Source organism: Longimicrobium sp. (genome assembly GCA_036387335.1).
In the GTDB taxonomy this organism is placed as follows: domain Bacteria; phylum Gemmatimonadota; class Gemmatimonadetes; order Longimicrobiales; family Longimicrobiaceae; genus Longimicrobium.
Genome location: DASVTZ010000014.1, coordinates 1 through 57,671, shown reverse-complemented (window position 1 = coordinate 57,671; position 57,671 = coordinate 1). Strand labels below are relative to the sequence as shown.

General features: G+C 69.3%; 46 protein-coding genes and 1 riboswitch (1 of these 47 running past the window's edge). Of the genes, 29 read left to right on the top strand and 17 right to left on the bottom strand.

The genetic code is table 11. The features are described 5' to 3' along the window. Both VF647_01295 and VF647_01290 read left to right on the top strand, forming a co-directional pair. Positions 1-844 carry the 3' portion of an RNA polymerase sigma factor gene (locus tag VF647_01295; GenBank protein HEX8450695.1) on the top strand. Its footprint begins 407 nt before the window's first position, so 844 of the gene's 1,251 nt are visible here — the last part of the coding sequence; its start codon lies beyond the left edge, outside the window; it ends in the stop codon at positions 842-844. 309 nt (positions 845-1,153) lie between these two features. Further along, the gene (locus VF647_01290; protein ID HEX8450694.1) at positions 1,154-3,937 is read left to right on the top strand and encodes a M14 metallopeptidase family protein; all 2,784 of its coding nucleotides are present in this window, start codon (positions 1,154-1,156) and stop codon (positions 3,935-3,937) included. A gap of 96 nt (positions 3,938-4,033) precedes the next feature. On the opposite strand, the gene VF647_01285 is transcribed toward VF647_01290, so the two are convergent. Together VF647_01285 and VF647_01280 are read right to left on the bottom strand one after the other, a co-directional pair. After that, complete coding sequence (locus VF647_01285; GenBank protein ID HEX8450693.1) at positions 4,034-4,453, bottom strand: PIN domain-containing protein; 420 nt, start codon at positions 4,451-4,453, stop codon at positions 4,034-4,036. Positions 4,454-4,456: 3 nt separating this feature from the next. Continuing rightward, positions 4,457-4,663 carry a hypothetical protein gene (locus VF647_01280; GenBank protein ID HEX8450692.1) on the bottom strand — a complete coding sequence of 69 codons (207 nt, stop codon included), beginning with the start codon at positions 4,661-4,663 and terminating at the stop codon, positions 4,457-4,459. A gap of 233 nt (positions 4,664-4,896) precedes the next feature. Here VF647_01280 and VF647_01275 point away from each other — a divergent pair, with 233 nt between their 5' ends. From VF647_01275 to VF647_01265, 3 genes are all read left to right on the top strand, one after another. Further along, entirely contained in the window at positions 4,897-6,063 is a 1,167-nt protein-coding gene (locus tag VF647_01275) for a hypothetical protein (protein HEX8450691.1), read from the top strand. Positions 6,064-6,271: 208 nt separating this feature from the next. After that, positions 6,272-6,757 (top strand): hypothetical protein, encoded by a 486-nt coding sequence (locus VF647_01270; GenBank protein HEX8450690.1) that lies wholly within the window; start codon positions 6,272-6,274, stop codon positions 6,755-6,757. Continuing rightward, positions 6,754-7,206 carry a hypothetical protein gene (locus VF647_01265; protein HEX8450689.1) on the top strand — a complete coding sequence of 151 codons (453 nt, stop codon included), beginning with the start codon at positions 6,754-6,756 and terminating at the stop codon, positions 7,204-7,206. The genes VF647_01270 and VF647_01265 overlap by 4 nt, the downstream gene beginning before the upstream one ends. 362 nt (positions 7,207-7,568) lie before the next feature. On the opposite strand, the gene VF647_01260 is transcribed toward VF647_01265, so the two are convergent. Beyond that, on the bottom strand, positions 7,569-10,250 hold the full coding sequence (locus tag VF647_01260) for a glycoside hydrolase family 9 protein (protein HEX8450688.1): 2,682 nt from the start codon (positions 10,248-10,250) through the stop codon (positions 7,569-7,571). 152 nt (positions 10,251-10,402) lie between these two features. On the opposite strand from VF647_01260, the gene VF647_01255 reads away from it, so the two are divergent. Next, on the top strand, positions 10,403-11,128 hold the full coding sequence (locus tag VF647_01255; GenBank protein ID HEX8450687.1) for a DUF4236 domain-containing protein: 726 nt from the start codon (positions 10,403-10,405) through the stop codon (positions 11,126-11,128). 70 nt (positions 11,129-11,198) lie between these two features. After that, positions 11,199-12,158, top strand: coding sequence for a hypothetical protein (locus VF647_01250; GenBank protein ID HEX8450686.1), 960 nt, complete (start codon positions 11,199-11,201; stop codon positions 12,156-12,158). Between the two features lie 172 nt (positions 12,159-12,330). Here the strand turns inward: VF647_01250 and VF647_01245 are convergent, their stop codons facing one another. Continuing rightward, complete coding sequence (locus tag VF647_01245) at positions 12,331-13,170, bottom strand: hypothetical protein (protein ID HEX8450685.1); 840 nt, start codon at positions 13,168-13,170, stop codon at positions 12,331-12,333. A gap of 577 nt (positions 13,171-13,747) precedes the next feature. On the opposite strand from VF647_01245, the gene VF647_01240 reads away from it, so the two are divergent. The 8 genes from VF647_01240 (at position 13,748) to VF647_01205 (ending at position 24,096) form a co-directional block, all read left to right on the top strand. Beyond that, positions 13,748-15,286 carry a GMC family oxidoreductase gene (locus VF647_01240; protein ID HEX8450684.1) on the top strand — a complete coding sequence of 513 codons (1,539 nt, stop codon included), beginning with the start codon at positions 13,748-13,750 and terminating at the stop codon, positions 15,284-15,286. Next, positions 15,283-16,233: a Gfo/Idh/MocA family oxidoreductase gene (locus VF647_01235; protein ID HEX8450683.1), complete on the top strand. Its 951-nt coding sequence runs from the start codon at positions 15,283-15,285 to the stop codon at positions 16,231-16,233. The genes VF647_01240 and VF647_01235 overlap by 4 nt, the downstream gene beginning before the upstream one ends. Before the next feature lie 17 nt (positions 16,234-16,250). Further along, complete coding sequence (locus VF647_01230) at positions 16,251-17,078, top strand: hypothetical protein (GenBank protein HEX8450682.1); 828 nt, start codon at positions 16,251-16,253, stop codon at positions 17,076-17,078. 103 nt (positions 17,079-17,181) lie between these two features. Next, positions 17,182-18,300 (top strand): HD domain-containing phosphohydrolase, encoded by a 1,119-nt coding sequence (locus VF647_01225; protein HEX8450681.1) that lies wholly within the window; start codon positions 17,182-17,184, stop codon positions 18,298-18,300. Positions 18,301-18,316: 16 nt separating this feature from the next. Continuing rightward, positions 18,317-18,397, top strand: a riboswitch (cyclic di-GMP riboswitch). A gap of 18 nt (positions 18,398-18,415) precedes the next feature. Next, on the top strand, positions 18,416-19,678 hold the full coding sequence (locus VF647_01220; protein HEX8450680.1) for a histidine kinase dimerization/phospho-acceptor domain-containing protein: 1,263 nt from the start codon (positions 18,416-18,418) through the stop codon (positions 19,676-19,678). Between the two features lie 272 nt (positions 19,679-19,950). Beyond that, entirely contained in the window at positions 19,951-20,295 is a 345-nt protein-coding gene (locus VF647_01215) for an ATP-dependent Clp protease adaptor ClpS (GenBank protein ID HEX8450679.1), read from the top strand. Between the two features lie 3 nt (positions 20,296-20,298). After that, entirely contained in the window at positions 20,299-22,605 is a 2,307-nt protein-coding gene (locus VF647_01210; GenBank protein ID HEX8450678.1) for an AAA family ATPase, read from the top strand. Between the two features lie 201 nt (positions 22,606-22,806). Continuing rightward, complete coding sequence (locus VF647_01205) at positions 22,807-24,096, top strand: hypothetical protein (GenBank protein HEX8450677.1); 1,290 nt, start codon at positions 22,807-22,809, stop codon at positions 24,094-24,096. A 77-nt stretch (positions 24,097-24,173) separates the two neighbouring features. Here VF647_01205 and VF647_01200 read toward each other — a convergent pair whose 3' ends face one another. Then, entirely contained in the window at positions 24,174-24,464 is a 291-nt protein-coding gene (locus VF647_01200) for a hypothetical protein (GenBank protein HEX8450676.1), read from the bottom strand. 214 nt (positions 24,465-24,678) lie between these two features. Between VF647_01200 and VF647_01195 the strand changes: the two genes are divergently transcribed. Both VF647_01195 and VF647_01190 read left to right on the top strand, forming a co-directional pair. Further along, on the top strand, positions 24,679-25,497 hold the full coding sequence (locus VF647_01195; GenBank protein ID HEX8450675.1) for a helix-turn-helix domain-containing protein: 819 nt from the start codon (positions 24,679-24,681) through the stop codon (positions 25,495-25,497). Positions 25,498-25,734: 237 nt separating this feature from the next. Next, positions 25,735-26,685 carry a helix-turn-helix domain-containing protein gene (locus VF647_01190; protein ID HEX8450674.1) on the top strand — a complete coding sequence of 317 codons (951 nt, stop codon included), beginning with the start codon at positions 25,735-25,737 and terminating at the stop codon, positions 26,683-26,685. Between the two features lie 78 nt (positions 26,686-26,763). Here the strand turns inward: VF647_01190 and VF647_01185 are convergent, their stop codons facing one another. The 4 genes from VF647_01185 to VF647_01170 form a co-directional block, all read right to left on the bottom strand. After that, on the bottom strand, positions 26,764-27,642 hold the full coding sequence (locus tag VF647_01185) for an alpha/beta hydrolase (GenBank protein ID HEX8450673.1): 879 nt from the start codon (positions 27,640-27,642) through the stop codon (positions 26,764-26,766). Between the two features lie 294 nt (positions 27,643-27,936). Beyond that, entirely contained in the window at positions 27,937-29,715 is a 1,779-nt protein-coding gene (locus VF647_01180; protein ID HEX8450672.1) for a PAS domain-containing protein, read from the bottom strand. A 348-nt stretch (positions 29,716-30,063) separates the two neighbouring features. Then, entirely contained in the window at positions 30,064-30,897 is an 834-nt protein-coding gene (locus VF647_01175; GenBank protein HEX8450671.1) for a murein L,D-transpeptidase catalytic domain family protein, read from the bottom strand. 277 nt (positions 30,898-31,174) lie between these two features. Next, on the bottom strand, positions 31,175-32,263 hold the full coding sequence (locus tag VF647_01170) for a PilT/PilU family type 4a pilus ATPase (GenBank protein HEX8450670.1): 1,089 nt from the start codon (positions 32,261-32,263) through the stop codon (positions 31,175-31,177). A 113-nt stretch (positions 32,264-32,376) separates the two neighbouring features. Between VF647_01170 and VF647_01165 the strand changes: the two genes are divergently transcribed. The 3 genes from VF647_01165 (at position 32,377) to VF647_01155 (ending at position 38,691) form a co-directional block, all read left to right on the top strand. Beyond that, the gene (locus tag VF647_01165) at positions 32,377-33,669 is read left to right on the top strand and encodes a hypothetical protein (protein ID HEX8450669.1); all 1,293 of its coding nucleotides are present in this window, start codon (positions 32,377-32,379) and stop codon (positions 33,667-33,669) included. Beyond that, on the top strand, positions 33,666-34,349 hold the full coding sequence (locus VF647_01160) for a M23 family metallopeptidase (protein ID HEX8450668.1): 684 nt from the start codon (positions 33,666-33,668) through the stop codon (positions 34,347-34,349). Before VF647_01165 ends, VF647_01160 begins: the two co-directional genes overlap by 4 nt. 244 nt (positions 34,350-34,593) lie before the next feature. Then, complete coding sequence (locus tag VF647_01155) at positions 34,594-38,691, top strand: hypothetical protein (protein HEX8450667.1); 4,098 nt, start codon at positions 34,594-34,596, stop codon at positions 38,689-38,691. 612 nt (positions 38,692-39,303) lie between these two features. Here the strand turns inward: VF647_01155 and VF647_01150 are convergent. Both VF647_01150 and VF647_01145 read right to left on the bottom strand, forming a co-directional pair. Further along, positions 39,304-41,175: a hypothetical protein gene (locus tag VF647_01150; protein ID HEX8450666.1), complete on the bottom strand. Its 1,872-nt coding sequence runs from the start codon at positions 41,173-41,175 to the stop codon at positions 39,304-39,306. Positions 41,176-41,343: 168 nt separating this feature from the next. Then, a complete protein-coding gene (locus VF647_01145; protein ID HEX8450665.1) occupies positions 41,344-42,051 on the bottom strand; it encodes an RNA polymerase sigma factor in 708 nt (235 codons plus the stop codon). Between the two features lie 439 nt (positions 42,052-42,490). Here VF647_01145 and lepB point away from each other — a divergent pair, with 439 nt between their 5' ends. The 4 genes from lepB (at position 42,491) to VF647_01125 (ending at position 45,802) form a co-directional block, all read left to right on the top strand. Further along, positions 42,491-43,267 (top strand): signal peptidase I, encoded by a 777-nt coding sequence (gene lepB / locus VF647_01140; GenBank protein ID HEX8450664.1) that lies wholly within the window; start codon positions 42,491-42,493, stop codon positions 43,265-43,267. A 7-nt stretch (positions 43,268-43,274) separates the two neighbouring features. After that, positions 43,275-44,642, top strand: a complete 1,368-nt coding sequence (locus VF647_01135; GenBank protein HEX8450663.1) for a cytochrome P450 — start codon at positions 43,275-43,277, stop codon at positions 44,640-44,642. A gap of 92 nt (positions 44,643-44,734) precedes the next feature. Then, complete coding sequence (locus VF647_01130; protein ID HEX8450662.1) at positions 44,735-45,181, top strand: hypothetical protein; 447 nt, start codon at positions 44,735-44,737, stop codon at positions 45,179-45,181. A gap of 24 nt (positions 45,182-45,205) precedes the next feature. Then, on the top strand, positions 45,206-45,802 hold the full coding sequence (locus VF647_01125; GenBank protein HEX8450661.1) for a TMEM175 family protein: 597 nt from the start codon (positions 45,206-45,208) through the stop codon (positions 45,800-45,802). Positions 45,803-45,873: 71 nt separating this feature from the next. Here VF647_01125 and VF647_01120 read toward each other — a convergent pair whose 3' ends face one another. Next, positions 45,874-46,668, bottom strand: coding sequence for an HD domain-containing phosphohydrolase (locus VF647_01120; GenBank protein HEX8450660.1), 795 nt, complete (start codon positions 46,666-46,668; stop codon positions 45,874-45,876). Between the two features lie 155 nt (positions 46,669-46,823). Here VF647_01120 and msrB point away from each other — a divergent pair, with 155 nt between their 5' ends. Together msrB and VF647_01110 are read left to right on the top strand one after the other, a co-directional pair. After that, entirely contained in the window at positions 46,824-47,240 is a 417-nt protein-coding gene (msrB, locus tag VF647_01115; protein ID HEX8450659.1) for a peptide-methionine (R)-S-oxide reductase MsrB, read from the top strand. Between the two features lie 62 nt (positions 47,241-47,302). Continuing rightward, positions 47,303-48,520 (top strand): alpha/beta fold hydrolase, encoded by a 1,218-nt coding sequence (locus VF647_01110; GenBank protein ID HEX8450658.1) that lies wholly within the window; start codon positions 47,303-47,305, stop codon positions 48,518-48,520. A 103-nt stretch (positions 48,521-48,623) separates the two neighbouring features. Here the strand turns inward: VF647_01110 and VF647_01105 are convergent, their stop codons facing one another. After that, positions 48,624-49,079: a hypothetical protein gene (locus VF647_01105; GenBank protein HEX8450657.1), complete on the bottom strand. Its 456-nt coding sequence runs from the start codon at positions 49,077-49,079 to the stop codon at positions 48,624-48,626. A gap of 109 nt (positions 49,080-49,188) precedes the next feature. Here VF647_01105 and VF647_01100 point away from each other — a divergent pair, with 109 nt between their 5' ends. Beyond that, positions 49,189-50,298: a glycosyltransferase gene (locus VF647_01100; protein HEX8450656.1), complete on the top strand. Its 1,110-nt coding sequence runs from the start codon at positions 49,189-49,191 to the stop codon at positions 50,296-50,298. A 15-nt stretch (positions 50,299-50,313) separates the two neighbouring features. On the opposite strand, the gene VF647_01095 is transcribed toward VF647_01100, so the two are convergent. The 3 genes from VF647_01095 to VF647_01085 all read right to left on the bottom strand — a co-directional run bounded on the left by VF647_01095 (position 50,314) and on the right by VF647_01085 (position 51,289). Then, positions 50,314-50,778, bottom strand: a complete 465-nt coding sequence (locus tag VF647_01095; protein ID HEX8450655.1) for an SRPBCC family protein — start codon at positions 50,776-50,778, stop codon at positions 50,314-50,316. 108 nt (positions 50,779-50,886) lie between these two features. Further along, positions 50,887-51,108, bottom strand: a complete 222-nt coding sequence (locus VF647_01090; protein HEX8450654.1) for a hypothetical protein — start codon at positions 51,106-51,108, stop codon at positions 50,887-50,889. 16 nt (positions 51,109-51,124) lie between these two features. Continuing rightward, positions 51,125-51,289 (bottom strand): hypothetical protein, encoded by a 165-nt coding sequence (locus VF647_01085; GenBank protein ID HEX8450653.1) that lies wholly within the window; start codon positions 51,287-51,289, stop codon positions 51,125-51,127. Positions 51,290-51,459: 170 nt separating this feature from the next. Between VF647_01085 and VF647_01080 the strand changes: the two genes are divergently transcribed. Beyond that, positions 51,460-53,397, top strand: a complete 1,938-nt coding sequence (locus VF647_01080) for an ATP-binding protein (GenBank protein ID HEX8450652.1) — start codon at positions 51,460-51,462, stop codon at positions 53,395-53,397. Between the two features lie 146 nt (positions 53,398-53,543). Here VF647_01080 and VF647_01075 read toward each other — a convergent pair whose 3' ends face one another. Next, the gene (locus VF647_01075; GenBank protein ID HEX8450651.1) at positions 53,544-55,085 is read right to left on the bottom strand and encodes a mercuric reductase; all 1,542 of its coding nucleotides are present in this window, start codon (positions 55,083-55,085) and stop codon (positions 53,544-53,546) included. 161 nt (positions 55,086-55,246) lie between these two features. Between VF647_01075 and VF647_01070 the strand changes: the two genes are divergently transcribed. Next, complete coding sequence (locus tag VF647_01070) at positions 55,247-56,227, top strand: carbon-nitrogen hydrolase family protein (protein HEX8450650.1); 981 nt, start codon at positions 55,247-55,249, stop codon at positions 56,225-56,227. Positions 56,228-57,671: the final 1,444 nt, after the last annotated feature.

Sequence of the window (57,671 nt, the reverse complement as noted above, 5' to 3'; positions counted from 1 at the left end):
GCTGCGCGAGGTCTGCGGCCTCACCACGGAGGAGATCGCGCGCGCTTTCCTCACGGGCGCGCCCACGCTCGCGCAGCGCATCGTGCGCGCGAAGGCCAAGATCCGCGACGCGCGCATCCCGTACCAGGTGCCATCGCGCGCGGATCTGCCTGCGCGCCTGGACGCCGTGCTGCACGTCGTCTACCTGGTCTTTACCGAGGGATACTCCGCCTCCTCCGGCGAATCGTTGACCCGCGCTTCGCTGTCGGGCGAGGCGATCCGCCTGGGGCGCCTGCTGGTGGAGCTGCTCCCCGAGCCGGAGGCGATGGGCCTCCTCGCGCTCATGCTGCTGCACGAGTCGCGGCGCCCCGCGCGCGCCTCCGCCACGGGCGAGTTGGTGCTGCTGGCCGATCAGGACCGCTCCCTCTGGGACCGCGGGCTGATCGAGGAAGGCGTGGCGCTTGTGGAGCGCGCACTTTCGTCGCGCCGCTTCGGCCCCTACACGCTGCAGGCGGCGATCGCGGCCGTGCACGCCGAAGCGCCGACCCCCGAAGCCACGGACTGGCCCCAGATCGTGGGCCTCTACGACGTGCTCGCCCGCGCCGATCCCTCGCCCGTCGTGAAGCTGAACCGCGCCGTCGCCGTGGCCATGCGCGACGGCCCCGCCGCGGGACTCGCCCTCGTCGACGAGCTGTTGGCCCGCGGCGAGCTGGCCGCGTATCACCTGGCTCATTCCGCGCGCGCCGATCTGTGCCGCCGCCTGGGCCGCTCCGCCGAGGCCCGCGCCGGCTACGAGCGCGCCCTCTCCCTCGCCCTCCAGGAACCCGAGCGCCGCTTCCTCGCACGCCGCCTCGCCGAGCTGTAGGGGCGCGATTCATCGCGCCCGCCCCCGCCGCCACCCCGCCGCCCGCCCCGAACCCCGGAACCGGTAGGGGCAGACCTGCGTGTCTGCCCGCCCTTGCCGCCCCCCCAACCTCCGCCTATGGCACCAACCTCGTAGGGGCCGCCCCACGTGGCTGCCCGTGCCCGCCTCCACCCCACACCCTGCCGGCCGCGCAACCCCACTTTCGGGCCCCCGTCTTGACTTCGCGGCGAGGCGGGTCGATTCTGACGCTACATCCGTTCAACAGGCTGCAACCCCCGCCGCGCCCCCCGCGGCCAGACCGAGGATTCCATGCCCACCATCCACCGGACGGCGCGCTTCGTGGCGCTGGCGGCGGTGCTGGCCGCGTCCGCCGCGCCGGCGCAGACGCGCGTCACCTCCCCGCGCGAGCAGTTCGGCCACGACGTCGGCGCGGACTACGTGCTTCCCAACTACCGGCAGCTCGTGGCGTACTGGCAGAAGCTGGACGCCCAGAGCGACCGCATGCGCATGGTCGAAATGGGGAAGACGGCCGAGGGGCGCACCGAGTACATGGCGTTCGTCTCGTCGCCGGCCAACCTGCGCAACCTGGAGCTGCACCGCAGCACGGTGCGGCGGCTGGCGCTGGCCCGCGGCGTGGACTCCACCGAGGCGCGGCGGCTGGCGCGCACGGGGAAGGCGGTGGTGTGGATCGACGGCGGGCTGCACGCCAGCGAAGTGCTCGGCGCACAGCAGCTCATGGAGACGCTCTACCAGCTCGTCTCCCGCAACGACGCGGAGACGATGCGCATCCTGGACGACGTCATCATCCTCTTCGTCCACGCCAACCCGGACGGCATGGACCTGGTGAGCGACTGGTACATGCGGAACCCCAACCCGCAGCAGCGCTCCACGGGCAACATCCCGCGGCTCTACCAGAAGTACATCGGCCACGACAACAACCGGGACTTCTACGCCTCCACGCAGCCGGAGACGGAGAACATGAACCGGGTGATGTACCTCCAGTGGTTCCCCCAGATCGTCTACAACCACCATCAGACGGGGCCCACGGGAACGGTGATGTTCGCGCCGCCCTTCCGCGATCCGTTCAACTACGTGTACGACCCGCTGGTGGTGACCGAGCTGGACCAGGTGGGCGCGGCCATGCAGACCCGCTTCATCGCGGAGAACAAGCCCGGCGTCACCACGCGCACCGGCTCCAACTACAGCACCTGGTGGAACGGCGGGCTGAGGACCACGGCGTACTTCCACAACATGGTGGGGCTGCTCACCGAGACCATCGGCAACCCGACGCCGATGAACATCCCCTTCGTGGCGAACCGGCAGCTCCCCAGCGGCGACCTGATCTCGCCCGTCGCGCCGCAGCGGTGGCACTTCAGGCAGTCGATCGACTACTCGGTGACCGCAAACTACGCGGTGCTCGACATGGCGTCGCGCTATCGCGAGACGCTGCTGATGAACCAGTGGCGCATGGGCGCCAACGCGATCGAGCGCGGGAACCGCGACACGTGGACGCCGTACCCGCGCCGCATAGCCGAGGTGCGCGACTCCATGCGCGCCGCGCGCCGCGGCGGCAGGACGGACACGGACCCCGTAATGGCCGCCGGCGGCCAGTTCAGCGATACGCCTAACCCGCAGGAGTCGCAGCGCTACCTGGCGATGCTGCGCCGCCCCGAGTGGCGCGACCCGCGCGGCTACGTGCTCCCCAGCAACCAGCCGGACTTCCCCACCGCCACCAAGTTCGTCAATGCGCTGCTGGAGACGGGCGTCGAGGTGCACCGCGCCACCGCGGAGTTCAGCGTGGGCGGCAAGCGGTACCCCGCGGGCTCGTACGTGGTGAAGACGGCGCAGGCCTTCCGCCCGCACGTGCTGGACATGTTCGAGCCGCAGGACCACCCCAACGACTTCCGCTACGAGGGCGGCCCGCCGATCCCGCCGTACGACGTGGCCGGGTGGACGCTGGCGTACCAGATGGGCGTGAAGTTCGACCGGATCATGGAGGGCTTCACGGGGCCTTTCCAGCGCATCGACGCCTTCAACACGCGCCCCGCGCCCGGCCGCGTGGCCACCCCGCGCTACGCCGTGGCGGCGTACCTCGTATCCGCGGCCCAGAACGATGCATTCACGGTGGTGAACCGCCTTCTCGCGGCGGGCGTCGAGGTGCAGCGCCTGTCGGCCCCGCTGGCGGCCAACGGCGAGACGTATCCGGCCGGCACCTGGGTCGTCCCGGCGCGCGTGCAGGGAGTCTACCAGCGCCTCAACGCGCTGGCCGCTGAGCTGGGCGTCGACGTCGAAGCGCTCGCGGAGGCCCCCGCCGGCGCCATGCGCGTGCGCCCGCTGCGCATCGGCCTCTGGGACCGCTTCGGCGGCTCGATGCCCTCCGGCTGGAACCGCTACCTCTTCGACCAGTGGGGCTTCACCTACCGCCAGGTCTTCGCGCAGGAGCTGGACGCGGGGAACCTGAACGCGAAGTACGACGTCCTGATCTTCCACGACGGCGCCATCCCGGAGGAGGACCGCCCCGCCCGCGGCGAGCCGGACCCCGCCACCATCCCGGCCGAGTACCGCGCGCACCTGGGCAACGTCACCATCGCGCGCACGGTTCCGCAGCTCCGCGCCTTCCTGGAGGGCGGCGGGAAGGTTGTGACCATCGGCTCGTCCACCATCCTGGCCCACCACCTCGGCCTCCCGGTGAACGATCACCTCGTCGAGCGCACCTCGACGGGCGACACGGTGCACCTGTCGCGCGAGAAGTTTTTCATCCCCGGCTCCGTCCTCCAGGTGCGCGTGGACCCGTCGCGCCCCGTCGCCTGGGGGCTGGAGGAGCGCGTCGACGTGATGTTCGACGACTCGCCCGTCTTCCGCCTGGGCTCGGACGCCGCCGCCCGCGGCGTGCGCCCCGTCGCCTGGTATGAGGGCAAGGCCCCGCTGCGCAGCGGCTGGGCCTGGGGCCAGGACAAGCTCGACGGCGGCGTCGCCGCGGCCGAAGCCACGGTGGGCAAGGGCACGCTCTACCTCTTCGGCCCCGAGATCACCTTCCGCGCCCAGCCCCACGGCACCTTCAAGCTGCTGTTCAACACGCTGTACGGGATGTGACGATGGAAGGGCTACTGCCCTTGTGAGCAGGACCCGATCTGAAAAAGCCCCGACCTGGCGTCGGGGCTTTTCGTGTTTGTCCGCAACGCCGGGCCCTCAGCGGCGCGCGTCTGAGATCCTGGAGAAGCCCGCCTGCTCGAAGTGACCATCGAATGCGAGCGCGTCCTGGATCCCGAGACGTTCCATCAGGACAAAAGACGCGCAGTCGGTCAGCGAAAAGCGCTTGTCCGGTCGCTGCCTCAAGTACTCGAAGGCGGCTCGAAAGATCTCCTCGTCCACGTGCACCAGGCGCACGGATGGACTCGCCAGCAGCCAATCGCCAATCTCCACCGCTTTCGCGTGGCGTCCGCGGCTGACGAAATAGGTTACCACCTCATCCAGAACGAAGCTCGTCGTCAGCAATTGAGGACGACTACGCGCAAACCGTCGCCAGTGCTCGATGGCGGCGGCGTGATGCTGGTCGTTGTCCGATTCGAGAGCAACGAGATAACCCGTATCGAGGAATACCTCGGCCATACGCTAGGCCGAGCCGTACAGATAGCGGTCGTGTTGTGCGGCTCCGTCCGATACTCCCGTTGACACGGGCGAGTTTCCGAGCCGCATTATCGGGTCTTCGGCGGCTTCGATTGCCTCACGCCTCATGCTCGCGAGGAGGCGAGCCACGAGCTTCGCGCGCTCGCCCTCGGGAAGCTTCAACGCCTCTGCTTCGAGTTCCTGAATGCTCATCGGATCTCCTTCGGAATCGGAACGGCTTTCGGACTCGGCGCGAAGGCGAAGCCTGCTCCTCTTCTGCTGCGAGGAACGGTCCACCCGCTGCGTCTCCAGGAAGAGATACCCCGCAGATGCCGAACTAGATCGGCAACCTAGGAATCCGCCGGGATCGGGCCGACTACTGGATGGAGCGCCGCTTTCTCGACATGCGAGTCATCAACGCGTGAATCGAGGAAGTCGAAAGCTGCATGCCCATCCTTCCAGCCCTCGCCATCATGAGCAACGAATTCCGCAGCCGGTTCGTATCCCACGCGCAGCTCGCGGTGGAGCGCGCGGGGCGCGCGCAGACCGAGGCGGCGACCAACCAGTACCTCGTTCTCCCGTTCTTCCAGCTGCTCGGCTACGACCCGCTCGACCCCGACGAGGTGGTGCCCGAGGCGCACGCGTCGTTCTCGGACAAGTTCAAGAACCGGGTGGACTTCGCCATCTGTCAGGACAAGACGCCCGTGATCGCCGTCGAGTCGAAGAAGGTCGGCGCGCTGGTGGAGGCGAACCGGGGCGAGCTGAAGGGCTACTTCAACGCGGTGCCCTCCGTGAAGCTCGGCATCCTGACGGACGGGCTCACGTTCCAGCTGTTCACGGACACGAGCGCCGAGAACATGATGGACGACGAGCCGTTCGCGGTCGTCGACCTGACCGAAGCCGCGCGCGACCAGGTGGACGCCAACGCGCTCGACGCCCTGATGCGGCTGCGCAAGGGCACCTTCGACCCCGCGAACGTGGGGGCGGATGCGCGCCGGAAGATGCACGTGGCCGCCTACGCCGATGCGCTGCAGCGCGTGCTCGCGAGCCCCGACGAGCGGTTCGTGCGCGTGATGATGGACGTCGCGTCCATCGAAGGCCGCCGCACCTCGCGCATGGTGGAGGAGCACGCGCTGCTCGTGCGCGAGGCGGCGGACACCATGCTCGACCGCAAGATCCTGGAGCGCGTCGGCTTCGCGGATCGCAGCGACCTGGTGCGGATTCCCGCCGAGTCACCGGTGCCGCCCGCGCCCGCGGAAACCGCGCCGGAGCCGGCACCCGCCCTGGAGAGCGGAGTCGTGACCACCGAGACGGAGCGCCAGGTGATCGAGTACGTCCGCGCTCGCCTTCCCTTCCTGATCGAGCGCCAGGAAGATCTTTATCAGAAGCTCTCGCACATTCGCTCGGTTGATCACAAAACGGTGTTCTGCGTGTTCTACCGCCAGGAGCGCAAGGGGAAGCTGTTCAACTTCACCGAAGGCAATCGCGGCGCGCGCTACCGCTTCGAGTTCGTCACCCCCGAAGGCGCGGGGTGGGTCAACACGGACACACTCTCCGACATCGACGCACCGCTCCTCGCGGCGTTCACGGCGAGGGTGCAGGAGCTCGGGTGAACCTGACGGTGGACTGCTGCCGAAGACGCGTGGAGATGCGATGCGCCGGCGCGCGCGCTCCGATGCGCCCAGCAGTCAAGCCCCGCTGCGCACAGGTGGCGTGGTTGTGTTGCTGACCAACAACAGGAGTAAAACGGCACCAAATATGCGGCGATTTTCCACCACTGGTTCAGGCGAGTGCTCTCACACCTTAATGAGGAGGATTGGGATGGTCGTGAAACGAATTCTGGGAGTCGCGTCAGTGCTGGCACTGCTTGCCACTGCACCGGCGGCGAGCGCGGAAGAAAAGTGCGGCCGGTGCTATGATAACGAAGACGGAAGCGCGCACGTCTTCGGCAATGCCGGATGGTGGATCTCGTACATGTACGCGGACTGCAACTCTTTCAACTCGTGTCACCCCGACGTGCAGTATGGGTCGTGCCAGAGCTTCCACTACGGGTGTGGGCTGTTGTCGGCGGTGCTCACCGAGCGGATGAACACCAGCATCGTGCGGGGCGACGTCGTCAGGGTGGGCGCGCTCATCGCGGCGAACCCGGGCCGGGTGCGATTCAGCCCGTCGTCCGGGCAGGTCGCGGTTCTCGACTGCGACCGGAAGGTGCTGATGACGTGGGATTTCAACGCCCATTCGAGCCGCGCACTCGCGTTCCGCGGCAATCCATCCACGAAGCTCCACAATGATCGGAGGGTAGGATGACCGCTTCATGGAAGACGATGCGCGCCCTGGCCGTGGCGCTGGTCGCGACTGCGGCGGCGTGCGACTCGCGCCAGCAGGAGATCTCGGCCTCCGGTTCGGGCCTGCCCGCGGCGTCACCCTCTGAGAACGTGGTGACCATTCGGGCCTTCGGCAAAGGGAAGTACGGAGTGGACGCCGCCCGGAACCTGAGCGTGGCGGAGCTCGACACCATCTTCGCGAGGCGCTATGCGCAAAGGCCAGGAACGCGCGTGGTGCGGGTGCTCAGCTCCCCCGACGTGACCGGATACGACATCGTGATGGCGGTCAACGCGGCGCGTGCCGCCGGGGCCCGGCGCGTCGACGGCGTCGCGGAATACTCCGAAGACGGGTCTACCGGCAACCGAAAGGTATGGAGCGAGCCGATCGAGCCGCTTCCCGCCTCGGCGGCCAAGGACACGGCTCGGCACTGAGATCGCGCGTCGGAAGAGGTGCAACGAGACGCAGTAGCGGAACCGGGCTCGTGACTACCGAGACAGAGCGTCAGTTGTTCGGGTGTGACATGGACGCGGCCCCTGTTCGCGGCGTTCACGACGAGAGTGCAGGAGCTCGGATACCTTCCTTCAGCAGCGAGTGGGCGCTCCGTCTCGCCAAGTGACATGACCCCGCCACGGATGCACGCCGGTGGCGGGGTTCTGTCGTTGGTTCGGTTCGGCGCTTCGCACGAGCGTTTCCCCGGACGAGGAATGGTCCAACCTGGCACCTCCTCCGAAGTCACATGCTGCCACGACTTCGGATAGGATCGTAGTGAGATGCCCCCCAGAGACCGAGGGGATCAGGGCCGGCTCCCCACGAGCTCGAACACCTCGCGGCGCCGCGCCAGGTCGCCATCGGGGACGGCGATGGCGAACCATGGGGCGTCGGCGATGATCCGCCGCGCCTTCCACTCGACGATGGCGGGCCCGCGACCGCGCTGTTGCACCGTACGCAACGGCCGCTCGATGCGCAGGTTCTCGACGCGCAGGGCGACTGTGCGGACGGCGGGGTCGCGGGTGGTCAGGCGGATGGCGATGTCGCCGTTGCGGGCGGTGGTGGCGGTGACCTGAAAGTCGGCGGAGGCGGCGGGCGCGGGGGTGGCCAGCAGGTCCTCCATCATCCAGAGCCAGCGGCTGACGGGATGGACCCAGACCTCCTTGTACACGTACATGTTCTGCGCCGGCCAGTAGGGCAGATCTGTGACGCCGCGGCTCTGCATCCCGACCGGGAGCGAGCCGACGAAGTCGCCCGACGACACGCTGTACTGCTGCGCCCAGTCGTACCCCTCGCCGTACATCGTGCTCTGGACGAAGGGGTTGCGCCCGACGACCCACTGAAGCTGCCGCTGGGCCAGGTCCATCCCCGCGCTGTCGCCGCGGAGCCGTGACGCGGCGGAGAGCGCCTTCGCCTGTGAGAGGAGGATGCCGTAGTTGCCGCGGCGCGCGAACCAGACCGGGAACGCGCGCAGGAACCAGCCGTCGCCCATCGGCATCCCCGCGCTCACCTGCGCACGGTACGCCTCGCGACTGCCCCCGTGCAGCGCGCCCGAGTCCGGCACCTCCTTCGCCTCGTCGCCCAGGCGGTAGACGTAGGCGGGGAGAACACCGTACGGCGCGGTCGTGGACGCGGTGCGCTTCTGATACTCAGCGTGCAGGGCGACCGTGGAGTACCACTTCATCCAGTCCGGGTGGTCCGGCAGCGCCTCCGTGAGCTGCGCCAGCGCAACGACCGGCGCCTGGTCGTTGCCGCGATGGAACTGGTGGAAGAGCGTGTCGCGGTCCGGGCCCGTATAAAAGAACCCGGCGAGCGGAAAGGCGCCGCCGACCGGGCGCTTCTGCTGCGAATCGACGATGACGCGCGCGAGCTCCACCGCCTTGTCGGCGTACTTGCGGTCCCCCGTTGCGCGGAAGAGCTCGAGCGACGCGGTGACGCCGATCCCCGCGAGCTCCATGCGGGTCGCGGCGAAGGCGGGCGTGTGCCAGGTCGACGGCCCTTCCACGCCGACGATGGCGTGGCTCCAGTCGTCCTCGGCGATGCGCAGGCTGCGCGCGGCCAGCTCGGGGTCGCTGTCCTTGAGCACGCGATACGCGATCGCGCCCGCCGCCGCGGAGATGTAGTTGGCGTTCGGGTTGTTCTTTGCGACGACGGTGCGGTCGTCCTCGTCGCCCACCACGTTGTTGGTCCACAGGTTGTGGCTCCCGAAGGCCACGCGATAGCCGCCGGGGAAGCGCACGCGCAGCACCCAGTCCAGCCCCCACTTCGCTTCCTCCAGCACCCGCGCCACGAGCGCCGGGTCCCCGCCGCGCGCGCGGAGCCGCTCGGCCAGGGCGAAGAGCGCGTACGTCCCCTCGCCGGTGTTGATCACCCCCTGCGACAGGTCGCCCGCATCGTGCCACCCGCCGCTCGTCACGATGCGCTGGCCGCCATGCGTCGCGAACCAGTCCAGGTGGTCGACGCCGTGCGAGCCGGGCACGTCGAAGCCACAGCGGTTTCCGTAGAAGAAGTTGAGCGCCTTCCACACCGTCCCCTCCCACACGTCCGCGCCGATGCGAAACGGCCGCGTCGTCTGGCCGCCGGCGCGGAGGACGTAGCGCCCGGGCGCATTCACCTCCGAGAAGTCCATCTGCTGGAACGAGCCGAGACGGCTGCTCACCCGCTGCACCGGCCCTCGCAGCACCACCTCGCCGAGGGCGCGGCCATCCACGCGCACCAGCTCGAAAGCCGAGGCCGCCAGATCGCTCGCGACCGCCGTCTTCGAGAAGCCCGCCGCGTAGCCGGTGTGGCTGAACGAGATCCGCCCTGGCGCGACGCTCCACCCCGTGTGGTGGTCCGGAGCGACGCGCTGGAGCTCGATGCGTCCAATCTCGAACGCGACGCGGTCGCCGGGCGCCGCGAGCATCTTGTTGGCCCAGTAGCCGATCTCGACGGCCGTCACGCGATCGCGCGGCAGCGGCTCGATCTCCCACACGACCTGCTGCCACCCGTTGGGCGCGAGCGTGACGTAGTGGATGCCCTCGCGGCCGTACCGGTCGGGCACCTTTTCCGCGCCGTCGTTGTGCAGCACGATCTGCATCGGGATGGTCGGAAAGCCGCTCGTCTCCGTGCGAAACCAGATGGAGAGCCGGTTGTAGCCGCGCCAGTCCTCGCCCTCGAACGCGCGCCGCAGGTTGACGCTCGGCAGGCGGTTGCGCGTCGGCGCCGGCGCGTCGCGGAACATCTGCATCTCCACGCGCATCACGCGATCGCCAGCGAGACTCGGCTGGGTGGGGAAGCTCAGCGTTCCCGTCCCCGTGAAGCGCCAGGTGGCCGGCCCCGTCAGCTCGTCCAGCGTGCGCCTCGCCAGCACCTCCTTCCGCAGCCACCCGAACTCCGCCGAGTTCTCGAACTCGATCGGCATCAGCGCACGTGACGGCTGGCCAGCCAGGTCGGATGACGCGGCGGCGCAGGCGAAGAGCACAAACACGGCGTACCTGGCAAGCATCTTGGCGAGGTTCTATGTGGGAGGTAAGCTACGGCGTACGCGCCGCGTTAGCTGGGCTCGCGGCCTGTGAAAGCCCTGAGAGGTGTCCGACAACGCTACAAAGGCGGTACCCACTTCGACGGGCGAGCTCAATAATTCTGCTGGAGATCAATATGGGGTTTCGTTTCCGGAAGAGCATCAAGATTCTACCAGGCGTGCGTGTGAACGTCGGGCGCTCCGGCGTCAGCACGACCATCGGCGGGCGGGGGGCCAGCATCAACAGCGGCAGACGCGGCACATACCTGAACACCGGCGTTCCCGGCTCGGGGCTCAGCTACCGCGCCCGGATGGACGGCGGCTCGGGATCTATGGACTCCAGCGGGCGTGCCGGCAATGGCTGCGTGGGGTGTCTCGGCGGCTTCTTCGTGCTGGTGATCCTGGGCACGTGCATCGGAAGCGGTCCGCCCTCCTCACCGCCCAGTCCGCTACCGCTCACGGGTTACGAAACGAGCGCGCCCCCTGCGCCAGCCACGGACGAGCTTTACATCCACGAACCGCTCAACGTGCGCAGCGAGCCGAACAAGCATGGCGCGGCGCTTCGCACCCTCCCCCGCGGCACCGCCGTTCGCCTCGGGCCCAAGGATGAGAACGGGTGGGCTCCGCTGTACGACTACGCGGGGAATCCCGACGGATACGTGTACCGCGCCAGTGATGCGGTGCGCTCGTACCCGGCGCCCGAACGCACCCGAAGCACGCCGAAGGCACGTTCGCTCTCGTCCGGAGGCACACGCCGCTCTTCCGCCGAGTCGCGCGGATACTACACCGGCCCCCGCGGCGGATGCTACACCTACAGCGCCAGCGGGCGGAAGCGCTACGTCGACCATTCCTACTGCAACTAGAGGCACGATGGGTTGGAGAGGCACGATCAGGGCGATGGGTGCGGCATCTCGCCGCGCCGAGCGAGCCGCGGTGAGGCGCCAGCGCGAGCTCGAGCGCCAGCATAAGCAGTACGAACGCATGGCGGCGCTGGAACAGGCGGAGTACGAGGCGCAGGAGCACGCCAACTACGTCGACGTGCTTCGCTCGATGCAGCGCGATTGCGGGCCGGTCTGGGACTGGCGCAGGATCGCGGACGCGCCCCCGCCGCCCGAACCCCTCCCGGCTCGCATGCGTGCGGCCGAGGCGGAAGCGGCGCTGGAAGCGTTCCGGCCAGGGCTATTGGACCGGCTCCTGGGCAGAATCGACCGCAAGCAGGAGGAGCTCCGCGCCGCGATTGTTCGTGCGGCCGAGCAGGACACAGAGGACCACCGGGCGGCGCTCAAAGAGTACGAGAAACAGCGCGCCGAGTGGGCCGAGTCGCAGCAGCTCGCGCACGCGATTCTCGCCGGAGAGGCCGAAGCATGGCTCGCCGCGTTGGAGCAGTCGGGCGTGTTCGAGGAGATCGATGCGCTGGGAAGCAGAATCGTCTTCGGCTTCCACGAGAGCGGCCCTCCGGAGGCCGAGATTCACGTCAACACGGATGAAGTGATTCCCCGTGAAGAGCGAACCCTTCTACAGAGCGGGCGTTTGTCGGTGAAGAAGATGCCCGGGGGCAGGTTCAACGAGCTGTATCAGGACTACGTATGCGGGTGCGTGCTCCGGATTGCGCGAGAGGTGTTCGCGCTGCTCCCGCTCGACGGCGTCATCGTCACCGCGGTCGCGGACGTACTCGACACCACCTGCGGCCACGTACGCGAGCAGCCGATCCTGTCTGTCGCGTTTCCGCGCGAGGCGCTGGAGCGGCTGAACTTCGACGCGGTCGATCCATCGGATTCGATGAAGGGATTCGTGCACCGGATGAGCTTCAAGAAGACCACGGGGTTCGCGCCGGTGAGCCGGATCGATCCCGCGAGCGCCCAGGCACTCGCCACCCCACTCTTACGTGTGTAACGCGTCGGCAGTGGTGAAATCGAGAAGGACGTTCTCTGTAGCCTTTCCCGTTCCTCTGCGTCTCTGTGTGAAACCGCGTCCCCGGCGTTCGCGCGAGATCATGCATGTGCCCACGACAAAGCCCCGGCGCTGAACCAGCGCCGGGGCTTCGGTCATGGCAGCGTCAGGACGGTCAGGCTGTCCCGATGCCGCCCGTCCCGCCCGTCCCGCCCGTGCCGGCAGTCCCGCCAGTGCCACCCGCGCGCCCGGTGCCGCGCTCGTAGCCGTAGCGGCAGAAGTCGCGCATGGACTCGTACGTCCCCGCGCGGCTCCCCGTGAAGCCGCGGCGGATCTCCGGCTCCACCTCGTCGAAGCTCCGGCCGGTGTATGCGGGGTTGCGCGCGGCGGTGTAGCCCACGACGTAGTAGGTGCGCGCCTGCGGGTACGCCACCGTCGTCCGCGCCGGGTGCGACTCGTAGTGGCGGCGGTAGTGGGTCTCCTCTTCCTTGCCCTCGGAGACCGCCTCCAGCGCCTTCTTGCCGGCCCAGTACGCGCCGCCCGCCAGCGCCAGCCCGCCCAGCACGCGCTTCCACTCGAAGCCGCTGCGCACGTACTCGCGCACCTCGGCGAAGCGGCTGGTCTCGTGGGTCTTCTCGAGCTCAACCTCGACTTCCTGGTACTCGCGGTTCTGGTATGTGGGCTGCGCGGCCGCCTCGTGGCCCATCTGGTAGCCGGTGCGCGCCTGCTCGTACGTGTGCGTCTCCGGGCGGTCGGTGCGCGCCTCGAAGTCGCCGCGATAGACGTGCGTCTCGTGCGCGCCGAAATCGTCGTCGAAGCCGCCCGCCGTGCCCGGCTGCGACCCGTACCCGCTTCCCGTGCTCCCGGTGCCGGTCACGGCGCCCTCACTCCCGAGCCCGCTGCCCGTGCTTCCGCCGAGCCCGCCGCCCACGCCACCGGTGCTCCCGCCGAGCCCGCCGCCCGTGCTTCCGAGCCCGCCCGTGCTCCCGCTGCCCGCGTTGTCGTTCTGTGCCATTGTTGCGCTCTCCTGTCGCCGGTGAACCGATGCTGCGTGGGCGGCACCCCCGATGCACACTTCGGACCGCTGTGGCGGAGCCCGCGATCTGCGGAACTGGTGGCGAGCGAATGGTTTGCGGGGTTTTTGCGGATCGCGGAGACAATCATCGTAGCAGCGGACGGCGGGTCCGCGGCGGCGGAGCAAGGATCATCGAATGGCAGGGCACGGGCAGCCACGTGGGGCTGCCCCTGCCGTGGGTCGGTGGTGCGGAGGCGCATGGATTGGGGCGGGGGCGAGGGCGGGCAGACACGCAGGTCTGCCCCTACCGGCGTCGGTGCGCTGCGGCGGGTGCGGGGCGGCGGCAGGCACGGGCGGGGTCTCGACCGCGAGTCCGCGCAGGCGGACTTTGTGCCGTTGTTGCCGCGAGTTCACTCGCCAGGGCCCAACCAGGGCCAAACCAGGGCCATACCCTAATCACCCCCACCACTGGCGCCGGACGCCGCTTCGCCGCAGTTTACGCGGCTTCCCGCGCGAATTCGCTTTCCTGATGTTTCTGCCTGTGCCACCGTCCTCCCCACTCCTGGAACTCGACGCCGTGGTGATCGGCAGCGGCTTCGGCGGCGCGATGGCGGCGTGGGAGCTGGTGGCGGCCGGGTTGAGGGTGGCGATGGTGGAGCGCGGCGGATGGGTGGAGCGCGGGCCGCAGAACTGGGCGGGCGAGGGCGCCTTCGTCCGCACCCCCGCCTACGCGCCGGACAGCGCCTTCCGCGTTCTCCAAGGGCGCCGCTGGGCCGAGCAGAACCTGTGCACCTGCGTCGGCGGACCCTCGGTGTACTACGGCGGCTCGTCGTTCCGCTTCCGCCAGGGAGACTTCGAGCCCGCGCCGGAGATCGTGGGCGACTCGGGGGCCGCGTGGCCCTTTGCGTACGACGCGCTGGAGCCGTTCTACACGCAGGCCGAGCGCCTGCTGGGCGTGGCCGGCGCCGCGGGCACGGACCCCACCGAGCCCCCTCGCAGCGCACCGTATCCGTTTCCGCCTTCTCCGCTCGCGGCCCCGTCGCGGCGCATCGAGGCGGCGGCGCGGTCGCTGGGGCTGCACCCGTTCCCCATCCCGCTCGCCATCAACTACGCGGCGGAGACGGGGTGCCGGCGCTGCACCACCTGCGATGCCTTCGCCTGCGCCATCGGGGCCAAGAACGACATCGCCACGCGCATGGTGCCCGAGCTGGTGATGCGCGGGATGCAGCTCTTCACCGACACCCTGGCCGTGCGCCTGGTGGCCGAAGGGGGCCGCGTCGCCGCCGTCGAGTGTCGCAATCGCGCCACGGGGGAGCCGCTGGTGCTGCGCGCGGATAGCTTCGTGGTCGCCGCGGGGGCGCTCGCCACGCCGCACCTCCTGCTGGCGTCGGGGCTGGAGCGGATGAACCCGGCCGGGCACGCGGTGGGACGCTACCTGATGCGCCACTGCAACGCGATGACGTACGGCGTCTTTCCGCGCAACCCGAATCCCGGCAACGAGCACCACAAGCAGCTCGCCATCCACGACTTCTATTTTGGGGTGGATGAAAAGGACGCGCCTCCAGGCAAGCTCGGCAACATGCAGCAGGTGATGGGACCGCCCGCCGCCATGCTCGAAGTCGGTCTGCCGAAGCTGATCGCGCGGATGGCGACGCCGCTGGTGGAGCACATGACGGGGCTCCTCTCCATCGCCGAGGACCAGCCGCGGGCGGAGAACGGCGTCCGCATCGACCCGGGCGCAATCGACCGCTTCGGACTCCCGCGCATGAGCGTCACCTCGCTCTACTCGCCGCGCGACCTCGCCGCCCGCGCCGCCCTGGTGAGACGCGCCAAGAAGATCCTGCGCCGCGCCGGTGCGTGGGGGACCGCGACGTGGAAGGTGAGCACCTTTTCGCACGCCGTGGGCACCGTGCGCATGGGCGACGACGAGCGCACCGCCCCGCTCGACCGCGACTGCCGCTTCCGCGGCCTGGAGAACCTGTACGTGACGGATGGAAGCTGCTTCCCCACCTCCGCCGGGGTGAACCCGAGCCTCACCATCGCCGCAAACGCGCTGCGGGTGGGGCGCACGATGGCCGCGCACGCGAGCCCCGCGCACGCCGAGGCCGCCGGATGACGGGGATCGCCTTCCTGGGATGCGGCTTCGCCACCCGCATCCACACCAAGCGGCTCAAGGGGATGGAGGGGGTGACCCTCTTCTACGCCTCGCGCAAGCTGGCCAAGGCGGAGGAGTACGCGCGCAAGGCGGGCGGCGCGGGCGCGTTCGGCTCGTACGAGGCCGCCATCGCCGACCCGCGCGTGGAGGTCGTCGTCGTCGCCACGCCGCCCACGTCGCACCTGGAGCTGACGCTGGCCGCCCTCGCCGCGGGGAAGCACGTCGTGGTCGAGAAGCCGCCCTTTCTGCACGCCTCCGACTTCGACACCGTGCGGACGGCGCGTGACGCGGCGGGCCGGCGGGTGATGGTGGCGGAGAACTACTTCTACAAGCCGATGGCCGAGGCGCTGCGCGGCGTCATCGAGCGCGGCGACGTGGGCGAGCCGCGGCTGCTGACCATCAACGCGCTCAAGGAGCAGACGGTCGCCAACTGGCGCGGCGACATGTCGCTTGCGGGCGGCGGCGCGCTCTTCGAGGGCGGGATCCACTGGATCAACTTCATGGCCAACCTGGGGCTCCCCGTGCGCCGCGCCACCGGCTACCGCCCCGGCGGCAACACCGGCGAGCCCGACCTCACCACCCTCGCCGTCTTCGAGTACGAGGGCGGCGCGGTGGGGACGCTCGCCTACTCCTGGGAGATCGGCTCGCCGCTCAAGGGGCTGCGCCTTTCCGCGCTGTACGGCACGGAGGGCACGGCCACCTTCGAGACCAACGGCGTCTTTCTGGCCGTGCGCGGACGCCGCCGCCGCGTAGCCGTCCCCGGGCTCGCCGACATCCCGGGCTACGCCGCGATGTGGCGTGACTTCATCCCCGCCCTGCGCGAGAACCGCGAGCCGCGCTTCACCTTCGACGCCGCGCGGCGCGACATGGAGCTGCTCGAGTCCGTGTACGCCTCCATGGACCGCTGACCCACTTTTCCAATCCAATGAACACACTGGTACCTGCCATTCTCATCGGGCTCCTCGCGGGCGCGCACACCTCGTCCTGGGGGATGTACAAGGATGCCCCGCACGAGGGCTTCACCTTTCCCAAGTACTCGCGCAGCATCATCGTGGCGACGGTCGCGGCGGTCATCCTGGCGCTCATCGTCGAGCTGAACCTCATCCTGCCCAGCCACCTCTCCGTCTTCTTCGGCCTGGTGTACGCGGCCGAACGGCTCACGCTGGAGCTGTGGAAGAGCTTCCTGCGCGAGGAAGACCAGTCCAAGTACTTCATCCCCATGCAGTTCGGCGTCATGGGGAAGCCCATCCAGAGCCGCGCGGTTCGCTGGTCCGTCTTCGCCGCCATCCTGGTGCTCCTGGCGGTGCTGCTGTACCTCGCCAACTGGCTGATGAAGACGTACCCGGACGCCAACCCATGGCTGGTGCTCATTACCGTGGGCTCCATCGGCGGATGGCTGACGGCGTTCGGCGGGGCGTGGAAGGATGCGCCGGTGGAAGGCTTCGAGACCTTCAAGTTCTTTCGCAGCCCCATGGTGGCGCTCACCTGGGCCATCATCATGTCGTTCTTCACCACGAACTGGATCTACATCGCGGTGGCGGGCGCCGGGTATTCGGTGGCCACCATCGAGACGTACAAGACCTTCTTCTTCCCCAACAAGCCGCGCGGCAAGTTCGCCGGCAAGCCGATCCTCTTCCCCAAGATCCTGGAGCAGAGGCGCATCGTGGCGGTGCTTTACGCCTGCATCTGGGTGGTGATCATCGCGCTGCTGGTGCTCGGCTTCACGGGGCTGCGCGAAGGGCTTCTTCCGTAGCGAGCGCGGGGCCGCCGCACGCCCCGCGCGAAGACACTTGGTGGGCGCTGGCGCGTGTGCTACATTCGCCAGCGCACCCCCCTCTCCCCCGCTCCTTCAAGACATGCCGCTGGAGCTGTTTCCCCCGCCGGCCGGCCCGCCCCGTCTGCTGATCGTGGACGACGAGCCCGGCATCCGCCGCGTCCTCGCCGACATTTTCGCGGGCGGCGACTTCGTCATCTCCACCGCCGAGAACGGCCGCGTGGCGCTGGAGCACTTCATCGCGGAAGGCGCGGACATCGTCCTGGCCGACCTGATGATGCCGGAGATGGACGGCCTGGAGCTCCTCCGCCGCGTCAAGGCGCTGGACGACACCGCCGCCTTCCTCCTCCTCACCGGCGCGGGGACGATGGAGCAGGCCGTCGAAGCGCTGCGCCTGCAGGCGGACGACTACCTGCTGAAGCCGTTCAACGTGGACGAGGTGGTCCTCTCCGCCCGCCGCGCGCTGGAGCACCGGCGCCTGCTGCTGGAGAACCGCGCCTACCAGCGCGGCCTGGAGGCACGCGTCGCCGAGCAGGCGCAGCAGCTGGAGAACCTCTTCCTGGACGGCCTCCTCACCATCGCCAACGCGGTGGAGGCGCGCGATGCGTACACGGGCGGCCACCTGGAGCGCGTCACCGTCTACGCCGTGGCCGCCGGCTCCGCGCTGGGGCTGGGCGAGGACGAGCTGCGCGACCTGGTGGTCTGCGGGCTCCTGCACGACATCGGCAAGATCGGCGTGCCGGACCACATCCTGCGCAAGCCGGGCGTGCTGACGGAGGAGGAGACGTCGGTGATGCGGCGCCATCCGCTGATCGGGGCCGCCATCGTGGAGCGCAGCGCCTTCCTCCGCTCCGCAGCGCCGGGCGTGCTGCACCACCACGAGCGCTGGGACGGGCGCGGATACCCGTTCGGGCTGGCGGGCTCGGAGATCTCGTTGGCGGGGCGCGTGCTGGCCGTGGTCGACTCCTTCGACGCGATGGTCACCACCCGCCCGTACCGCGGCGCGCGGGCTACGGAGGAGGCGCGCGACGAGCTGGAGCGCTGCTCCGGCAGCCAGTTCGACCCCGACGTGGTGGCCGCATTCCGCTCCGCGCTGGACGCCGGGCTCCCCGCGCCGGCGGAGACGCGATACGTCCGCGTGCTGCTGGAAAGGGTGGGCGCACACGTAAAGCTTGCGCGATCCGGGGCGGCGAGCCTATAGTTTGCACATAGGTTTCACACGACAATAGCTCACCCGCCGCGAGGCGGGGTCGCAGAGCCGGGTGTCTCCCCCTCCGGGAGATAGGCCAGCCGCCGAACGTGAACACCGCGAAATCATGCCCAACCCCACCCGGGGAGCGGCATCCACCCCCGTCCCCGCGGGGACGGATGCGTTCTCCATACCCGCGGGCGCTCCATCGGAGCGCGTCCTGGCGGTCCTCCACCGAATCTCGGAGTGCGTCGCACGCCCTGCTGAGCTCGCCCGGCTCCTCCGCACCTTCGCGGACGAAATCGGCGTGCTCCTCCACGCATCCGCCACCACGGTGACCGCCGAGCCCGGTGGACTGCTGGCATTCCGCGTCGGCTCGGGCTTCCTCGCCTCCTTCGAAGGCGAGCTCCTCCCCAGCGAAGAAAGCTTCTGCGGCACGGCGCTGCGCTCCGGGATGATGCTGGAGTCGGCGGACCTGTCGCAGGAGCCGCACGCCTACCCGGGCGAGCAGGAGCTGGGCGCCGGTCCCGCCCTGGCGGCGGCGCTCCCCGCCCCCTCGGGCGCCGTGGGCGTGCTGCTCGTGCTCCGCCCGGCCGGCGCGCGTCCCTTCAGCGAAGACGACCGCGCCACGCTCGCCCTGGTGACGGAGTTCGCGGGCTCCGCGCTGGCCGGCGCGCTCGCCTTCGCGGAGGCGCGCGCCCGCCGTGTTCCCGTGGACGCCTGGCGCCGCGACCGCGAGACCGCCGCCTGGCGCCGCACCTACGACGCCGTCGCTGCGGGCAGCGGGCTCGCCCTCCTCCGCGTCGAGCTGGCGACCGGCCGCATCCACTGGGGCGCCGGCGTCGAGACGCTGGCAGGCCTCCCCGGCGAGGAGTGGGGCGCGACCGTGGAAAGCTGGGCGCAGCAGGTAGCCGCCGGCGACCGCGACCGCGTTGTGCGCGCCCTGGCCTCCCCCGGCGGCGTCTCGCGGCTCCAGATCTCGGCGACGGTAGCGGGTGGCCGCATCAAGCGCCTGCGCCTGGACACCTTTCCCGACGCCGCCGAGCCCGGTGTGCTCGCTGCCCTGCTGGCCGAGACGGAGGAGGTGCAGCGCGAGCCGTCCACCGTCCCCGTGGCGGCGCTGATCCGCGCGGTGCGGCACGAGCTCAACAACCCGCTCGCCGTCGTCGCCGGAACCGTGCACCTGATGGAAGCCTCCGGCGCCGCCGACGGCCAGCCCGAGCTCGCCCGCTCCGTCCAGCAGATCCGCGACGCCAGCGACCGCCTGCGCGACCTGAGCGCCCGCATCGGCCTTCTGGAGCGCAAGCCCGAGGCGGCGTTCGTCACCGACTCCGGGGGCCTCGGAGTCGCGGGCAACGGCGACCGCCCGCCAGCGCACAACGAACGGTAGCTCCCCACGCCGCCGCCGTGCGATCTGCAACGATCGTCGCGAAGTCAAATACCCGTGCCCCCGCCAAGATCCCGGACCGCGAGTCCGCGCAGGCGGACTTTGTGCTTTTGTTGCCGCGAGTTCACTCGCCCCGAAGCAAGCCTCCACACCCGCCATGAATCCACTCCGCCCGCTGATACCGTAGCACAGAAATGTACGGTCCGGACGTTGCAGGTATGTAACAGGAGATGGAAGTGCACGCCGGGAAGTGGAGAGCCGCCGATTCGCGAGAGATGACCGAGCCGAAGAAGCCACCGGAGCGCGGGCCCGCCGTGCGGCCGGAGCGTGAAGAGGGGATCGCGGTTCGCGAGCGCCCCGCCACGCGCACCCCGCGCCTCTTCCGGGTCCTCCTCCACAACGACGACTACACTTCCATGGAGTTCGTGGTGGAGGTACTCGTACGCTTCTTCGAGAAGACGACGACCGAGGCGACGCAGATCATGCTGCAGGTGCACCACGCGGGGCACGGAGTGGCGGGAAGCTACACGCGCGACGAGGCGGAGACGCGGGTGGAGCGGGTCGCCGCCGAAGCGAAGGCGCAGGGCTACCCCCTGCTGCTGAGCGTGGAGCCGGAGTAGCCGATGTCCACCCCCGCGCTGCGCCCCGAGCTGGAGGTAAGCCTCCACCTGGCCGTGCTGGAAGCGGCCCGCCGGGGGCACGCCTACGCCGGGCTGGAGCACCTCCTCTTCGCGCTCCTCCACGACGACGCCACCGCCTCCGCCGTCGAAGCCGCCGGCGCCCGCCCGGACCGCCTCCGCCGCAGGCTGGAGCGCTTCCTGGACGAGGAGGTCCGCAGCGGCACCGGCGTGCCGGTCGACAACAGCACGCCCACGCTCGGATTCCACCGTGCGGTGCAGCAGGCGGCGCTCCAGGCGCTGCGCTCGGGCCGTGAAGAAGTGACCGGCGCCCACGTCCTGGTCGCGATGTGGGACGAGGAAGACTCCTTCGCCGCTCACTTTCTCCAGGAAGCTGGCGCGGACCGCATGGAGCTGATGCGCCGCGCCTCCGCCTCCCCGGAAGCCGTCCCCGCGGGGCCTGCCCACGAGGAAAACGAGGATGCCCGCGACGAGGGCGACGCGCTGGCCCGCTTCGCCGTCAACCTAAACCGGCAGGCGGCGGAGGGGAGAGTCGATCCGCTGATCGGCCGCGAGCGCGAGCTGGGGCGGGCCATCCACGTGCTGGCCCGCCGCCGCAAGAACAACCCGCTCTTCGTCGGCGACCCGGGCGTCGGGAAGACGGCGCTCGCCGAGGGACTGGCGCTCCGCATCCACAGCGGCGAAGTCCCCGCCCCACTGCGAGGCGCCGAGATCTTTGCGCTGGACATGGGGGCGCTCCTGGCCGGCACCCGCTACCGCGGCGACTTCGAGGAGCGGCTCAAGGCGGTGCTCAAGGAGCTGGAAGCCCGCCCCGGCGCTATCCTCTTCGTGGACGAGATCCACACCCTGGTAGGCGCGGGTAGCACCAGCGGCGGGAGCATGGACGCATCCAACCTCCTCAAGCCCGCCCTCGCGGCCGGGCTGCGCTGCATCGGCTCCACCACGCACGAGGAGCTGAGGACACACTTCGAGCGCGACCGGGCGCTCGCCCGCCGCTTCCAGAAGATCGACGTCCCGGAGCCTGGCACGGAGGACACGGTCCGCATCCTGGAAGGGCTGCGGGGGCGCTACGAGGAGTTCCACAACGTGCGCTACGCCGACGCCGCCCTGCGCGCCGCCGCCGAGCTGAGCGCCCGCTACCTGCACGACCGCCGCCTGCCGGACAAGGCCATCGACCTGATGGACGAGGCGGGCGCCGAAGCCAGGCTCGCCGCCCCCGAGGGCAGCACCGAGCCGGCGGACGTGGATGCCGAAACGGTGGAGCGCATCCTGGCGACCATGGCGCAGATCCCGCCCCGCACCGTCGCCGGCAGCGACCGCGAGCGGCTGCGTACGCTGGAGTCGGAGCTCAAGGCTCGCGTCTTCGGGCAGGACAGCGCGATCGGGCAGCTCGCCGCCGCCATCAAGCTGTCGCGCGCCGGGCTCCGCGACCCGCGCAAGCCGATCGGCTCCTTCCTCTTCACCGGCCCCACCGGCGTCGGAAAGACGGAAGTGGCACGCTCCCTCGCCGAGGTGATGGGGATCGAGCTGATCCGCTTCGACATGAGCGAGTACATGGAGCGCCACACCGTATCGCGGCTGATCGGCGCGCCGCCGGGGTACGTGGGGTTCGACCAGGCGGGGCTGCTCACCGAGGCGGTGCGGCGCACCCCGCACGCGGTGGTGCTGCTGGACGAGGTGGAGAAGGCGCACCCGGACGTCTTCAACCTCCTGCTGCAGGTGATGGACTACGGCCGCCTGACCGACAACAACGGGAAGCAGGCCGACTTCAGGAACGTGGTGCTGGTGATGACGAGCAACGTGGGGGCGGAAGAACTCTCGCGCCGCCGCCCCGGCTTCTCCGGCGCCGATGCGGCCCCGAACGACGACGCGCGGGCGTTCGAGCGGACCTTCTCGCCCGAGTTCCGCAACCGGCTGGACGCCCGCATCGCCTTCGCGCCGCTGGGGCTGGAGGTAATGGAGCGGATCGTGGAGCGGATGGTGGCGGAAGTGGGCGCGCGGCTCGCCGCGCGGGGGGTGGAGCTGGAGCTGACCCCGGCGGCGCGGGCGTGGCTGGCCGAGCACGGGCTGGACCCGGCCAACGGCGCCCGCCCGCTGGCCCGCCTGATCGAGGAGCGGATCCTCCGTCCGCTGGGGGACGAGCTCCTCTTCGGGATGCTGGAGCTCGGCGGCGTCGCACGGGTGGACGCGCGGGACGGCCAGATCGTCCTGTCCCCTGATGGACGCCCAGGAACCGCCGCGGCGTTCGCGGCGGAGGGGGAAGGAAACGGTGTAGACCCTGGCGGGTACTGATAACCGTCAGGCCGCACCAGAGATGTGCAATCGTGGTGCGCCCGGACTCGCACTGTACACCACGCGTCGGATTCTGAACCGGGTCGTCGGGAATATCGACGCTTCGAGTGCTAAAAATCTGGCGCACGCGAGCCGCGATGCGTATCGTATACGGAAAGTTTACAGACCGAGCACCCAATGAAGGCACAAGGAGACCGTATAATGAGAGCCACCCGCGCCAAGACCAACGTGCGCGAGCCCCGCCGGTGGCGGACGCCGCCCCCCCTGATCCGCGGTTCGGAGACGCTGGAAGGGATGGACATCCTGCGCGAAGTCGGCAGCGAGGCGGGGGTCCTTCTCTGGCAGTCGTACCGCAACGTGATGTTCTGGGCCACGGCGGAGCCCGGAGAGCGCTCCACCCTGTTCTCGGCCGAAGCGAGCCGCAAGCGCCTCGCCGAAGTGGCGGCCGCGCGCCTGCCGCACGAGATCACCGAGCCGCTCACCGTCATCGGCGGCCTGCTCGCCGCGCCCGAGGACACCCCTGGCGACGCGGTGGCCGCTGCGTGCACCGCAATTGGGGAATGGGCGGAGGAAGAGCAGCACGGGGCGACGGCGCTCGCCTTCACCCAGGCGGCCGCGCTCGCCATGCCGCGCAGCGCGGGGCTGGCGCTCAAGGTGGGGCAGGTTGCTCGCGACCGGGCCGAGATGGCACGTGCCGAGACCTGGTTCCGGCACGCCATCATGATCTCCCGCCAGGTTGGCGACTGGGAGACCTACGCCCGCGCCTACATCGCGCTGGGGAACATGGCCATCAAGCGCGGCAGCTTCCCCGTCGCGCACCGCATGCACATCAAGGCGCTCCGGGCCGCGCGGCGGAAGGGCCTGCCCGCGCTGCAGGGCATGGCGGCGCACGACCTGTTCGTGGTCGCCACCGAGACGGGGCGGCACGCGCAGGCGGAGGAATACGCCCGTGCGGCGTTCCGCGCGTACGGCCCGCACCACGAGCGCCTTCCCCTCCTCGCGCACGACGTGGCGTACCTCTGGATGGAGCAGGGCCGTTTCGCGCCGGCGCTGGAGGTGTTCGAGGCGCTGCGCCCGCACGTCATCGGGCAGCGCGACCGCGGCGTCAGCGCGGTGGCGAACATCGCGCGAGCGGCCGGCGGCGTAGGCGACCGGGAGGTGTTCCGCAAGGCGTGGGTTGAGGTGAACCGGCTGGCGAAGGAGCCGGAGGTTCGCCCGGTCCTCGCCTCCGCGATGCTGGAGATGGCGCACGGCGCGTCGTCGCTGGGCGAGTGGGACCGCGCGGAGCAGGCGGCCGAACAGGCGCTGGCCCTGGCGACCGAACTGCGCCAGGCCAAGGTGATGATCAGCGCCGAGACGGTGCTCGACGCGGTCCGCAACGGGCGCCGCACCGAGCTTCGCGCCACGGGTACCGCCGCGCCCGCGAGCGCGGACACGGACATGTTCGCGGCGAGCCTGGTGCGGACGCTGGAACTGGCCAACGCCCGGTAGTAAGCGCAAAAAGAGGAACGGGCGGCGGGGTTCGCCCCCGCCGCCCGTTCCTCTTTTTTTGACGACTATGGCGGGGCTCAGCCCCCCGAGCCGTACTGCCCGCCTCGCGGAGGCGTGGTCACGCACGTGTAGGTGATGTTGCCGCTGGCGTCGGTGGTGATTACGATCGTACCGGCACAGGGCGGCGGCGGCGTGTCTTCCGTGATGGCGTCAGCGCCCGAGTCCCCAGTGGTGTCGTCGTTGACCGTGGCGGGCGCAGTGTCGTGGCGCACGGCCCCGGGCGCCGGGGAGCCGGTGATGGATTCGTTTCCGCAGGCGGCCAGAGCGGCCAGGGAGATAACGGCGAGAAGGATGCGGGCGGTCTTCATACTGAGGTTCCAATGTGCAGGGAGTTGGTACGGGCAGGGCGCGGTGGCCACGTGAGGCACAGTATATTTGTGCGTACGGCCGCCCGACTGCCCATTCTTCTTTCGTCTGGCTCCAGTTAATTCCGGACACGTCATGCCCCCGCCGCGCCGCACACTGCTCATCATGCACCCAAATGGTGCATTCCGGGAACGTGTTCAATCGATTAGTGCAAAGGTGTTCCGTTGCCAATCGGTCTCCACGTGGCCCGAGCTTCGCGCGGCAGCCGCCCAGGCGCCGCCTTCCACCCTCCTGGTGCTGGACCCCTACCGCAAGAACGCGCGCGGCCTCTGGAAGGTGACTCCGGAGCTGCGCGGTTTCCTTTGGGAGTTCCCCTCCATCACCGTGGTGGCCGCGATTGACGTGCGCGCCGGCTGCTCGCACGACCTCCGCACGCTGGGCGAGTGGGGAGTGGCGGACGTCATCTCCATCTACGAGGACGATACCGGCGAGGGGATGCTGCGACGGCTACAGCTGGCGCAGGGCCGCCCGCTGCAGAACCTGCTTGCGCGCTCGCTTCCCGCCACCGTGTCTGGCCAGTCGCGTACCCTGCTGATGACGGCCGCCGAGGTGGTGTCGATGGGCGGGAAGGGGCGCGACCTGGCGCGCGCGCTCCACCTTTCCCAGCGCACCGTGCTGCGCTGGGCAGAGCGCTCTCGCCTCCCCCCGCCGCGCCGGATCCTGGCCTGGATGCGCATCCTGCTGGCTTCGTCGCTGCTCGACGACCCGGGGCGCACCGTGTTCAGCGTGGCGTGCGCGTGCGGCTACGCGTCGGACAGCAGCCTGCGGCGCGCGATGCAGGACTTCCTCGGCACCATCCCCACACACCTGAGGCGCGAGGGGGCGTTCGAGCGCGCGACGCACGCCTTCATCCGGGAATTGGCGGAGTTCAAGGAGTTGGGGCCGGAAAGCATCGTCACGGGCCGCGGCCGCGCCGCCACCGACCGCCGCGCCCGCGCCGCCGCGGAGGCCGCGCGGCGCGAGGCGACGAAGTAGCGCGGGCCCCACCGCGCTTGTTCCTCGCTGCCCCTCCCTCAAACTGCGGGGAGGGGCACTGTGTTCCGTCCACCCAACTCGCAACACACGTTAACTAGGTATGGCCGCGAATCGGTTCAATCACCGGAGGTTTGGCGGAAACGCTGGACAAGTCGTGATCGACGCGGTAGCTTGATGTGTGTTCTACGTATGACGCGATCCGACACGAGTACGTTCATCCAGCCGAGCTGAGGCAGCATGCAACCCATTCTTCGGCCGCTGATCGTGATGCATCCGGATTCCGTGTTCAAGGAGCGGATGCGGCGCATCGGCAGCCAGCGCTTCCAGACCCAGTTCGTCTCCGACTGGGACGTGCTGCGCACGACCCTGCAGGAGTCGCCGCCGGCCGCGCTGGTGGTGGTGGACCCGTACCGGCGCACCTACGGCTCCGAGGCGGAGCTGGCGCCGGAGCTGCGCTCGCTGCTGTGGGAGTTCCCCACCGCGACGGTGATCGCCGCCCTCGAGGTGCAGCGCGGGCGGATGCGCGACCTGCGCACGCTGGGCGAGTGGGGGGTGAAGGAGATCATCGCGCTGGACGAGGAAGACACGCTGGAGGCGATCACCCGGCGGCTGCGCGCGGCGCAGGGGCGGCCGCTGCAGAGCCTGCTGGAGCGCTCCCTGCCGGCGAACCTTTCCGGACGCGCGCGCGCCCTGCTGATGGCTGCCGCCGAGGTGGTGGCCGAGGGCGGGCACGGGCGCGACCTGGCCGCGGCGCTCCGGCTCTCCGAGCGGACGCTGCTTCGATGGGCCGAGCAGGCGGACCTGCCGCCCCCACGCCGCATCCTTGCATGGATGCGCGTGCTGCTGGCCTGCGAGCTCCTGGACGACCAGGCGCAGACGGTGCTCTCGGTGGCGTACACCTGCGGCTACGCGTCGGACAGCTCGCTGCGGCGCGCGGTGCAGGAGTTCACCGGCGTGCTGCTGACCGAGCTGCGGAAGCGCGGCGCTTTCGCGACCGCATCCGAGATGTTCCTGAAGGAGCTGGAGGAGACGCGTGAGCATGGCCGGGCGCGCCGCAAGGCAGCCCGCGCGGAGGCTCGCGCCGCGCTCCAGGCCGAGCGTGCCGCGGCCACCGCACGTGGCGAGCGTGGGACCCGGGGCCGCCGCGGCGCTCCCCGCAAGCGCGCCGCCCGCCCGGCCGCTTCCTGATCGTCGCACGTAAAGAGGCCCGGGGACCGCAACGGTTCCCGGGCCTCTTTCCGTCTGTGAACTCCGCCTGAGCAGACTCTACCTTGCCGCGGTGCAGCCGCGGCGCGGGTCGCGCACGAAGGCGTCGACGTCGTCCAGCACCGGCGCGATCCGCAGGCGGGGCGCGGAGAGCGCGACCACGATCTTCACGTGTCCCACGCCCGGGTACACGATCGAGCGCGCGCACCCCCCACGATTCCGGATGCGCGCGGCCAACCGCACGGAGTTCTCCACCGCCACGGTGCGGTCGCCGCCGCCGTGGAGAAGGAGGAGCGGGGGTTCGGTGCCGTCGACGTGGGTGGCGGGATAGGTGGCGGGCCAGCCCTCGCGCGGGCCCATCAGCGCCTGCACGTCCGGGTCGGTCCAGGTGGTGTCGACGGGCCCGGCGAGCGAGACGAAGCCCCGCACCGCCCCCGCGGGAACCCCGGCGTCGCGCAGGAAGTGCTCGTCGAGCGCCAGGAGCGCGGCGCTGTGGCCGCCCGCGGAGTGCCCCACCACGAAGATGCGGGTGCTGTCTCCCCCGAAGCGCGCGGCATTGTCGCGGGCCCAGCGGACGGCACGCGCCCCGTCTTCCACCCACGCCGGGAAGCGGACCGCGGGCGCGAGCCGGTAATCGGGGACGACCGCCACCCACCCCCGCCGCGTGAGGGCGTCACCCAGGAGACGGTAGTCCCCGCGCGACCCGCTGTTCCAGCGCCCGCCGTGGAGGAACACCAATACCGGCGCGGATGCACGCACCGCCTTCGGCCGGTACACGTCCAGCCGGTGCCGCGCTTCCGGCCCATACGCCACGCCCTCGGTGCGTACGAAGTGGCTCCCCAGCAGCAGCGACTCCGCCGCCCGCCTCGGCGAGCAGCCAGCGGTGGCCAGCGCGGTGATCGCGGCCATTGCGGGGAGGAGGGCGGAGCTTCGGCGCATTCGCGGTGAAGAGGTTCTGGCGAGTGAACTCGCTGCAACAACAGCACAAAGTCCGCCTGCGCGGACTCCCCGTCGAATATCGCGTTTCACGAGCCGGCTTCAGCCGGCTTCGCGTGGTTCCAGCCGGGGGATTCATCCCCCGGTTTTAGACGCCGGCGTTTCACAATCACCGCCGTCCATGAGAGCAATACGTCAGCCGCCGCCCGCATGGATGCTTCGCAAAGAACGGAGGCGAGGAACCCCGGATGCCGCGGGTCCCTCGCCTCCGTTGCGTTCAGACCAGCGGCCAGGGTGTCACCCCCGGCGGCGGGCGGGCGCGATGTTGTGCTGGATCAGGAGCGCCGCGATGGTGCGCGCCGGCGTGCGGGAGACGAACGACGGGAGCGGCACCAGCATCCGCGGGGAGTCGCTTCCCAGCTTCTGCCGCGCGGCGGGCGTCAGCAGCACACTCTCGGACGGGGTGAGCGACGCGATCGCGGCCGCATCGTCGGCCAGCACCACGCGTAGGCGCTCGGAGCCGCGAAGGAAGCGGAGACGGGCCGCGTACCCCGCATCGGCTACCACGGCGGTGAGCGGACCCTCGGCCAGCCGCTCCTCCGCCGCCTGCACCATCTCTGGGCCGGCGGCCAGCACCAGCACCGGGATCCCCAGCGCGCGGCCGGCGGCGTGCGCCTCGGTGGCGTGGAAGGCGGTGGTGACGATCAGCTCCACGCCATGCAGCGCCTCCGGAGCCCCGCGGCCATCGGCACGGAAGGAGCCCGGCGCCACCGGGATGGCCTCCATCCCCCACTGCCCCGCCATCTCCGCCACGAGCGCGGCGCGCTCGTCCTCAACCGACTCCATGCAGGCGCAGCGCACGCGGGTGGAGGTCGTCCAGCGGCCCACCACGTCGGCGAGCTGCGGGATGCGGATGCGCAGCCCCGAGGCGCCCTCCAGCACGCCGGCCAGCCAATCGGCCGTCTCGCCCAGCGGCGGCGCCGCGGGCTCCCACGCGCCTGCCACGAATGCGCCCTGCCGGTTGCGGACCTCCACCAGCCCCTCTGCGGCGAGGGCGCGATAGGCGGCGGCGACGGCGCGGTGCTCGGCCCCAGCCGCGTCCGCCACCTGGCGGATGCTGGGGAGGCGGCTCCCCGGGCGCAGGTGGCCCAGGTGCAGCCCAGACGCGATCCAAGTGCGGAGCCGCTCGTACACGGTGCCGGTCGCGGCCTCACCCGCCAGGGCGGAGCGGCACTGCTGGAGGATGGACTCCGCGTCGTCGCGCTCGCTGGTGCGCGCCTCGGGCGTCTCGGCGGCGAAGGTGAGGAGCGTCCCGCGCCGCGCATCTCCGGCCAGGAGCGGCGCAACGGAGGCGCGCAGGCGCACGGTCTGCCCGTTGCCGCGCGTCACCTCCGCCGGCACGCCGTCCAGCCGCTCGCGGGTGCGCAGAAGGGCATCGCCCCCCGCCTCCTCGCCGGGGAAGCGCACGGGGCAGGCTTCGCCCACCGTCTCCGGTTCCCAGCCCAGCGCGTCGGTCGCGGCGCGGTTCCAGCGAAGGAGGGTGCCGTCCAGGTCCAGCGCGCAGGCCGGCGTGGCCAGGGCGTCCAGCATCGCCTCCAGCAGCGTCGTCTCGTCGCGCGCGGAGTCCAGCGAATCCGCCAGGCCGCGGAAGACCCAGATCAGAGCGGCGCGGCCCTGCGCCTCGCGCATCACACTCACCCGCGCCTTCACGCGCAGGGGAAGGGCGCCGCGCGGGCGCAGGCTGACCTCCCACTCCGCCGTCTCGTCCTGCGGAAGCCCTTCCAGGATGCGGTTGCGGAAGTCGCGCCGGTCCTCTTCGCCCACGAACACGGCGAGCGGCTTTCCGGCCAGGGCTTCCGGACGCGCACCCAGGAGCTCGCCTGCGGCGCGGTTCGCCTCGCGCACCACGCCGGCCGCGTCGGTCACCAGGCACGGGTCGGGCAGGTGGGTGAAGAAGCCCAGGTAGCGCGCACGCTCCGTCTCCAGCGCATGCTGCACGGCGCTGAGCATGTCGCTCTGCACGCGCAGCTCCTCCTCGGACACGCGCAGCTCTTCCAGCGCGAGGCTGAGCTCCATGAGCGCCTCACGGGTGGCGCTTCGGTCCGAGGTGGTGGATTCGCGCCGCGTGCGGTCTTCGAGCGACCGCAGGCGGGGCGTATGCGCATCTAGGAACTCGCGAATCTCACCAAGAGCCATGCGGAAATCGCCTTTCAGGGGGGCGCGGCGTAGGGAGGCAGCACGCGAGGGAGGTAAACATACGATCCGCGCAAACATGCTGCCAGCGATGTCCAGTTTAACTGCCCTGCTTGTGACACGGGCGATACATCTTCGCTTCGTGTCACACCCCCGGTCCGGTATTGCTGCTTTCCCGGGAAGATGTCAAAGCGGCTCCACGCTTTTGCACGCGCGGAGCCGCCACCAGCATCATCCGTTCAGCGCATCCCGGTGCACCCACGGGTCGCTCTTCAGCCACGTCTTGTCGAGCGGCGAGAAGAGGAAGACCATCCCGCCGTTGCCGATCCTGGGGATCAGCTTCTGGGCGCGCGCCGGGTCCATCGCGGGGCACCCTTCGCTGCGGCCGGCCTCGCTCTCGCTCACGTATGGCGCGCCGTGCACCACGACACGGCGCTGGCGGGCGGCGCTGTTGAAGCGGCCGGAGACCCCGTCCAGGCGCAGTCCGACCGAACGGTACACCTGGCCGCTCGCGTGCCCGGTGAAGGCGTAGACCTCGCGCGCCTTGAACAGGCCCAGCGAAGAGGTGGCGCTCCCCTCACGGTTCGTGAACTTCGTGGGGACGCCGTACTTGGCGCCGGACCCGCGGCCGTGCGCCACGGCGAACGGTCCGTCCACCACCCGCAGCGCCTCCATGTCGAAGACGTAGCCGCGCTTGGTGCGGCTGTCCAGCCCGTAATCCACGAAGTACAGGTACGGCTTGCGGACCTCGTTCGGATGCTCCGCCTTGTAGTTGTAGTAGGCCTCGAAGGCCAGGCGCAGCGCGTCCGGATGGCTCTGCTTGCGGACGTCGCCGGCAAGCGCTGCCAGCGCGGTCTCCGCCTCGGACAGCTCTTCCACGGGCGCGGGCTTCTCGATCCCCACCCCGCTCAGCACGGCCTGGGCGGCAGGCCGGAACGCGGCGGCGGCGACCGGCGGCTGCGCGTGCTCGGCCGGCGGGGCGGCGCTCTTTGTATCGTTCGGAAGCGATGCGGCGACGCCGAAGATGATGGCGGCGGCCCCGAGTGCCTGGAGGTTCGAGTTCATGTCCGATCTATCTCGCGTTTCGGGGCGCCCGCACTGTGCGGCCGGCGCCGGGAAGCGAATCCATGGGAGCGCCGCAACCCACCCGGCGAACCGTCTTAACTGTTTGCAGGAGTACAACTTAACCAATAAACACCCGATGATCAACCCCTTTGCCTCGTCAATGCGGAGGCATCCAGAACCACGTCTCACACAGAGCCACAGAGGGCAAGAAGAGAGGAACAGGAGGGGTCTCCGCGGCTCTGTGGTTCCCTCCGTGTTCTCCGTGTGATGGCTTTCTTCACCAGGGCCGGGCTCGGTCTGGAACGCGCAGGGAGCCGATCTCGGTGCGCAGGCTCTCGGGGCTGTTGGCGGCGGCCATCGCCTCGTCCTCCTCCACCCACCCCTGCACCACCATCAGGGCAAGCGCGCGCTCCAGGGTCTGCATTCCGCTGGCCCTGTCGTTCATCGCGCCCTCGATGAGCGATGGCTTGTTCTCCTTGATGTTGTTCTGCACGGGCGTGGTGTTGAGGAGGATCTCGTAGGCGCCCAGCCGGCCGCCGCCGCGCTTCCTCACCAGGCGCTGCGTGACGATGGCGCGCAGCACGTCCGCGAACTGGGTGCGCACCTGCTGCTGCCGCTCGGGTGGCATCATGTCGACCACGCGGTTGGCCGTCTTGGTGGCGCTGCTGGTGTGCAGCGTCCCGAATACCAGGTGCCCCGTCTCCGCGGCGGAAAGGGCGAGCTGCATCGTCTCCACGTCGCGGATCTCGCCCACCACCACCACGTCCGGGTCCTCGCGGAGCGCCGCCCGCAGCGCGCGTGGAAAGGAGGGGACGTCACGCCCCACCTCGCGGTGCGTGACGATGGAGGTGCGGCTCTCGTGCGTGAACTCGACCGGGTCTTCGATGGTGATGATGTGCCCCGCGCGCTGCCGGTTGATGAGGTCCACCAGCGCGGCCAGCGTGGTCGACTTGCCCGACCCGGTGGGGCCCGTCACCAGCACCAAGCCGTTGGGGATGCGCGCCAGCGCCGTGATGGCCGGGGGAAGGCGGAGGTCCTGCGCGCTCGGGATGACGGCCGGGATCACGCGGAGCACGGCCCCGACCCCGCGCCGGCCCGTGTACACGTTCACCCGAAAGCGCCCCAGGTCCGGCGATTCATAGGCGAAGTCGAGGTCCTCCGTGTCGCGCCAGCGCTCGCGCAGCGGTGCGTCCATCACCTCCTGCACCACGGCCTGGATGTGGTCGCCCGTCAGCGCCGTCATCTGCAGGGGGATCATCTCGCCGTCCACCCGGATGCGCGGCTCGATTCCGGGAGAAAGGTGGAGGTCGGAGCCCTTGTGGTCGATGAGGGTGCGGAGGAGGAGGTTGAGGCGGGGCTGTTCCATGGTCGTGAGCCTGTTCTCTGATTCGGGGTATCTCGAGTGCAGGGGGCTCGATCGCCCGCCGCCATGCGCCCGGCCTGCCCGCCGGGCCCGCCACCGTCCACACGCAGGAAGCCATGCCGCGTCCCGCCCATCTCCAGACCGCACTCCGCATCGCGCCGATCGCCCTCGCCCTTTCCGCCTGCGCCTCGGCCGGCGGGCTGCGCCGGGCGGACGGTCCGTTCCTGCCGGCAAGCTCCGTTAATGGATACCCCGGGTCCGGGGGGGCGTATCCCGCGGCCGCCGCCCAGCCCGTCCCCGCCGGCCCCCCGCTCCCGGTCGGCCTGGTCAACGAGGGCGGGCTGAAGCCGCTCCCCGGCGCGCGCTACGCCGGCGTGGGGCCGCTGGGCGCGCTGGTGATCCCGATCTCCATCGGCAACCGCGTCCCCACCTTCGACGAGCGTACCCTCGCCGCGCGCCTCTTTGGCGAGGGAAGCGACGAGGGCGGCACCGTGCGCGACCTGCTCACGCGCGAGTCGGGCGGGGCGATGCGCTTCACCACGCGCACCCTCCCCCTGCTGGTGGCGCCGCAGTGGCGCGCCGCCGCGGGCCAGCCGCGCGAGCTGGAGCGCCTGGCGTCGATGGCGCTCGAATCGTGGGCGCGCCAGCTCGACCTGAGCGTCTACGACAACGACGGCCCAGACGGCATCCCGACCTCGCGCGACGACGACGGGGAGATCGACCTGGTGATCCTGACGGTGGAGTCGGACACGCCATTCGCCAGCCGCATCGTGCACCCGGAGCTGGATCTCCGCTCGGGCGGGCGCCGGCTGCGTGCGGGCCACGTGCTGGCCGTCCACGTCCCCCGCGGCGCGCAGCCGGACGTGATGGGGACCACGCGCCTGATCCTCCACACGCTGGGGCTGGGGGAGAGCGAGTGCTTCTTCCCGGAGGGATACGGCCGCACCCTTTCGTCGCTGGCCCGTGCGCGGCTGGGGTGGCTGGCCGCATCGCCCGTCCCGCGCTCGGGCACGTACCGCTTCCCCGAGGGCCACGGCGTCGTCATCCCGCTCGCCGACATGCCAGCGGGAACGGGTTTTTGGCTGCTCGAGCGGCAGGCGGAGCGGATCTACGCGTCCCGCGTGGCGCGGCAGGCGGACGGGCGCTTCTTCGCCACGCGCGTAGAGAAGCTGGAAGTGGGCGCCGAGCAGATCCTTTCGCTCACCCGCCAGCTCGGGGTGCGCGGACCGCGCGTGCGCCTGTACTCGGATGACGGCGGCGAGCCGCGGATGGAGGTTGTGCTCGAGAACCGAAGTGGCCCCGGCGCGGCGTCGCCGCTCCAGCCGATCGATGAGGTGGCGACGGTCCCCACCGCACCCGCGCGTCCCGTCGCGACGCCGCGCGTGGCCAACACGCCGCTCGACCCATGATCCCCGCACGTGCGGCGCTGGCGGGTGCGCTCGTGTTGGCGGCGTGCGGCGCGGGTCTCCTGCGTGCCGCACCGCCCTCGACCCACGCGGGCCTGGCGCTGCGGCTGGACAGCCTGGAACGGCGCATCTCGCGGGTGGAGGCGCGGGTTGGACTACCGCCGAACGCGCAACGCCCAAGTCCGCTCCTGGCGCGCTACGAGGAGCTCCGCAGCCGTGAGGCGCGCATCGCCGCCCGTGTGGACTCGGTGCGAGTCTTTGTCCCCGATGCGGCGCCGCTGGCCGCGGGAACCATCACCAGCGCCTACGCGCCGCGCCGGTACCATCCGGTGGTGCGCCGCGTCCTGCCGCACTGGGGGCTGGACATCGCGGCCCCGCATGGCGCGCCCGTCTCCGCCACGGCGGACGGCGTGGTGCTCGCCACCTTTCGCTCGCCCACTTACGGCATCGGCGTGGACCTCCGCCACGGCGACACCTTTCTCACGCGATACGCCCACCTCTCCGCCCTCTCCGTGCGCCCGGGCGATCGCGTGCGGCGCGGCCAGCTGATCGGCCGCGTCGGGGGGACCGGGCGCACCACCGGCCCGCATCTCCACTACGAGGCGTACGTTCGGCGCGCGGACGGGTACCATAGCGTCGATCCGATCCGCCTTCTCCCTCCAGACGGTCCCCTGCGCCTCTGAGGCAAGCGGATTGTCTCACGCGATGGCACGGAGATGCAGGGGGGCCGGTGTGCGCGCAAATGGAGGCACGGAGATCGGGTTCTCAGTGCCTGATGCATTCCCTCCCGCCTCGACCTCCAATGAACGGAGAACCCCGTTTTGCTTAACGGGGTATTTACAGTTGCGGCACCAGCAAACGCAACTATACCTCCGCCCATCCCTTCCCATGCGACCCACAACGCGCAACACCCGCGGATTCACCGGAGTGGAGATCCTGATGGTGCTGGTGGTTCTCGGTATCGTGGCCGGCGCCGGTTACGCCGCCACGGGCCTGTACCGTGCCCGCGCCGCCGAAGCCGAGATGCGCCAGGACCTGGTGCACTTCGTCAACCAGCAGCAGGTCCTCCGCCAGCGGACCGGCTCGCTCGGAACCCTGGAGCAGCTCGACGGCCAGGGCTTCCGCCGCTCTCCCGGCGTGGTGGTGGAGGAGGGTCGCCTCGAGGGCGGCGGCCGGCGCGCGTACCTGCGCGTGCGGCACGTGAAGACCGGGCAGCGCTGCTCGGTTGACTACTCGCCCTATGTCTCGAACGCGCTCAACCGCGTCCAGTGCTGGGCGGGCGAGGACGATCCGAACACAACGGAGAACGTCGGCGCCTCCGAGGTCGCCATCACCACGCCAGTGCCCAGCACCCCCGTGGACACTGCGGTGAGCACGCCGCCGTCCGCTCCCGTGTGCGACCCGACACCCACCCTCGCGTCCCCGGCTGACCAGAACCTGCGGCCGGGGCAGCCGGGCACGGGCGTGTTCACGCTGACGAATCCGGGCACGAGCTCCCGCAGCTTCTCACTCGCATTCTCCTCCAGCAACGCGTCGGTGATCCCGATGGCCACGGGACCCGCGACCGTGACGGTGCCCGCGGGCGGGTCTCAGACGGTCACCGCCAGCTTCCAGCTCGATCCCAACGCCGAAGCCGGCCAGGTGTCGGTCCTGCCACTGGAAGCGAACGACGACCCGTGCCCTGCGCTGAACGGCTTCTTCAGCGTCGCCACGGAGCTGGTGCTGGGTCCGCTGGAGCTCTCCGATCCCGCGGATGTGACGGTCACGCCCGGAGACGGAATCCCGGTGCGCTGGACCTCTACGAGCCACACCAACATGCGGCGGATGATGGTGCTCGCGGCGACCGAGCAGGCGGGGCTCTCCCGCGCCCCCTCCGCCGAGCTGGGGAGCCATCCCTATGCCCGCGGCGTTCCCCGCACGACCGACTTGGAATACGTCCTTGATCCCGCGACGGACGGCTTCGAGTCTCGCGACGCCTGCATGTCGTTCTCCGATGCCGAGGCCAGAACGCTGCCGCCGGCGCGCCAGTGCTTCCGCGTCACGGCCCGGTTCGTCCCGGGAATGCCGTCGATCGCCGCACCCGCCGCGCGCGGCGCCGGCCAGGACGAGCAGTTCACCTCGGAATGGTCCGTGGTCAACAGCTCCAACGCGCGACGCGACTTCAACATCCGCGCTGAAGCCACCGCCGACCTCCAGGTCGTGAGCGCACAGGGCACGGGCGCGGCGGTGTCGATCCCGCGCGGTGGCTCGCACCGCGTGCAGGTGACGTATCGGCTCAAGCGCCCCTCGCTGGCCGGCACCGAGAGCCGCGGCAGGCTCTTCGTCGCGGACGTGGATCCGCAGTACGTGCCGCCATCCAGCAACATCGCCGACTTCGTCGTGCGCACGAAGCTCGAGGTCTGCGCCCCCAGCGTCGTCGGCGCGCCCGCCGACCGGACCGAGCGACCTGGCGCCGCCTTCAACGTGATCTGGCAGCTCCAGAACTGCACCAACGCGCAGCGCGATATCACGCTCGCGACGGACGGGGACACGGACGTGCTCCCTGCCGGCGCGTCGCGGACGGAGTCGTTTGCGCCGTTCGAAATGCGAAGCGTCTCCCTGCCGTACCGCATGAAGGACCGCTCCGTCCACCTCACGCGCAGCCGCCCCACGCTCCAGGCGAGCGACGCGGCCCTCGGCACGCCGTCCAGCTTCGCGGTGACCACGGCGCTCGACCTGTGCGCCCCGACGCTCGCGGGACCTAGCGGGGTACCCGCACAACCACAGGCGCCCGGCACGGTCGCGACCGTCACCTACACGATCGAGAACTGCGCCAACGCACCGCGGACGTTCTCCGCCCCGGTGAGCTCGTCCAACCCCGCCGCCGTCCCCGACCCCGCCGACCCGGCGAGCCTGACGATCCCGGCATACGGCTCGGCCGCCGCGTCGTTCACCTACGGGATCCCTGCGAACGCGTACGGCGGCGTCCCCTCCGACCTCGCGATCCGGGTGGAGGACACGGGTGATGCATCGCTCATCGCGTCCGGCGGCTTCCGGGTCACGCCGCGGATCATCCGCGCGGCGCCCCTCCTCTCCGCGTTCCCGTCGCAGACCCTCCTCCCGGGCCAGAGCGGGAGCGGGTCTGCCGTCCTGACCAGCCAGAGCAACGTGGCCGTGAGCTACTGCTTCACCACGGTGGTCAGCGCCGGATCGGCCGCCGCCGGCAGCGTCGTCTCCCCGTCCCCATCCCCAGCGTCGTGCGTGGAGATCGGCACCCCCTTCGGCGCCGCGGGAGTGACGCAGGCGGTTTCCGTCGTTGCGGCTGCCGAGCACCTCTGGACCAATCAGGTGACCGTCACCGCCGTGGATCAGGCCGCGAGCCTCACCGCCGCGCAGACGTTCACCGTCACCGCTGGTCTCCAACTGGCGAACCCGACGCTGCGTGTGCCGCCCACCCCTCCGGATATGCTCTGGATCGAGGGAGAGGTTAAGACGATCAACTATCTGACGAGCAATCAGAGCAACGCCACTCGAACTCTCTGCCTCACGGTTACCCCTGAAAACGGGGCGCTGGTGGCGGGAACGCCCAATCCTAGATGCGCGATCGTTGAGGCAAGGAAGAACCACACGTTCGTGACCTCACTCAGAGCCGCTTGGGCCACCGCGCTCCTCGCGAAGGTGAGAGTCTATGATGGGGATGCAGATATGTATCAAGCGCAGGACAGCTTTCGCAATCGAATCACAGATGCGACACCCCTCGCCAAATGGAACACGCCAGGCTCTGTGTACGTGCGCAAGTGGTTTATCCTGGACGGGAAAGACTCGTCGAGTCCAATCGGCCGCGCGATTACGAAGTACATCTGGAGTTGGGATGTGGACGGAATGCGCTGGGACGGCAACCGGTTCGTGCCCGGGAGTACCGGTGTGGCGACTGATGAGTTGAGCACTTCGAGCGTCCGCCGCGCATATGACACGGCAGGGGTCTTCCACGTCTGCCTGAGAGTGGTAGACGAGGACGGCCGGATGAGCAGGGAGAATTGCCAGAATGTGAGGGTACTGAAGATGACCCGCGCTCGGCTGAAGTGGCGCTACCGCGGGTGGTGGTTCGATCCGAGGGACTTTTGCTGGGACGTCCCCTGGGACAACCAGTGCCCCAAGGAGTCAGGAAACGCACGCTGGGAGGTCCTGCTGGACGAATCCCAGGGAGACGTACCGATCGTGCGTGCCTGGGCCGAGTTCCAGGTCGAATTCTGGCAAACGGACGACAAGTTTGAGCGAAAGTTCTCCTACAGCGGGAACGGCGACCAGGTCGCACCCTACAGGTACGACTCCAGAAATGGCCCAAGCGCCTACAACTTCTTCAGCAACGATCAGAAATCGTCCGGCAGCGTCCAGCGGGGAGTCTGGCGTGTGCTCACAACCGAGGGGAGCAGCGCGGGAGGGTGGCCCCAGTCACCTGATCTGGCGCAGCACCCACTCGTGCTCAACGCGAACCTCGGCAGCGCAACGGGCGCCTTCGACGGTGGCCCCCACTGGGTGCCCGATGAGGCCTGGGTGACCCTCTACGTACTGGATGCGAACGGCCAGACCACCTCGCAGAGCGGCTTCTACGACCACACCCGCTCCGAGTGGAGAGGCAGCGACTGCATCAACGAAACTGGCCCTCTCTTCTTCACCTGCACGAGGGGCTTCGAGCGGCTCGTGCCGCCGCCCTCCACCCCGACGGGAGCCATCGCCGCAGAGGTGATCGATGGGACGCACCGGCTGACCGGCTCGGGTGAGAGCGTAGACGGCCGAATCGTGAACGTGTTCTGGGAGGTGTACGTGCAGCCCCTGGACATCACGTATGGACCAGGAGGAAGCTACCAGTCGCGCTCTACGGTGCTGGAGCTGTCTCCGGAGCAGTGTGCGTCGCAGGAAGTAACGCTCTACCTGGTGGACGACCGGGGCCGGGTCGGCGCAGCGTACTATTCGATTCCGAGTAGCCGCAGCTACTCGGACTGCATCGGGTCAAGCGGTCCCGGCGGGCCACAAATACCACTCTGAGGAGCACCCCTGATGACGATGCGAGGTTTGCTGATGGTGTCCGCGATCGCCGCTCTGGCAGTGGGTCAGGGCGGGTGCCGGGCGCGAGAGGTAAGCCGGGGGTGGAGCGGCAAGGACACGGCGCGCGCCGAGCGACCGCTCCTGGCTCCCGCCCTGGCAGCCGCTGCTATCGACCAGATGCTCTACGAGGAGAACCTGATCAGTGTCCCCGAAGTCAGCGTGAGAACCAAACAAGCGGTGTTGCGCGTCTCGCGAGACAAACATGCACGCGATTCCGTGATGCCGGCCCTTCATCGATGGCTGGAGGATTGGGCGGCCTCGCATCCGGCAGAGACGAAGGCAGCGCGGCTGGCGGGAGGCGGCTCCACCAGGCAAGCACAACGAGCCAACGCCCACGGTTCTCCGTCTGTGAAAGTGCAGACAGACTCGATCCGTCGCCTCGTCCGCATTCAGGCCAGGCGCCGTATTGAGGCGGCACGACTTGCTCATGATTCTACGCGGAACGCCGGAGCGGAATAGCAGAGGGGGCGCCCTCCAGGGTGTACCCTTCGCTGCGTATCAGGCAGAAAAATTAAGAAGGCCAGCCGAACGGGCTGGCCTTCTTCAGATTCCCTACTTGACCCGGGTAATGCGGGCGATAAATGGTGCCGAACCGAACCCTCCGAACGTGAGCGAGACACCCTTCCCTGCGTCCGCATTGTAGTCCCAGGCGTAGACGGCTGCGTAGTTGCCGCGCCCCACCACCAGCCGGCGCGCGGTGTTGGCGGTTTTGGAGATGGCCGTGGTCGAGAGTGGCCCGTTATCCTGCGGCACCCACGTCTGGATCTGCGGGAGGCCGCGTGCAGCCACCACTGCGGGGTCCACGATGTCGTCGATCGCCTCCGCCAAACTCCAGCGATCGAGGGCCGTCGTAGCATCCATCCCGACCAGGGCAGTCATGTCCGATACACCGTATCGGGGGATCGCCAGCACGCGAGCATAGTAACGCTCCCTGGAGCTTCCGAGAGTAGCATCCCCCCACTGCTCGCGAAGGAACATCAGAAAACGTGTACCCTGATCGTAAAATCCCCCCCGGTCGCCAGCCAGAATTCCCCAGGGCGTCTGCAGGGGGCTCTCGCCATACCCGGTCAGGTAAAAGTCGGCGTACGGCACCCCGGTGACGAGGCCGCTGTATCGCGCGGCGGTGGGCTGATTGCTGGCGAGCCTGGCCGCGGTTTCCTGGAAGGTCTGCGCCCAAGCCTCGTGCGCGGCCCAACTGGAAAAATGCTCACCGAAAGTGCCCCAGCGCCGAACTTCATATACGTAATCCGCGCTGTGTCCATATTCGTGGATCAGGAGACCCGCGAGATATTCCATCTGCGAGTCATGCTCCGGTGGAAGGTCGTGAGAGATGGTCGCGATCAGTTCCGAAGCGTTGGGGCAGATCGAGACGGGCGCACCGACTCGACCATCAGACGTCCAGGCCGGGATGTCGCTCCGGAAGACGTGCCACCACCTGCCTCCGGCACCTTTCGGAGGCTGGAAGTCGGAGCCCATGATCTCGCGGGCGGCGGGGAGTGCCCAGCGCTCCATCATGTCCGCGGCGCGGGTGAGGCGATTGCGGGTCTCGATGGAACGCCAGCCGGCGCTGTGTTTGCTGCGGGCGTCGAAGGCCAGCACCGTCTTCCCGGAAGCCGATGTCGCGGCGACGACGACTGGGAAGGTGGGTACCTGGTCGCGCGGCTTGTCGCAGCCGTAGGGGTCGTTCCAGAGATCCGCCCAGATCACCGTGTCGCCAGCGGTGGCGGTGGCGTAACGCGGGTCGAACGAAGGCGGACTTTCGGAGTAGGTGATGGGGCCGGCCGAGCTCCGCAGGCGCGGGTACTCGCGGGTGTGTAGCGCGGCGTGCTGCTCGAGGCGGGACGCGGTGGCCGTCGCCGCCAGGCGGGGTGACACCGTGGGCGAGACGCTCGCCGCGGACCCGCCCGCGCCAGTCCAGCCGTGCACGGTGAAGAGCGTGTCCGCCGCCGGGCTGTACACGAGGCTCGGGTTCAGCGCTGTGAAGACGTAGCGGTTAGTGCCGGCGGGGAGCTGCAGGCAGAGGGTGGCGAGCTGCTCGCGGGTGAGCACGCGGCTCTCGCCCACCTGGAGGTCGATCGTGGTGGCGACTTTCAGGGCACCCGTGTGGCTCAGCGTGCCCGCCTGTATCTCGATCGGGCGGCCGTCGACCTCGCAGGGGCGGGCGGCGGGCATGGCGAAGCGCGCTTCGGTGGCGGTGCGCGACGTCCAGGTGACCGCGGCGCCATCGACCGTGATGCTCGCAGGCAGCTGGTCCAGGTGGGCACCCGTGAGGCTGCCGACGCCGCCGGCCGTGAGGACGGCCCCGCTGATGGAGGGCGTCTGCACCACGGGGGGCTTCTTGTCGCCGCCGGCGGGGTTCTGGCAGCCGGCCTGCACGGCAAGGACGAGGGCGAGGAGGAGCGGGCTGCGGACCACGGGCTTCATGCTGGGTCGCTGCTGCGGGTGGGAGAGCCGCACGCGGGCGCGAACCGGCTCGGAGGAGACTGGCGGATAGGGGATGTACGGACGCGCGGCACGCCGGAGCGTACCGCACACTTAGAAACATAGCACGTTTTTATTTGGCTGAAAAGCGTTCTCTCACGCCGCCGAATGCTACAGGGGCGACGCGTCCATCATCTCGGCGCGCAGGTGGCCGAGGCGCTCGCGGAGCTGCGTGCGGGCGCGGTGCATCCGGCTCTTCACCGTTCCCACGGGTACGCTGAGCGCCTCGGAGATCTCCTCGTAGGGGTGCCCCTCGAGCTCATGGAGGCGGAACGGCTCGGCGAAGATGACGTCCATCTGCCCCAGCTCGCGCTCGACCTGCGCGCGGATCTGGCGCCGGTAGGTGAAGTCGTCCGGCCGCACCTCCACGGACTGTCCTTCGGTGAGCGCCTGCACCACGGAGGGATCGCCCTCCAGGTCCGTCATCGTATGCACGCGGCGGCGCGACTCGGTGCGCCCCTCGTTGATGGTGAGGTTCCCGGCGATGGCGTGAATCCAGACTGAGAATGGCTTACCGGGATCGTAGCGCTCGCGGTTGTTGTGCACGCGCATGAAGACGATCTGCGTCAGGTCGTCCGCACGGGTGCGGTCGTTGATCCGCTTGAAGAAGTAGCCGCGGATGCGCGAGCGCCAGCGCGTATGGAGGATCTGGAAGGTCATCTCGCACCCCGTCCTGCCATAGTGCGCCATCAGTTGCTCGTCGGCGGGGCCGGTTCTGGCCTCGCCGCCGAACTGCAGGGGAGCGTCTTCGATCAGGTGAAGAGCGGCTCTTTGTGGAAGGGGGGTGGGCTCGTCGAGGTGGAGGCGGTCCGTCTGCATCGGGGTTCTCCGGGGTTACCGCTGGTCCGGCGGGGGAATCTAGTGGCGCAGGGGGGTGGACCCGAGTATAAACACCTCGTTCACTTTGCGCAACGGGGTAAGCACGTTATCGTTTTCTGGAAGTGCCATGACTGGCCGAGAGTGTCGCATCCCAGTCCAGTGCGCCGGGCCTTCCCCAGCTCTAGGATAGGCGGGTGGTTGTCACACGATCCTCTCAAAGCAGAAAGGATCACGAGTACAAAGTTGCGTTGATGGATACACATCTTTCCCGTACCAGCAAGTGCCGTCGCCGGACAGGAGGAAACTTTCAGAATGCGGCGGCGTATCCCCGCAGACGGGGCGGATGGTTGTGCTATCCTCCCCCGCCCCCGATACTTCTGCTGCCCCGACGCCCCGGGGGTGGGACTGCGGGGCGCGTCCTTCAACCGCATCCGGATTCGTGGCTTCCCCCAACACCCGGAGCGCCGCGGGAGTGGCCAAGCGCCGCACCCCCGCCAAGGCCTCCGCCAAGAACGAGACGCTGGAGTGGGTCAAGTCGGTCGGCATCGCCGTCGTCCTGTTCCTCTTCATCCGCACCTTCCTGGTGCAGGCGTACTCCATTCCGTCCGAGAGCATGGAGCGCACGCTCCTGGTGGGCGACTACCTGATGGCCAACAACGCCATCTTCGGCGCGCACCTTCCCCTGGTGGACGTGGCGCTCCCCGCCATCCGCGACCCGCGGCCGGGGGAGATCGTGGTCTTCCGCCCGACGTACAACAACCCCATCATCGACGTGGTGAAGCGGGTGATCGGCACGCCGGGCGACACGATCCAGATGAAGGACAAGGTGATGTTCCGCAACGGCAAGCGGTTGAACGAGCCGTACGCCATCTACGAGCAGGCGCCCGACGAGCCGCTCGAGGTGCAGGAGCCGGAGGCGCCCACCTGGCACCGGCGGGCGCTGGCACCCGGCGCCGACCCGCGCAGCTACCAGCCGACGCGCAACAACTGGGGGCCGCTGGTGGTCCCACCCGGGCACTACTTCCTGATGGGCGACAACCGCGACCACTCGCTGGACTCGCGCTTCAAAGGCTTCATTCCGCGCGAGGTGATCCGCGGGAAGCCGATGTTCCTGTACTACTCGTACGACAAGACTTCGCCGGACGCGCTGCCGTTCGTGACGGAGGTGCGCTGGGGACGGATCGGGAACCTGATCCGCACCGCCAGCGGCAACTAGCCCGGGCGTGAGCTCCGCGGAAGCCCCGCACCCGCCCGGCCCGCGGGGAGGCGCGCCCGTACGCTCCATCCTCGCGCTGCGGCGCGACGTGCTGGGGATGCTGGAGCGGATGCACCGCCGCTACGGCGACGTGGTACGCTGGCGCGTCGGCGCGATCCCCTTCTATCTCGTCGCGGACCCCGAGGGTGTGCGCGACGTGCTGGTGACGAGGCACCGGCTCTTCATCAAGAGCCGGGCGCTTCAGCGTGCCCGCGTGCTGCTGGGCAACGGGCTGCTGACCAGCGAGGGCGACTTCCACCTGCGGCAGAGGCGGCTGGCGCAGCCTGCCTTTCACCGCGAGCGGATCGCGGCGCTGGCGGGGGAGATCGCCGCCCTTTCCGCGCGGACGGCGGAGGGGTGGACGGCCGGCGCCACGGTGGACGTCGGCCGCGAGATGAACCGGATGACGCTCGCCATCGCCGGGCGCACGCTGTTCGGGGCGGCGGTGGAGGAGGAAGCGGACGAGATCGGCCGGGCGCTGACCGATGCGCTCGGCCTCTTCACGCCCCTGAGCAACCCGCTGGCCCCGCTCCTGGACCGGCTCCCCGTCCCCGGCACGCTCCGCTTCCACCGCGCGCGCGAGCGGCTGGACTCCACCATCCTGCGCATCGTGGAGGAGCGGCGGAGGAGCGGGGTGGACCGGCCGGACCTTCTGGGGCTGCTGCTCGCCGCGCGCGACGAGGAGGGGGACGGCGGCGGGATGACCGACGAGCAGCTTCGCGACGAGACGCTGACGCTATTCCTGGCCGGGCACGAGACGACGGCCAACGCGCTGTCCTGGACGTGGCACCTGCTGGGCGCCAATCCGGAGGCCGAGGCGCGCTTCCACGCCGAGATCGACTCGGTGCTCGGCGGCCGCACGCCCGGCGCGGAGGACGCAGCCGCGCTCCCGTACACGCGCGGGGTGTTCGCGGAGTCGATGCGGCTCTTTCCGCCGGCGTACCTGATCGGGCGGGAGCCGAAGGAAGACTTCGAGCTCGGCGGGTTCCGCATCCGGCGGGGGTCGGTGGTGCTGGTCAGCCCGTGGCTCGCGCAACGCGACCCGCGCTTCTGGGATGCGCCGCTGGAGTTCCGGCCGGAGCGGTGGACGCCCGAGGCGGAGGCGGCGCTTCCACGGTTCGCGTACTTCCCGTTCGGCGGGGGGCCGCGGAAGTGCATCGGCGAAGGGTTCGCGTGGATGGAAGGGATCCTTGCCCTGGCGACGCTGGGTCAGCGGTGGAGGCTGCGGCCGGTGCCGGGCGTGGGGCCCAGGCCGGAGCCGCTGATCACGCTGCGCGCGAAGGGGTTGAGGATGAGGCTGGAGCCGCGGGGTGCGTTGCGCGAGTCGGGATCGTAAAGGGTCTCACGCGGAGGCGCGGAGACGCAGAGAGGTGGCGCAGAGGAAAGCGTGCTCCGTTCGATGGCGGGAACTTACAACGCGCGGTTGCGATGTCTGGGGATGATTCGGTCTGGGAGGCGGGGGAGGTGGCGGCGGCGCTGGAGCACTACCTGGGGCTCGATGGGGTGACGGCGGATGCGCTGGAGGAGCGGCTGCGGGACGCGGGTGTGCTGGAGAGGGTGCCTGTCCGCGAGGGGGCGGACGAGGCGGCTCGCTTCCAGGTGCTCGCGCTGGCGGCTCAGGACCTGTGGCTGGCGGAGCGCTTCCGCGATCGGAGCACGGACGCGGCGCACTTCGGGCGACTGCGGGGGCGGTTCTTTGCGGCGCTGCGCGTGCTGGGCGAGCACGGGGCGGCGCTGGAGCGGGCCGGGCTCGTCATCCTTCGCCCCGATCAGCCCTGGATCGCGCCGCTGCTGGCGGAGGCGCTGGCGACCGCGCCCGTCCGCATCGATGCGCAGGGTCCGGTGCTGGTGATGATGGCGCTGGAAGGTAATTAGCCTTTCCTCTCTCGATCGACGATCATGGAATCGGGACGTCTGGAAGCGTTCAGCGACGGCGTGCTCGCGATCATCATCACCATCATGGTGCTGGAGTTCAAAGCGCCGCATAGCCCGGAGCTGGCGGCGCTCCGCCCCCTCGCGCCGGTGGCGCTGAGCTACCTGCTGAGCTTCGTGTACGTCGGCATCTACTGGAACAACCATCACCATATGCTCTACGCCACCCACCGGATCGACGGCCAGGTCCTGTGGGCGAACCTGCACCTGCTCTTCTGGCTGTCGCTGGTGCCGTTCGTGACCGGGTGGATGGGCGAGAACCACTTCGCGCCCGTGCCCACCGCGGCGTACGGCGTGGTGCTCCTGATGGCGGCGGTCGCGTACACGATCCTGCAGCGGATCATCGTCGCGACGCAGCCCGCCGAGTCGATTCTCAGGGACGTTCTGAGCCACGACGTCAAGGGGATGCTGTCGCTGCTCATCTACGTCGCCGCGATTCCCGTCGCGCTTATGCGCCCGTGGATGGCGGGGGTGATGTACTCCGTGGTGGCGCTGATCTGGGTGGCGCCGGACCGCCGCATCGAACGGGCGCTCATGGCGGAGGGCCGCCCCACGCGCGGATGAGCTCCGCTGGACGCCCTATTCGCGGCTTGTAGTTCTCTCGGTGCTCTCTGTGTGAGGCTTTTCTGGGCCTATCAGACCGGAGGGCCGCTGTCGAGCTCGGGCGGGTTCTCGGGGGTGGGAGGCGGGGCGTTGAGCGCCTCCTCCTGCTCCCGCTTTTCGTCGATCTGGCCGTTGGACGCGATCTCGCACCACTGGTCGAGGACGGGATGGCAGTGCACCAGCTCCACGAGGCTCGGATCGAACTGGCGTCCGGCGCCCTTCTTCAGCCGCTCGAACGCCTCGTCCACCGGCATCCCATCCTTGTACGCGCGCGGCTGCGTCATCGCGTCGAACGCGTCCGCGATGGCGATGATGCGCGCGCCGAGGTGGATCTCTTCGCCACCGCAGCCGCGGGGGTAGCCGCTGCCGTCCCAGCACTCGTGGTGCGATGCGACGACCTCCGCGATGCCGGGGTGGATCGGCTCCAGCGGCTCCAGGATGCGGGCGCTCAGGTGCGGATGGAACTCCATCTCCGTACGCTCGTCCTCGCTGAGCGGGTCGCGCGAGTGGACGATGTGGAAGAAGCGGTCGTCGATCTTCCCCATGTCGTGCAGCAGCGCGCCCACGCGGAGCGTCGCCAGCTCGCGGCGCTTCATCCCGTACCGCTGCGCCAGGGCGAAGCTCAGGTCCGCGACGCGGCGGCTGTGGCGCGCGGTGATGGCGTCATCGGCCGTAAGGGCGTTGAGGAGTACGTCCACCAGGATGCGGTGCGTGACCCTCTCGCGCCGCGACCGGCGAAAGGAATCCGCCACCCACGCCGCCGCAACCACCGCGATCCCGGCGAGCCCTCCCCACGCGACGCCGCGCCCCGCTTCATCCTTCCTCATTCCCCTTTCCCGGTTGAGTGCCGGACGCGCGCCAGTGCAGAAGATGCGCCACGGAACCGTTCGTGCGCTGGCGGCGACCCGCGGGGCCCGGGGGGGGTACAACGAGGAGGGAGCCGGCCCGGGCCGGCGCTACACGACGAACGATTGGAGGCAGGATGTCTGAAGCGACGCAGGACTTCACCCCGCTGGAGAAGCCGCACGACGAGTGGCGGCGCGAGCTGACGCCGCAGCAGTACGCCGTGCTGTTTGAGGAGAGCACGGAGCGCGCCTTCACCAGCCCGCTGAACGACGAGAAGCGCGCGGGGACTTTCGTGTGCGCGGCCTGCGGGCTTCCGCTCTTCACGTCGGACACCAAGTTCGACAGCGGCACGGGGTGGCCGAGCTTCTTCGACCCCATCCCCGGCCACCTGGAGACGAGGCGCGACTTCAAGCTGATCTGGCCGCGCACCGAGTACCACTGCGCGCGCTGCGGCGGGCACCAGGGGCACGTCTTCACCGACGGGCCGGCGCCCACCGGAAAGCGCTACTGCAACAACGGGGTGGCGCTCCGCTTCGAGCCGCGGGAAGGCTGACACCACCACGCGCGCCGCTCCCGGGATGGGGCGGCGCGCTGCTTTTCCACGGAGACATCCACGTGCACTCGATCCCGCTGACCTTTCCAGGCGCATCCGGGGCGCGCCTTTCCGCCCGGCTGGACCTGCCGCCGAGCGGGGAGCCGCGCGCCTGCGTGCTGCTGGCGCACTGCTTCACCTGCTCCAAGAACCTGAACGCCGTGGTCAACATCGCCCGCGCGCTCAACGGCGAGGGGCTGGCGGTGCTGCGCTTCGACTTCACGGGGCTGGGGGAGAGCGAGGGCGAGTTCGCGGAGACCAACTTCACCACCGCCGTGGCCGATCTGGTCGCGGCGGCGGAGTTCCTGGCGGCGCGCGGAATGGCGCCCGCGCTCCTCGTGGGCCACTCGCTCGGCGGCGCCGCGGCGCTGGTGGCGGCCGGGCGCATCCCCTCCCTGCGCGCCGTCGCGACGCTCTGCGCGCCCTCCGATCCGTGGCTCGTGACGGGGCTTCTCGGAGAATCGCGCGAGCGGATCGAGGCGGATGGAGCGGCCACCGTGCGCATCGGCGGGCGGCCTTTCGTCGTCAAGCGGCAGCTCCTGGACGACCTGCGCGGCGCCCGCATCGACGAGGCGCTGGCCCAACTGGAGCTTCCGCTCCTCGTGCTCCACTCCGCCGAAGACCGGGTGGTGGCGCTGGAGCACGCGATGAAGATCTTCCAGGGAGCGCGCGGCAGCCGGAGCTTCATCTCGCTGGACGGCGCGGACCACCTGCTGAGCGACCGCGACGACGCGCGCTACGCCGGCCGGACGATCGCGGCGTGGGCATCGCGCCACCTTCCCAAGCTCCCCCACCCGAAGCTGGAGGAGCTTCCCGACGCCGGCGAGGTGCTGACGGTGACGGGTTCGTCCGGCTTCCGCACGGCGATCTCGGCCGGGCGGCACGTGTTCGTGGCCGACGAGCCCCTCGCCGTCGGCGGCGCGGACGCGGGGCCGACGCCGTACGACTACCTGATGGCCGGGCTGGGCGCGTGCACCGGGATGACGGTCAAGATGTACGCGGAGCGGAAAGGTTGGCCGCTGGAGGAGGTCTCGGTGCGGATGCGCCACGGCAAGGTGCACGCGCTGGACGAGGCTCGATGCGCATCCGGCACGCCGTGCGTGGACCACATCCGGCGCGAGCTGATCCTGGAGGGCCCGCTCACTCCGGATCAGCGCGAGCGACTGCGCGAGATCGCCGACCGCTGCCCCGTGCACCGCACGATGACCGCGGCGGCGCAGATCGAGACGGCGCTGGTGTAGGCCCTCACCCCCGTCTCGTTACACTCGACTGCCCCCTCTCCCGATAACAGGAGAGGGCTGCGCCCTCCTGTCATCGTGAGAGGGGGCGTGGGGCGTGGCACCTTTACCTGGTGGCGTACCAGTAGAGGGCGGCGCCCAGCGGAGCGAAGATCCAGTAGTCGCGCGGGGCGATCCACCACCACGTCGGCGCGTGCCACCAGATGTGGTCGCGGGTGAAGCGGCGCAGGCCGAACGCGGGGTTGAAGACGAACCAGAGGAAGTCTTCGGCGATCCAGAAGAAGATCAGAAAGGCGAGGATCCGCGCCTCTCCGCGCAACGACGGGGGCGCGAAGCCGAGCGCGAAGGGGAGGTGCGCCATCACCAGCACCCACGCGTGGACCCACAGGTGGTAGCCGGTGAGCGGACGCCCGCTGAAGAACAGCTTCGTCCAGCGGTTCTCGATCCGCCACGTCGGGAGGTTGGAGGCCCAGCCGCCCTCCCCTCCCTCGATCTGGATCTCGAGCAGGGCGAAGGCGGCCGCGGCGGCCAGCACCGCGCCAAAGAACCAGAGGTGCGTCAATCGAGGTGCCGGTGCGTGGGGGCGTCTTTCGCGAATAACCCAGCGCGGGGGCACGCTGCGTGCCGCGGCGATCCGTCCAACGAGTTGTGCCCACTGCCGCGGAGAGCACATGGAGAGACCCGGAGTCCTGATCGTTTCCGCCTCCACCGGCACCGGGCACCTGCGCGCCGCGGAGGCGCTGCGAGCCGCCTTCGCCGAGCTGGACCCCGCGCTCCGGGTGGAGCACGTGGACCTGCTGACGCTGGCTCCGCGTTGGGTGCGCGCGCTGTACGGCGCGGGGTTCGAGATGATCGCCGCGCGCGCGCCGCGGGTGTGGGAGGGGATCTACCACCTCACCGACGGGATGGACCACGACCGGGCGCACTGGGCTCCGGCGGCCCGCCGCATCCTCTTTCGCGCCTTCCAAGATCTCGTACTGACGCGTCCGTGGAGCGCGTGCCTGTGCGCCCACTTTCTCCCCTGCCAGCTCGCCGCGGGACGGCCCGGGTGGCCGCCGTTCGCGCTCGCCATCACCGACTTCACCCTGCACCGCGTCTGGGTGCAGCCGGGCGTGCGGCGCTACTTCGTCGCGACGGACGCGCTTGCGGACGAGCTGCGGCCTCGGGCGCGCGGGGCGGCAGTGGAGGTGACCGGCATTCCCATCGATCCGTCGGTGGCGCGGGTCCCCGGGTGTGCGGATGCGCGGGCCGAGTGGGGGCTGCACCCGGAGCGGCCGGTAGCGCTGGTGGCCGGCGGCGGGCTGGGGATCGGAGTGGAGGAGGCCGTCTTCGCCGCGCTCGACGGGGCCGATCCGGCGGCGACCATCGTGGCGGTGTGCGGGAGGAACGACGTGGCGCGCGCGCGGCTGGAGACGCTGCGGCTTCAGCCCGAGCGCCTGCGGGTGCTCGGCTACGTGCGCGGGCTGCCGTCGCTGATGTCCGCGGCGGACGTGGTGGCGACCAAGGCCGGCGGACTGTCGGTGAGCGAGGCGCTCGCGCTCGGCCGCCCCCTCCTCCTCACCAGACCCATCCCCGGCGCGGAGGAGGGGAACACGCGCGCCCTGGAGCGGAGCGGCGCCGCGCTCGCCGGCCGCAGCCGGGGCGAGATGACCGCCGCCTTCGCCCGCGTCTTCTCCGAGCCCGGCCTTCTCCCGCGCCTCTCCGCCGCCGCGACCGCACTGGGCCGGCCGTTTTCCGCCCGCACGGTGGCCGAGAGCGTGCGGCGGGAATACGTCAGGTAGGGAAGTGCCGGGCGTCTATGCGGCCACGGCCGACCTCGAGGATGCCACCGCGTCCAGCAGCGCCAGCTCGCGGATGTACATCGGACGCAGGAGGCGCGGCATGAGCCAACGCTCCAGCGCTCCGCCGATGCCCCCGCGCGGCGGCATCTTCGTGGCGATGGTGACGTGGGACTGCCGCCCGTCCGCGCGCGGCTCCACGGTGAACGAGGTCGCGTACCCGTTGTCGTTCGTCTCGACCAGCACGCGCCCCGGTTCGGGCTCGCTCACGACGGCGCGATCGTGCACCACCTTGCCCAGCATCCTGATCCCGACGCGGATCACGGTTCCGCTGCCCGTGCCGCCCTCCTCCACCTCCAGCGACACGAACGGCGGCCGCGGGATGATGCGGGTGTGGCCCTCGTGGTAATCGGCGATCAGCGCGTACACGTCATCGGGCGCCGCATCGATCAGTGCCGAGGCCGAAAATTCGAAGGGGGTCATGGCATCCTCCCGTGTTGGAGAAGTCATCGGATTGCCCCGACGATACCCATCCGGCGGATGCGATGCATGGGGCGGCTGACCCGGTCGGTGGGCGAACGGAAGGATCCCTCAGCCCAGCGCGCGGAAGAAGAGGCTGAACGCCTTCCTGGCGGCGGGCGTGAGGCGGGTGCGGCTCCAGGCGTCGGCGGCTTTGCGGATGACCTCGGCCTGCGTGGGATAGGGGAAGATGGTCGCGCCCACTTTGCCCAGCCCGATTCCGGCGGTCATCGCCTGGGTGATCTGGCTGATGAGGTCGCCTGCGGGGGCGGCGACGAGGGTGGCGCCGAGGATGCGGTCCGTGCCGGCCTTAAAGGTGCACGCGAAGGAAGCCGTCTTCCTCGCCGTCGAGGCGCGCGCGGTCCACCTCGCGCATGGGGATGGTGATTGTCTCGGCGCCCTGCTCCTTCGCCTTATCCGCAGTGATGCCCATGTGCGCCACCTCCGGCGCGGTGCAGGTGCAGGGGATAACCAAACTGGCGGCCCTTAACGGAGGTTACCCCACCATTGTGTTGAGCGCCTGCACAGAGACCCTCTACCAAGTCGCGCAGGGTGCGCCAAGTGCAGGGGTGGTAGGGTGCGTGATCCGGCTGCACTCCTTATTAATAAGACATCGGGTCTAAATCCCCTCTGTAGCGAACTGAAGTGACGCACCCAACCTGCGCAGATCTGCTTCGGCAGCTCAATGAATTGGATGAGCACCCGCGCGTCGAGGCGAAGACCTCCTCTCAAGCGGGGAAGTCAACGCTCCAGACGGTGTGTGCTCTGTCAAACGAGCCCGGTCTTGGCGGTGGATACCTGCTCTTGGGCGTCGAGCGTACACCTGACCTTTTCGACCGTGAGTACCGTGCCGTCGGCATCGCTGATCCAGACAAGGTGCAGGCTGACCTTGCATCCCAATGTGCGTCGATGTTCAATCGCATCGTGCGCCCTGAGATGTGGTCGGAAGTTGTAGACGGTGAGGTTCTGGTCGGTGTGTTCGTCCCAGAAGTTCCGGCAGGAGACAAACCCATCCACTTCTCGGCACAAGGCCTCCCTCGGGGCGCGTACCGCCGCATCGGGTCGTCGGATCAGAAGTGTACCGAGGATGACCTTCTTGTCTTCTATCATGGCCGTCAGCATCAGACTTACGACCTGACTCCCATTCCGGATGTGGAGTTGACGGACTTGGACACCGACGCGATTGCGGAGTACCGGCGTGAGCGTGCGCGTGCAAATGCGTCCGCGGAGGAGTTGCGCTGGTCAGATGCTGAGCTGCTCCGTGGCCTGGGCTGCCTTGTGCGCCATGAGAGCAGGATGGTGGCCACCGTCGCCGGTGTCCTGCTGTTCGGGACTCGCGCAACGCTCAGGCGCACCTTCCCGATGATGCGCCTCGATTATATCCGCGTTCCCGGCCGCGAGTGGATCACGGATCCTGAAACTCGGTTCGAGACGCTGGATATGCGCGATCCGCTGATGCGTCTCATCCGACGGGGAGAGGCCGCGATCATGGACGACATGCCCAAGCAGTTTCGCCTTCCAGAGGGCGAACTGCAGCGTCGGGACCTGCCTCGGATTCCAGACCGCGTGGTACGCGAGGCCGTCGTCAACGCGCTAATGCATCGCACCTACCGCACCCACGGGGCGACGCAGATCATCCGCTACTCCAACCGTGTGGAGATCCGCAATCCGGGGCACTCGCTCAAACCTGAGGACCAACTCGGTGAGCCCGGGTCGCAGACTCGCAACCCTGCCATCGCCGCGATCCTGCACGAAACCCTCTTCGCTGAAACGAAGGGGAGCGGCGTTCGGGTGATGCGTGAGCTGATGCGCCAGACGAACCTCGCTCCACCTACCTTCGAGTCGGATCGCGAACGGGATCAGTTCACCGCCACGCTGTTCTTTCACCATCTGCTCAGCGAGACAGATCTCGCCTGGTTGTCGAATTTCTCCGACTCCAACCTATCAACCGATGAAGCCAAGGCGCTCGTTCATCTACGGGAGGCGGGACGGATTTCAAATGCGATCTACCGTGAGCTGACCGGTGTAGACACGCTGGAAGCAAGCATGCGGCTGCGCCGCCTTCGTCAGCTTGGATTTCTCCGCCAGCACGATCGAGGCTCCGCAACTTACTACACCGCGACAGACCGCCTCCTGAATCCGAGCCGTCGCGCATCTGTAACGCGAATTGCCGACGCTGCGGATGCAAGAGAATTCAGCGCTGCAGAATCCGGGGAGTTCGAAATCAAATCCGGGGAGTTCGTAACGCAATCAGGGGAGTTGTCATTTGAATCAGGGGAGTTCGGAAATCAATCTGAGGAGTTGTCGCCAGAACTGCGCGCAGTGATACGCACACTGAAACGGAGAACGCCGCAACCCGAATTGCGTGCACTCATCTACCGCATCTGCAGCGAGCGCCCGTTTGGATCGGAATCCCTCGCCCGGCTTCTGCAGCGCGAGCAAGCGTACGTCGTAGAGAAGTATCTGGCACAGATGATCCGGGACGGAGAATTGGAGTACACGATCCCAGGCAAACCCAACGATCCGCGACAAGCCTACCGCGCTCCTGCGAAATCGTCCGGTGGAACTGAGGTGAGCGGATGAAGAAGGCAGCCGTGGACACGCTAGTCCGCGGCTGACTTTGTTCTGTTCACTCCCCTGCCGCAATCAGGCGCTCACGTGGAGTTCCCCCGCCCGTTAAGCGAACAAACCGTATGGGAGGGTCGTGCCTTGTAGGATGGGAATCATATCTAACGCAGCGCGCGGAAGAAGAGGCTGAACGCCTTCCTGGCGGCGGGCGTGAGGCGGGTGCGGCTCCAGGCGTCGGCGGCTTTGCGGATGACCTCGGCCTGCGTGGGATAGGGGAAGATCGTCTGGCCCACTTTGCCCAGCCCGATGCCGGCGGTCATCGCTTGGGTGATCTGGCTGATGAGGTCGCCGGCGTGGGAAGCGACGAGGGTGGCGCCGAGGATGCGGTCCGTGCCGGCCTTCAGGTGCACGCGAAGGAAGCCGTCCTCCTCGCCATCGAGGCGCGCGCGGTCCACCTCGCGCATCGGGATGGTGATGGTCTCGTCGCCCTGTTCCTTCGCCTCGCCCGCGGTGATGCCCACGTGCGCCACTTCGGGCGAGGTGTAGGTGCACCAGGGGATCACCAGGTCGGACGCCTTGCCGCGGCCGAAGAAGAGGGCGTTCCGCACCACCATGCGCGCCTGGGCATCGGCGGCGTGGGTGAAGCGATACTTCGACGCCACGTCTCCGATGGCGTAGATGCGCGCGCTGGTGGTGCGCATATGCTCGTCCACCGTCACGCCGTGCTCGTTCCACTCCACGCCCGCGGCTTCCAGCCCCATGTGTTCCACATTCGGCGCGCGGCCGGCGGCGATCAGGAGGTGGCTGGCGTCGATGCTCGCGGCCGCTCCGCCCCGCGTCCAGCGCACGTTGACCGTCGCACCGTCGCGCGCCACCCGCTCCACCTTTACTCCCAGCACGATCTCCACACCGTCGCGGCGGAGCGCGTCCGCGACGATGGCCGCGGCGTCGGGGTCGTCGTGGGGGAGGATCTGGTCCTTGTCGTCCAGTACGGTGACGCGGCTGCCAAGGCGAACGAACGCCTGCGCCAGCTCGCACCCGATCGGCCCGCCTCCGATGACGACGAGGTGCTCCGGGCGCTCCGTCAGCGAGAAGATCGTCTCGTTCGTCAGGTAGCCCACCTCCGCCAGCCCAGCGATGCGCGGGACGGCGGGGCGCCCTCCGGTGGCAACCACCGCGCGGCGGAAGCGAAGTCGCGCGCCTCCCACCTCCAGCGCATCCCCGGACACGAAGCGCCCCTCACCGAGAAAGACGTCGACCCCCAACTCATCGCGGAAGCGGCGCGCGCCATCCACCGGACTCAGGTCGGCGCGGATGCGGCGCATGCGCTCCATCGCAGCGGCAAAGTCACCGTCGCCGGCGGAGGGCGGACCGCCGAAGCGCTCCGCGGCGTCGGCGGCCGCCTTCCACCCGCGGGCAGCGCGGATCAGCGCCTTGGAGGGGACGCACCCCACGTTCAGGCAATCGCCGCCCATCAGCCCGCGCTCCACCAGCGCCACGCGCGCCCCCAGCGCCGCGCCGATGGCCGCCGTCACCAGCCCCGCCGTCCCCGCGCCGAGCACCACCAGGTGATAGCTCGACTTCGGAGTGGGGTTGCTCCACGAGGATGGATGCACCGTCTCCAGCAGGCGCCGGTCGTGCTCCCCCACGGGCGCTTCGGCGAGTGGCAGGATGCGCGGCGCGGCGGAATCGGCGGTGTTCATCGAGCGAATCTCCAGGAACGGGCAATCAGGATCTTATCACGGTGATACGAACGTCAACCTGCTCGTGGATCGTGCCGCGTCTCCGCGCCTCCGCGTGAGACCCATCGTGCCGTCGCACCTTGCGCCCGCACCGCCGGAGAGCTACCCGAATCGGCGGACGCATGGATATCCTCGCACACACGTCGGCGATGACATCACCCAACCTGACCGTCGCCATCGCGCAGGCCGAGGTCGCGCCTGACCTGGCAGCCGGGCTCCAGCGCACGGCCGAGCTGGCGCGAGAGGCGGCGGAGCGCGGCGCGCAGCTCGTCGCCTTTCCGGAGACGTGGCTCCCTGGCTATCCGGCGTGGCTGGACGTGTGCCGCGACGCCGCGCTCTGGGACCACGCGCCCACCAAGGCCGTATTCGCGCGGATGGCGCGGGACAGCGTCGCGATCCCCGGCCCCGCCGCCGACTCGCTCGCCGCCATCGCGCGGGATGCTGGGAGCACGATGGTGGTGGGCGTGAGTGAGCGCGTGGAGGCGGGTCCCGGCCGCGGTACGCTCTTCAACTCGCTCCTCACCTTCGCGCCCGACGGGCGGCTGCTGAACCACCATCGCAAGCTGGTGCCCACCTACACCGAGCGCCTGGTGTGGGGCCCCGGCGACGCCGAAGGGCTCCGCGCCGTCGACACCCCCGCCGCGCGCGTCGGCGGACTGATCTGCTGGGAGCACTGGATGCCGCTCGCTCGCCAGGCGATGCACGACTCGGGCGAGGACGTGCACGTGGCCGTGTGGCCGACCGCGCACGAGATGCACCAGGTGGCCAGCCGACAGTACGCCTTCGAGGGGCGCTGCTTCGTCCTAGCCGTGGGCGGGCTGATGCGCGCATCCGCCCTGCCGCCCGAACTGGAGCCACACCCCGGCCGCATCGCGTCGCCGGACGCGTGGGTGCTGCGCGGCGGGAGCTCCATCATCGGCCCCGACGGCCGCTACATCGCGGAGCCGGTCTACGACGAGCCCCGACTGATCGTGGCGGAGCTCGACCTCGGCCGCATCCGCGAGGAGTCCATGACGCTGGACGTCAGCGGCCACTACGCGCGCAGCGAGCTCTTCGACTTCGCGCCCCGCCGCTCCGGCAGGCGCAGCGCGGGCGAGGGTTGAACGACGATCTAAGAAGATGCACACAGAAACGATGACGACCATCCTGCTCCTGATCGTATCCAACGTCTTCATGACGTTCGCGAGGTTTGCGTAGTATGCATTCTGTTCAGATGACCTTAAACGCGCTATTTGAAAACTAATAGATTTCTAGGCTCGCTGTTCATTGTTCAAAATCACCGAGGATACCAATTGTTCAAACCCACGTGCGGTTCGCAGCGAACCGACTCCGCGGGCCTACTTCGCCGCGCATCCTGGAATGCTGAAGTTGTACAATCCCGCCTGCTACGCCCCATCGGAGTCGCCGTGGACCGCAAGTCATCAGAACGAGCTGCACGTCCTTGCAGAGCACTCCCTCTGCGACCCGAGCATTTGCCTGCTGCGTTGGACACTCACGACAAATTGCACGGGGGCGCCATGAAAAAATACCCACGGACTTCCGGTTTATGTCCAATGAACGGGTGAATGTGCGGGCGCACGCGTGTATGCTCGAGTATTAGGACGCAACACCCCGGAAAGTGACTTTAGCTCCTGAGCGTAAACGGCGCACATGAATTGGCAATTTTCAGCAGCTGACCTCCTGTCCTCACGAAAGTGCGGATCCTCGTGAACCAACGGCACTCCCGAGGTCTAGGGGCAGCCAAAGATCGCGAAATCACCTCACATTTTTGTCAGGGGGAGTTCTTCGAAGCCGCACGGCGGCACCTTCGCTCGTAAAACGGCTTTGCTTTATTGCGGAGTGTTTTCCTGAAATTGTGGAGCTAATTCTGTTCCGAGAAGCGAACCTGCGGCGAAGTAACTTGCAGAAGAAACACGGTCTGACCGCTCATCACTGGCGGCGGACACTCGCGCACGGCATGCAACATGTCGGGGATCTGGCGGTCCGGGTCGAACCCGGCACATTTCCCATGCTTTCCCGCCGCAACGCATAGCGCTGAGGGTTGGTTCGCGGGCAGATGGAAGTCGCTGCTGGAACGTGGGACCACGGAACTCGTCCCCGCACTTTGAATACTGTCCACGATGTGAGGCGGCACTGACTGAAGTATATGAGGAGACTTATAGCGAACCTTCCGGCGTCAACTACGACCACGGCGAAACCGGAAGTACGCCTACACGACGCTAGCGCTGCGCCGATTAAGCGAGCGTACCGTCCCGGTTGAGACAGAGGAACCCAAGTTGCGCCCGCAATTACCCGACACGTGCAAGTGACACAGAATTCGTGGAGCCAAGGGCTACGACTACGGTTCGAAGCGAGCGATGACTGCTGGATCGATTGGGCAGAGATGCTCTGGGGGCAGAAAAGGTCATAGTAGCCCCGTCGGAGGGAAACACCCCGGTTCTCCAGGCTCTCAAACTCGTACCTGAATGCGTGCATCCTTGGGATGCTTGTGAGATGCCACCCGGCTCAGGTGGGTGGATTTAGTTTATCGCGGCACCGGGGATGTGG

Bases quoted from the DNA above. Each gene is read 5' to 3' on its own strand.
- VF647_01290 (HEX8450694.1), top strand. From the start codon at position 1,154: ATGCCCACCATCCACCGGACGGCGCGCTTCGTGGCGCTGGCGGCGGTG.
- VF647_01285 (HEX8450693.1), bottom strand. From the start codon at position 4,453: ATGGCCGAGGTATTCCTCGATACGGGTTATCTCGTTGCTCTCGAATCG.
- VF647_01280 (HEX8450692.1), bottom strand. From the start codon at position 4,663: ATGAGCATTCAGGAACTCGAAGCAGAGGCGTTGAAGCTTCCCGAGGGC.
- VF647_01275 (HEX8450691.1), top strand. From the start codon at position 4,897: ATGCCCATCCTTCCAGCCCTCGCCATCATGAGCAACGAATTCCGCAGC.
- VF647_01270 (HEX8450690.1), top strand. From the start codon at position 6,272: ATGGTCGTGAAACGAATTCTGGGAGTCGCGTCAGTGCTGGCACTGCTT.
- VF647_01265 (HEX8450689.1), top strand. From the start codon at position 6,754: ATGACCGCTTCATGGAAGACGATGCGCGCCCTGGCCGTGGCGCTGGTC.
- VF647_01260 (HEX8450688.1), bottom strand. From the start codon at position 10,250: ATGCTTGCCAGGTACGCCGTGTTTGTGCTCTTCGCCTGCGCCGCCGCG.
- VF647_01255 (HEX8450687.1), top strand. From the start codon at position 10,403: ATGGGGTTTCGTTTCCGGAAGAGCATCAAGATTCTACCAGGCGTGCGT.
- VF647_01245 (HEX8450685.1), bottom strand. From the start codon at position 13,170: ATGGCACAGAACGACAACGCGGGCAGCGGGAGCACGGGCGGGCTCGGA.
- VF647_01235 (HEX8450683.1), top strand. From the start codon at position 15,283: ATGACGGGGATCGCCTTCCTGGGATGCGGCTTCGCCACCCGCATCCAC.
- VF647_01230 (HEX8450682.1), top strand. From the start codon at position 16,251: ATGAACACACTGGTACCTGCCATTCTCATCGGGCTCCTCGCGGGCGCG.
- VF647_01225 (HEX8450681.1), top strand. From the start codon at position 17,182: ATGCCGCTGGAGCTGTTTCCCCCGCCGGCCGGCCCGCCCCGTCTGCTG.
- VF647_01220 (HEX8450680.1), top strand. From the start codon at position 18,416: ATGCCCAACCCCACCCGGGGAGCGGCATCCACCCCCGTCCCCGCGGGG.
- VF647_01215 (HEX8450679.1), top strand. From the start codon at position 19,951: ATGACCGAGCCGAAGAAGCCACCGGAGCGCGGGCCCGCCGTGCGGCCG.
- VF647_01210 (HEX8450678.1), top strand. From the start codon at position 20,299: ATGTCCACCCCCGCGCTGCGCCCCGAGCTGGAGGTAAGCCTCCACCTG.
- VF647_01205 (HEX8450677.1), top strand. From the start codon at position 22,807: ATGAGAGCCACCCGCGCCAAGACCAACGTGCGCGAGCCCCGCCGGTGG.
- VF647_01200 (HEX8450676.1), bottom strand. From the start codon at position 24,464: ATGAAGACCGCCCGCATCCTTCTCGCCGTTATCTCCCTGGCCGCTCTG.
- VF647_01190 (HEX8450674.1), top strand. From the start codon at position 25,735: ATGCAACCCATTCTTCGGCCGCTGATCGTGATGCATCCGGATTCCGTG.
- VF647_01185 (HEX8450673.1), bottom strand. From the start codon at position 27,642: ATGCGCCGAAGCTCCGCCCTCCTCCCCGCAATGGCCGCGATCACCGCG.
- VF647_01180 (HEX8450672.1), bottom strand. From the start codon at position 29,715: ATGGAGCTCAGCCTCGCGCTGGAAGAGCTGCGCGTGTCCGAGGAGGAG.
- VF647_01175 (HEX8450671.1), bottom strand. From the start codon at position 30,897: ATGAACTCGAACCTCCAGGCACTCGGGGCCGCCGCCATCATCTTCGGC.
- VF647_01170 (HEX8450670.1), bottom strand. From the start codon at position 32,263: ATGGAACAGCCCCGCCTCAACCTCCTCCTCCGCACCCTCATCGACCAC.
- VF647_01165 (HEX8450669.1), top strand. From the start codon at position 32,377: ATGCCGCGTCCCGCCCATCTCCAGACCGCACTCCGCATCGCGCCGATC.
- VF647_01160 (HEX8450668.1), top strand. From the start codon at position 33,666: ATGATCCCCGCACGTGCGGCGCTGGCGGGTGCGCTCGTGTTGGCGGCG.
- VF647_01150 (HEX8450666.1), bottom strand. From the start codon at position 41,175: ATGAAGCCCGTGGTCCGCAGCCCGCTCCTCCTCGCCCTCGTCCTTGCC.
- VF647_01145 (HEX8450665.1), bottom strand. From the start codon at position 42,051: ATGCAGACGGACCGCCTCCACCTCGACGAGCCCACCCCCCTTCCACAA.
- VF647_01130 (HEX8450662.1), top strand. From the start codon at position 44,735: ATGTCTGGGGATGATTCGGTCTGGGAGGCGGGGGAGGTGGCGGCGGCG.
- VF647_01125 (HEX8450661.1), top strand. From the start codon at position 45,206: ATGGAATCGGGACGTCTGGAAGCGTTCAGCGACGGCGTGCTCGCGATC.
- VF647_01120 (HEX8450660.1), bottom strand. From the start codon at position 46,668: ATGAGGAAGGATGAAGCGGGGCGCGGCGTCGCGTGGGGAGGGCTCGCC.
- msrB (HEX8450659.1), top strand. From the start codon at position 46,824: ATGTCTGAAGCGACGCAGGACTTCACCCCGCTGGAGAAGCCGCACGAC.
- VF647_01100 (HEX8450656.1), top strand. From the start codon at position 49,189: ATGGAGAGACCCGGAGTCCTGATCGTTTCCGCCTCCACCGGCACCGGG.
- VF647_01095 (HEX8450655.1), bottom strand. From the start codon at position 50,778: ATGACCCCCTTCGAATTTTCGGCCTCGGCACTGATCGATGCGGCGCCC.
- VF647_01075 (HEX8450651.1), bottom strand. From the start codon at position 55,085: ATGAACACCGCCGATTCCGCCGCGCCGCGCATCCTGCCACTCGCCGAA.
- VF647_01070 (HEX8450650.1), top strand. From the start codon at position 55,247: ATGGATATCCTCGCACACACGTCGGCGATGACATCACCCAACCTGACC.